This is a genomic window from Sphingomonas sp. (assembly GCF_035944535.1).
In the GTDB taxonomy this organism is placed as follows: Bacteria; Pseudomonadota; Alphaproteobacteria; order Sphingomonadales; family Sphingomonadaceae; genus Sphingomonas_B.
In genome coordinates this window covers 56,758-102,000 of the sequence record NZ_DASZBC010000001.1, presented here as the reverse complement: position 1 = coordinate 102,000, position 45,243 = coordinate 56,758, and the positions used below count along the sequence as shown (strand labels likewise).

42 protein-coding genes, 2 tRNA genes, 1 other RNA gene and 2 pseudogenes (1 of these 47 only partly in view) are annotated in these 45,243 nt (G+C 64.8%); 34 read left to right on the top strand and 13 right to left on the bottom strand.

The genetic code is table 11. From position 1 onward, the window contains the following. The coding region (locus VGT77_RS00495; protein ID WP_327458487.1) for a dienelactone hydrolase family protein at nt 1-400 on the bottom strand (400 nt) is incomplete at its 3' end. 502 nt (nt 401-902) lie between these two features. On the opposite strand from VGT77_RS00495, the gene VGT77_RS00490 reads away from it, so the two are divergent. The 6 genes from VGT77_RS00490 (at nt 903) to VGT77_RS00465 (ending at nt 6,530) form a co-directional block, all read left to right on the top strand. After that, the gene (locus VGT77_RS00490) at nt 903-1,934 is read left to right on the top strand and encodes a hypothetical protein (protein WP_327458485.1); all 1,032 of its coding nucleotides are present in this window, start codon (nt 903-905) and stop codon (nt 1,932-1,934) included. A 185-nt stretch (nt 1,935-2,119) separates the two neighbouring features. Beyond that, complete coding sequence (locus tag VGT77_RS00485) at nt 2,120-3,523, top strand: hypothetical protein (protein ID WP_327458483.1); 1,404 nt, start codon at nt 2,120-2,122, stop codon at nt 3,521-3,523. A 66-nt stretch (nt 3,524-3,589) separates the two neighbouring features. After that, nucleotides 3,590-3,913, top strand: a complete 324-nt coding sequence (locus VGT77_RS00480; protein ID WP_327458481.1) for a hypothetical protein — start codon at nt 3,590-3,592, stop codon at nt 3,911-3,913. Continuing rightward, nucleotides 3,910-4,608 carry a C39 family peptidase gene (locus VGT77_RS00475; protein WP_327458479.1) on the top strand — a complete coding sequence of 233 codons (699 nt, stop codon included), beginning with the start codon at nt 3,910-3,912 and terminating at the stop codon, nt 4,606-4,608. Before VGT77_RS00480 ends, VGT77_RS00475 begins: the two co-directional genes overlap by 4 nt. Before the next feature lie 120 nt (nt 4,609-4,728). After that, entirely contained in the window at nt 4,729-5,301 is a 573-nt protein-coding gene (locus tag VGT77_RS00470; protein WP_327458477.1) for a hypothetical protein, read from the top strand. Then, on the top strand, nt 5,301-6,530 hold the full coding sequence (locus VGT77_RS00465; RefSeq protein ID WP_327458475.1) for a transporter: 1,230 nt from the start codon (nt 5,301-5,303) through the stop codon (nt 6,528-6,530). The genes VGT77_RS00470 and VGT77_RS00465 overlap by 1 nt, the downstream gene beginning before the upstream one ends. Before the next feature lie 15 nt (nt 6,531-6,545). Here the strand turns inward: VGT77_RS00465 and VGT77_RS00460 are convergent, their stop codons facing one another. Further along, nucleotides 6,546-7,271: a Crp/Fnr family transcriptional regulator gene (locus VGT77_RS00460; protein WP_327458474.1), complete on the bottom strand. Its 726-nt coding sequence runs from the start codon at nt 7,269-7,271 to the stop codon at nt 6,546-6,548. A gap of 510 nt (nt 7,272-7,781) precedes the next feature. Beyond that, nucleotides 7,782-9,005, bottom strand: coding sequence for a sensor histidine kinase (locus VGT77_RS00455; protein WP_327458472.1), 1,224 nt, complete (start codon nt 9,003-9,005; stop codon nt 7,782-7,784). Between the two features lie 310 nt (nt 9,006-9,315). On the opposite strand from VGT77_RS00455, the gene VGT77_RS00450 reads away from it, so the two are divergent. Continuing rightward, a complete protein-coding gene (locus VGT77_RS00450; RefSeq protein ID WP_327458470.1) occupies nt 9,316-10,977 on the top strand; it encodes an amidohydrolase in 1,662 nt (553 codons plus the stop codon). A gap of 293 nt (nt 10,978-11,270) precedes the next feature. Here VGT77_RS00450 and VGT77_RS00445 read toward each other — a convergent pair. Beyond that, nucleotides 11,271-11,346: transfer RNA gene (locus tag VGT77_RS00445), tRNA-Lys, on the bottom strand. A gap of 15 nt (nt 11,347-11,361) precedes the next feature. Continuing rightward, on the bottom strand, nt 11,362-11,850 hold the full coding sequence (folK, locus tag VGT77_RS00440) for a 2-amino-4-hydroxy-6-hydroxymethyldihydropteridine diphosphokinase (RefSeq protein ID WP_327458468.1): 489 nt from the start codon (nt 11,848-11,850) through the stop codon (nt 11,362-11,364). 24 nt (nt 11,851-11,874) lie between these two features. Between folK and VGT77_RS00435 the strand changes: the two genes are divergently transcribed. The 7 genes and pseudogenes from VGT77_RS00435 to VGT77_RS00405 all read left to right on the top strand — a co-directional run bounded on the left by VGT77_RS00435 (nt 11,875) and on the right by VGT77_RS00405 (nt 19,207). Beyond that, nucleotides 11,875-12,543 carry a uracil-DNA glycosylase gene (locus VGT77_RS00435; protein WP_327458466.1) on the top strand — a complete coding sequence of 223 codons (669 nt, stop codon included), beginning with the start codon at nt 11,875-11,877 and terminating at the stop codon, nt 12,541-12,543. Between the two features lie 23 nt (nt 12,544-12,566). Continuing rightward, complete coding sequence (locus tag VGT77_RS00430) at nt 12,567-12,797, top strand: hypothetical protein (protein ID WP_327458464.1); 231 nt, start codon at nt 12,567-12,569, stop codon at nt 12,795-12,797. Nucleotides 12,798-12,880: 83 nt separating this feature from the next. Then, a complete protein-coding gene (locus tag VGT77_RS00425; RefSeq protein ID WP_327458462.1) occupies nt 12,881-13,645 on the top strand; it encodes a hypothetical protein in 765 nt (254 codons plus the stop codon). An 8-nt stretch (nt 13,646-13,653) separates the two neighbouring features. Then, complete coding sequence (locus VGT77_RS00420) at nt 13,654-16,866, top strand: VPS10 domain-containing protein (protein ID WP_327458460.1); 3,213 nt, start codon at nt 13,654-13,656, stop codon at nt 16,864-16,866. Nucleotides 16,867-17,023: 157 nt separating this feature from the next. Beyond that, an RNA gene (ffs, locus tag VGT77_RS00415) (signal recognition particle sRNA small type) lies at nt 17,024-17,121 on the top strand. 161 nt (nt 17,122-17,282) lie between these two features. Continuing rightward, nucleotides 17,283-18,887: pseudogene (locus VGT77_RS00410) on the top strand (DNA polymerase III subunit gamma/tau); the annotation flags it as partial. Beyond that, nucleotides 18,884-19,207 carry a YbaB/EbfC family nucleoid-associated protein gene (locus VGT77_RS00405; protein ID WP_327458458.1) on the top strand — a complete coding sequence of 108 codons (324 nt, stop codon included), beginning with the start codon at nt 18,884-18,886 and terminating at the stop codon, nt 19,205-19,207. The pseudogene VGT77_RS00410 and the gene VGT77_RS00405, both read left to right, overlap by 4 nt. Nucleotides 19,208-19,318: 111 nt before the next feature. Here VGT77_RS00405 and moaC read toward each other — a convergent pair whose 3' ends face one another. The 5 genes from moaC to VGT77_RS00380 all read right to left on the bottom strand — a co-directional run bounded on the left by moaC (nt 19,319) and on the right by VGT77_RS00380 (nt 22,619). Continuing rightward, nucleotides 19,319-19,786 carry a cyclic pyranopterin monophosphate synthase MoaC gene (moaC, locus tag VGT77_RS00400; RefSeq protein WP_327458456.1) on the bottom strand — a complete coding sequence of 156 codons (468 nt, stop codon included), beginning with the start codon at nt 19,784-19,786 and terminating at the stop codon, nt 19,319-19,321. An 82-nt stretch (nt 19,787-19,868) separates the two neighbouring features. Continuing rightward, on the bottom strand, nt 19,869-20,666 hold the full coding sequence (trpC, locus tag VGT77_RS00395) for an indole-3-glycerol phosphate synthase TrpC (RefSeq protein WP_327458454.1): 798 nt from the start codon (nt 20,664-20,666) through the stop codon (nt 19,869-19,871). Between the two features lie 80 nt (nt 20,667-20,746). After that, nucleotides 20,747-21,745, bottom strand: coding sequence for an anthranilate phosphoribosyltransferase (trpD, locus tag VGT77_RS00390; RefSeq protein WP_327458452.1), 999 nt, complete (start codon nt 21,743-21,745; stop codon nt 20,747-20,749). A 71-nt stretch (nt 21,746-21,816) separates the two neighbouring features. Continuing rightward, nucleotides 21,817-22,407: an aminodeoxychorismate/anthranilate synthase component II gene (locus VGT77_RS00385; protein WP_327458451.1), complete on the bottom strand. Its 591-nt coding sequence runs from the start codon at nt 22,405-22,407 to the stop codon at nt 21,817-21,819. Between the two features lie 41 nt (nt 22,408-22,448). Then, nucleotides 22,449-22,619: a Flp family type IVb pilin gene (locus tag VGT77_RS00380; RefSeq protein WP_327458449.1), complete on the bottom strand. Its 171-nt coding sequence runs from the start codon at nt 22,617-22,619 to the stop codon at nt 22,449-22,451. Nucleotides 22,620-22,683: 64 nt separating this feature from the next. Here VGT77_RS00380 and VGT77_RS00375 point away from each other — a divergent pair, with 64 nt between their 5' ends. Further along, a complete protein-coding gene (locus VGT77_RS00375; RefSeq protein ID WP_327458447.1) occupies nt 22,684-23,115 on the top strand; it encodes a (deoxy)nucleoside triphosphate pyrophosphohydrolase in 432 nt (143 codons plus the stop codon). On the opposite strand, the gene VGT77_RS00370 is transcribed toward VGT77_RS00375, so the two are convergent. Next, a complete protein-coding gene (locus tag VGT77_RS00370; protein ID WP_327458445.1) occupies nt 23,071-23,922 on the bottom strand; it encodes a class I SAM-dependent methyltransferase in 852 nt (283 codons plus the stop codon). The genes VGT77_RS00375 and VGT77_RS00370 overlap by 45 nt on opposite strands. A gap of 144 nt (nt 23,923-24,066) precedes the next feature. On the opposite strand from VGT77_RS00370, the gene VGT77_RS00365 reads away from it, so the two are divergent. The 17 genes and pseudogenes from VGT77_RS00365 (at nt 24,067) to fdhD (ending at nt 39,566) form a co-directional block, all read left to right on the top strand. After that, on the top strand, nt 24,067-24,828 hold the full coding sequence (locus tag VGT77_RS00365; protein ID WP_327458443.1) for a ComF family protein: 762 nt from the start codon (nt 24,067-24,069) through the stop codon (nt 24,826-24,828). Between the two features lie 11 nt (nt 24,829-24,839). Further along, complete coding sequence (grxC, locus tag VGT77_RS00360; RefSeq protein WP_327458441.1) at nt 24,840-25,100, top strand: glutaredoxin 3; 261 nt, start codon at nt 24,840-24,842, stop codon at nt 25,098-25,100. A gap of 8 nt (nt 25,101-25,108) precedes the next feature. Then, nucleotides 25,109-25,930 (top strand): carbon-nitrogen hydrolase family protein, encoded by an 822-nt coding sequence (locus tag VGT77_RS00355; protein ID WP_327458439.1) that lies wholly within the window; start codon nt 25,109-25,111, stop codon nt 25,928-25,930. Further along, nucleotides 25,927-26,370: a DUF1178 family protein gene (locus VGT77_RS00350; RefSeq protein WP_327458437.1), complete on the top strand. Its 444-nt coding sequence runs from the start codon at nt 25,927-25,929 to the stop codon at nt 26,368-26,370. Before VGT77_RS00355 ends, VGT77_RS00350 begins: the two co-directional genes overlap by 4 nt. Nucleotides 26,371-26,478: 108 nt before the next feature. Then, the gene (locus VGT77_RS00345) at nt 26,479-28,911 is read left to right on the top strand and encodes a TonB-dependent receptor (protein ID WP_327458490.1); all 2,433 of its coding nucleotides are present in this window, start codon (nt 26,479-26,481) and stop codon (nt 28,909-28,911) included. 7 nt (nt 28,912-28,918) lie between these two features. Further along, nucleotides 28,919-28,995 (top strand) — tRNA-Arg (locus VGT77_RS00340). 108 nt (nt 28,996-29,103) lie between these two features. Beyond that, nucleotides 29,104-30,885 (top strand): pilus assembly protein TadG-related protein, encoded by a 1,782-nt coding sequence (locus VGT77_RS00335; protein WP_327458435.1) that lies wholly within the window; start codon nt 29,104-29,106, stop codon nt 30,883-30,885. Nucleotides 30,886-30,893: 8 nt separating this feature from the next. Then, nucleotides 30,894-31,481 carry a TadE family protein gene (locus VGT77_RS00330; RefSeq protein ID WP_327458433.1) on the top strand — a complete coding sequence of 196 codons (588 nt, stop codon included), beginning with the start codon at nt 30,894-30,896 and terminating at the stop codon, nt 31,479-31,481. Nucleotides 31,482-31,483: 2 nt separating this feature from the next. Continuing rightward, nucleotides 31,484-32,113 (top strand): TadE/TadG family type IV pilus assembly protein, encoded by a 630-nt coding sequence (locus VGT77_RS00325; RefSeq protein ID WP_327458431.1) that lies wholly within the window; start codon nt 31,484-31,486, stop codon nt 32,111-32,113. A gap of 164 nt (nt 32,114-32,277) precedes the next feature. Beyond that, nucleotides 32,278-32,436, top strand: a pseudogene (locus VGT77_RS00320) (S-(hydroxymethyl)glutathione dehydrogenase); the annotation flags it as partial. Continuing rightward, complete coding sequence (gene fghA, locus VGT77_RS00315; RefSeq protein ID WP_327458429.1) at nt 32,436-33,269, top strand: S-formylglutathione hydrolase; 834 nt, start codon at nt 32,436-32,438, stop codon at nt 33,267-33,269. The pseudogene VGT77_RS00320 and the gene fghA, both read left to right, overlap by 1 nt. Beyond that, the gene (locus VGT77_RS00310; protein WP_327458427.1) at nt 33,266-33,691 is read left to right on the top strand and encodes an NAD(P)H-dependent oxidoreductase subunit E; all 426 of its coding nucleotides are present in this window, start codon (nt 33,266-33,268) and stop codon (nt 33,689-33,691) included. Before fghA ends, VGT77_RS00310 begins: the two co-directional genes overlap by 4 nt. Beyond that, nucleotides 33,688-35,151, top strand: a complete 1,464-nt coding sequence (locus VGT77_RS00305) for an NADH-ubiquinone oxidoreductase-F iron-sulfur binding region domain-containing protein (RefSeq protein WP_327458426.1) — start codon at nt 33,688-33,690, stop codon at nt 35,149-35,151. Before VGT77_RS00310 ends, VGT77_RS00305 begins: the two co-directional genes overlap by 4 nt. Beyond that, on the top strand, nt 35,148-35,687 hold the full coding sequence (mobA, locus tag VGT77_RS00300; protein ID WP_327458425.1) for a molybdenum cofactor guanylyltransferase: 540 nt from the start codon (nt 35,148-35,150) through the stop codon (nt 35,685-35,687). Before VGT77_RS00305 ends, mobA begins: the two co-directional genes overlap by 4 nt. Further along, a complete protein-coding gene (fdhF, locus tag VGT77_RS00295; RefSeq protein WP_327458423.1) occupies nt 35,684-38,527 on the top strand; it encodes a formate dehydrogenase subunit alpha in 2,844 nt (947 codons plus the stop codon). The genes mobA and fdhF overlap by 4 nt, the downstream gene beginning before the upstream one ends. Further along, nucleotides 38,524-38,793 carry a formate dehydrogenase subunit delta gene (locus tag VGT77_RS00290; protein WP_327458421.1) on the top strand — a complete coding sequence of 90 codons (270 nt, stop codon included), beginning with the start codon at nt 38,524-38,526 and terminating at the stop codon, nt 38,791-38,793. Before fdhF ends, VGT77_RS00290 begins: the two co-directional genes overlap by 4 nt. After that, nucleotides 38,790-39,566 (top strand): formate dehydrogenase accessory sulfurtransferase FdhD, encoded by a 777-nt coding sequence (gene fdhD / locus VGT77_RS00285; RefSeq protein ID WP_327458419.1) that lies wholly within the window; start codon nt 38,790-38,792, stop codon nt 39,564-39,566. Before VGT77_RS00290 ends, fdhD begins: the two co-directional genes overlap by 4 nt. Before the next feature lie 1,012 nt (nt 39,567-40,578). On the opposite strand, the gene VGT77_RS00280 is transcribed toward fdhD, so the two are convergent. Together VGT77_RS00280 and VGT77_RS00275 are read right to left on the bottom strand one after the other, a co-directional pair. Continuing rightward, nucleotides 40,579-41,976: a family 43 glycosylhydrolase gene (locus tag VGT77_RS00280; RefSeq protein ID WP_327458417.1), complete on the bottom strand. Its 1,398-nt coding sequence runs from the start codon at nt 41,974-41,976 to the stop codon at nt 40,579-40,581. Further along, nucleotides 41,966-43,384, bottom strand: a complete 1,419-nt coding sequence (locus tag VGT77_RS00275; RefSeq protein WP_327458415.1) for a glycoside hydrolase family 43 protein — start codon at nt 43,382-43,384, stop codon at nt 41,966-41,968. Before VGT77_RS00275 ends, VGT77_RS00280 begins: the two co-directional genes overlap by 11 nt. A 101-nt stretch (nt 43,385-43,485) precedes the next feature. Between VGT77_RS00275 and VGT77_RS00270 the strand changes: the two genes are divergently transcribed. Together VGT77_RS00270 and VGT77_RS00265 are read left to right on the top strand one after the other, a co-directional pair. Beyond that, nucleotides 43,486-44,592, top strand: a complete 1,107-nt coding sequence (locus tag VGT77_RS00270; RefSeq protein WP_327458413.1) for an ABC transporter ATP-binding protein — start codon at nt 43,486-43,488, stop codon at nt 44,590-44,592. A gap of 2 nt (nt 44,593-44,594) precedes the next feature. After that, nucleotides 44,595-45,243 carry the 5' portion of a sugar ABC transporter permease gene (locus tag VGT77_RS00265; RefSeq protein WP_327458489.1) on the top strand. The gene runs 233 nt beyond the window's last position, so only the first 649 of its 882 coding nucleotides appear in the window; its start codon is at nt 44,595-44,597; its stop codon lies beyond the right edge, outside the window.

Genomic DNA, 45,243 nt, shown 5'->3' with positions numbered 1-45,243 from the left:
GCGCAAGCTCCAGAACTGTCATGCCGCCGAAGCAGAACCCGATCGCGGCAACACGGTTGGCCTGCACACCATCGAGCTCGCAGAGCGCGTCTAGGGCAGCGCGCACCCGGCGACGGAGATGCGCCGGGTCAGCTCGGAATGTCGCAAGAGCTGCGTGCATCTCGTCCCCTTGGAGGACGCGGCCTTCACCATGCATGTCTGCCGCCGCGGCAATGTAGCCGAGTTTGGCTAGCCGCCTGCAGTGCTCCCGGACGTTACCGCCAATGCCGTCTGCTTCATGTACAACGAGAACGGCAGCGCCGTTCGAAACAGTCGGAGGGCGGTACAGCTCGCCTCTGAGTTGGACACCGCCGTCTTGGTAGGCCCATGGATCTGCGTTGATCTCAATGTCGTTCTTCATAGGTGCGGCTCGACGCGGGAGTGGCCCCCATGTTCCGCCACCATCCCAAGGGCCAAGTTGCGCCCTTAGCGGCCATTATGAGCTTGTGACTGAACGTCCGCGGACGGCCAAGTTCTGCCAGTCTCGCGCTCTTCAGCTGCTGCACCGAAGCTCTAAAGAGACACATGACGAAATCGGCTGGCGAGCGCCTCCAGGGCACTCGCCACCCAATGCGAAGGCACTTCTGGCTGCGACGTACCCCAAACCTACCTGTCTGCACCTCGAGGCGAGGCGGTAGAAGTCGAATAGAGCTGAGGAGCTAACCAGCGCATTGCTTATGTAACCGTAACGAAGTGAGGGCAGCACCGCAGTTTCAGTTCGTACGCGGCCGTACAAACTCGAAGAGGAACCTCGGGCTCTGGTCTTGGTTCATCGATCATCTGCGCCCTCATCCCACTGTAATTCTTGAGTGGCACGACACGACAGGGATAGAGAAGTGCATCCAGGCGGCCTTGCGACCAATTTGGCATCTGCCCCGCCGATTGCCGCTGGCGAGAGGGACACGCTGGCCCCGGCGGCCCGCCTGATCGTGGATTCTGTCGCAGAGGCGCTGGCTGCCGACGGCGCGACGATCGTGCTGCGAAGAAAAGGCGGCGGTGAGACGCTGCTCGCCCACACTGGTGCGCTCGCCGCGGACGCTCGCCCGCCCCGGGCGCCCTTCCTGCTCGCGGACGATAACAGCCGCGAGCCGAGGTGGCGGCATGGCAGTGACGGGCTGTGGCTGACGTCCAGCATCGATATCGCCGGGGGCGAGCTTTCGATCCTTTTCTTCGCCCGCTTTTCGCAGGAGCCGAGCAGCGATGTCGGACGGATCATGGCTCTCTTCGTGCCCGGTCTGCAGGCCTTGGGGTCCGCGGTCGAACAGCGCCGCGACGCCGCTCTGCGGACGGCAAGCTACGAGGCGGCGCTCGACCGATCGGAACTCGGCATCATTCTTCTGGGCAGCGACGCTTCATTGATTTTCGCCAACAGCATCGCCGAGCAGCTGCTCGATTCCGGCGATTATTTGCGGCGCAAGGGCGACGGGATCAGCGCGCGTGGCCTGGGCGACGCGGTGCGCCTGCAGATCGCGATCGAGCATGTCTGCGCAAACGAAGACCATGAAGAGACGCCAGTCGTCCTCTTGAAGCGCCGGCACCCCCTGCGGCCGCTGCTGGTCTGCGTCAGTTCAGCGCAATGCGACCGGGAGGCGGCGAGCGACGCCGGCGCCATATTGCGCATCATCGATCCCGATCGCGATGTGCTGCAGGGCTTGGAGCCGATCTGCGCGCATTACCGACTATCCCCGGTAGAGACCCGACTGGCCTGCCAGCTCGCCAAGGGCGCGACGCTGGATGACGCCGCGGCGACGCTGCGGATCAAGCCGCAGACCGCGCGCTCTTACCTCAAGCAAGTCTTCCTCAAAACGGATACCAACCGCCAACCCGAGCTGATCGGTCTGCTGATCGCCAGTGCCGTGAGGGCGCTGCCGACCGGTCGCTTCCGTATCGTTTGACGGGCGTTCAAAACCACCCCCGAACAGGGGGAGTTGAGGGCTTGGCCTGGGGGGGCAAGTAGTTCTGGACGGGGGGAAAGACTTTCTCCGAGATGAACGAAACAGCAGTGGTGCCGATTTGACTCGGCGCCGCCGCGGCTCCCCGAACAGACGTGGCGTCCAGTACTTGTGGAGGATGCGTCCCGATGAAGAAAACACTCCTGGCGTCCAGCGCCCTTGTTGCGCTCATGCTCACGGCTCCCGCCACGGCTCAAACCGATCCGGGTACCACGACGGTCAATACCGATAACAGCGACAACAGCATGGCTAATGCCGGCACCGTCGGCGCGAACAACGGCGGCACTGCGGTGGACAATACCGACAACTCGACCAGCACTCAGACCAGCACCAACTCGTCTACCAACAGCAGCAATAACACTAGCACGAATGCGTCGACGAACAGCAGCAACAACACGGCGACCTACAACACGGACAATTCGGACAATTCCGACCGGTCCGACAATTCGACCAACGGCAGCAACAACGACAACAGCACCACCACCAACACCGACGCCCCGGACAATTCCGATCGCTCGGACAACTCCGACCGTTCCGACAACTCGGTCAATGGCAGCAACAACGACAATTCGGTCACGAACAACACCGACAACTCCGATAACTCGGACCGGTCGAACAACTCAATGAACGACAGCAACAACGACAACTCGACCACAACCAACACCGACGCCTCCGACAACTCGGATCGATCGGATAATTCGGACAACTCGACCAACGGAAGCTACAACGACAGCTCCGACAATTCCGACAACTCGGATCGGTCCGACAACTCGACGCGGAACATCAACAACGACAGCTCGACCACGACGACGACCAACACCGACAACTCCGACAATTCGGATCGTTCGGACAATTCGATGAACGACAGCAACAACGACAACTCGACCACCACCACCACGACGACGAATACCGACAATTCGGACAACTCAGACCGTTCGGACAACTCGGACAATTCCGACAACTCGGATCGCTCGGACAACAGCGCCGCCAATGGCGGCCGGGTCGCGGCCAACAATGGTGGCACGGCGACGGACAACACCGACAACTCGGATCGCTCCGACAACTCGGACAACTCCGACAATTCGGATCGCTCCGACAATTCGACGCGGAACAGCAATAACGACAGCTCGGACAGCTCCGACAACTCGGTTGACGGCAGCTACAACGACAACTCCGACAACTCGGACCGTTCCGACAACTCCGATCGTTCGGACAACTCCGTCGCTTACAGCAACAACAGCTCGACGGCGCACACAGGCGGCGCCGCCACGCAGAACGCGTTCGGCGACGGCTCGATCGTATCGTCGTCGACCCTGTCCAGCTACGTCACGGGCGTCAGCGTCAGCTTCGCCGGCGGCGAGTCGGGCGGTGCCCCCGCGGCCAATAATGGCATGAGCGTCGGCGGCAGCGCCTTCCAGAACTTCGCTGGCATGCAGTCGATGAACCTGAACACCGGCGTCGGCGCATCGCAGAATGCGAGCGTCAACGTCACTGCTTCGACAGGCGATGTGAGCTTCGGCGCTCCGCAATAGCCAGGTGACTCCCGGGCCGGCGAGCATTCGCCGGCCCGGCCTCTTTCTCCCTGGAGTTTTCAGACGATGATCCGCCCCCTCTTTTTCCTCGCACTCGCCATGGCATCCCCGGCAGTGGCGCAGGAAGCATTCGAAGTGGCACCTGTGTCCGACACCGCGCTGCGGGTGATCGCCGGCCGTGCGGACACTTCGATGCTTGCCCGGTCCGAACAGACCAGCGCCGTTTCGGAAAACAGTGTCGGCGACAATGTCGCCACCGGTGATGTCCGCATCGATGCCCAGGCCTTTCAGAACCTGCAGGGTCTGTCGCTGCTGAACGTCAACACCGGCAATAACGTGTCGATGAACAGCGCCATGAATGTGAACATCGCGATCAATCCGGGCCAATGAAGGCAGCGGCCTCGATCTGCGCCTCGGCTTTGCTGGCCGGCTGCTCGGCGTCGCTTTCGAGCAGCCATCGCGTCACGACCAGCATGGGCGGAACCGGTGACCTGCTGATGCCGGTCCGCAGCATGGAGGAGCAGAAATTCGCCGGCATTGTCCGGCAGAGATATGACTTCAGCTGCGGCTCGGCCGCGCTCGCGACCTTGCTGCGCTTTCACTACGGGCGCGCTATGGGCGAGCAGGAGGCGTTTCTTGGCATGTGGCGCGACGGCGATCGGGATGCGATCCGAAAGGTCGGCTTTTCCCTCCTCGACATGAAGCGCTATCTGTCCGGCATTGGCCTTGCAGCCGATGGGTTCAAGGTCTCGCTCGATCAAATTCAGAAAACGGCCATTCCCGGCATCGCCCTCATCACCGTCAAAAATTATCGCCATTTCGTCGTGGTGAAGGGGGTCAGCGACCGCGAGGTGTTGATCGGGGACTCCTCCGTTGGGCTTCGGGCCGTGCCGCGAGACGAATTTCAGGCGCTCTGGAATGGCGTGTATTTCGTCCTGAACGCCGAAAAGGATCGTGGCCGCAAGGCCTTCAACACAGGCCTGCAATGGGCGAGCTTGCCGCGAGCGCCGCTGGGAGCGCGCTTCACCGATCCGATCAGTCAGCAGGCGTTGGCCTTGACCGCGCCCTTTTACCGGGATTTTTGAGAAATGCTCTCCATGCTCGCTCTCACCGGCGCCGCAGCTTTTGCGGCGCCTCCCGTTACGGACACGGAACTGTCGGCCATGCGGGGCGGTTTCAGACTTCCCGGAGGACTGGAAGCAACCATGACCGTGCAGACTGAAACCAGCGTCAATGGCGGCTTGCTGTTGCGAAGCGTGTACCGCGTCTATGAGGGCGTGCCGTCGCTGCAAGTGTTCGCGCCCCGCGTCGGCGAGATGGTGCCGGGGCAGGCTGCGGGCAACACGGCACGAGCCTCTCAAGGGACGGTCAGCATCAATTTCGACCGGCAAAACGGCATCAGCATTGCCAGACAGGTCGCCCTGCCGACGGGCAGCGTGAAGGTCGGCGCCAGTGGCACCCCGACCGAAAGCGGCGACACACTCCCGCCACTCGATCTCGCTTCCGGTCCGGTCGAAACGGCGGGGGGGCGCGTCTCCGTCTCCGAACTTCCGCAAGGCATACGCTCGCGGATCGAGGGCGACGGTATCGATGCAAGCCACTTGTTCGGCGCTGCCTTCGGCTCCGTCGTCGCCAACACCGCCAATGAACGGTCGATCGACAGTTCCACGACCATTGCGGTAGATCTGCGCGGTGCGACCGCGATGAACCTGGGCTCTGCCCTACTCCGCGCCGAGGCGATCGGGGCCGAGACCGTGCGCCGGCTGGTGGTCCGTTGATGCGCCGGGCCGCGATCACACTGCTGCTTGCCGCGACCTCCGCGCCCGCGCTCGCGCAGGATACGATCGAATCCCTGCGGGCCGAAGTCACCGCCCAGCGCGAGCAGTTGCAGCGGCAGGATGAGCGGCTACGCGCGCTGGAAGCGCGATTGCAGTCGGTAAGCGCGGCGAACGGTAGTGGCGTTGTTCCTTCGCCCGGGCTGCGCACCGGTCAGGCGCCGGTGGAAACGGTCGGTGCCGCGCCGTCCGACTTCGACCAGATGCCGCAAGTGGCGGTGCTCGGCGACCAGGGCAATGTGATCACGCGGGCCGGGCAATTGACCGGCGAGCTCACCGCCGAATATGCGCGCGCCGACCGCAACCGCGCGATCTTCCGCGGCATCGAGCTCGTCGAGTCAGTGCTGGTCGGCGTCTTCGACATCAACGAAAGTCGACAGGATATTCTCACCGCGGCGCTCGGCCTGCGTTACGGGATCACGGACCGATTCGAAGTCGGCGTCCGCCTGCCCTACGTCTATCGCAACGACGCCTCTATTCTGGCGCCGATCGCTGGTTCGACCGGCAATGATGCCGCCGCCACCATCGACAATTCGGCGCGTGGAGATGGCATCGGCGATGTCGAGGTTTCCGCGCGCTATCAGCTCACCCGCGCCCAGGCCGGGCGGCCTTTCCTGATCGCGAACCTGCAAGCCGTGTTCCCGACCGGCAGCAATCCCTTCAATGTGCCTCGTGACGATACCGGCCGTGCCCTGGAAGCAGCGACGGGCGCTGGCTTCTACGGAATTTCGCCCAGCCTGACGGGCATCCTGCAAACCGATCCCGCCGTGCTTTTCGGAACGGTCGGGTATAATTTCAATCTGGCCAGGAACGTCGATGCGCGCATCCCGCCGGTACAGATCGACCGGGTCGATCCCGCCGACGCGGTGTTCGCCAGCGCCGGCATCGGCGTTTCCCTGAACCAGCGCACGTCGATCAATCTGGGCTATGCTCACACCTGGGGCTTCGGCACGCGCACCTGGGTCCGCTCCGAAGACGCGCAGGGCGTGCTCGGGCCGCAGGTCACCACCACGTCCCGCGACCTCCAGATCGGCCGCTTCCTGTTCGGGGTCACCTACCGTGTCAACGACCGGGCGAGCCTGAACTGGGCAGTCGAGGTAGGCGCGACAGAGGATGCCGCCGACCTGCGGACGGTGATCCGCGTGCCGATCATCCTGTTGGGCGGGCGATAGACGGCGGCGGGGGTCTCACCCGTCCTTGCCAAAGGGCGCGATCAGGCGGACATACTCGGCTTCGGCTTTCCCGTAATTCTCGCCGGCCGCGCGCCTCAAGCCGCTCCTGTTGCAAATGGTGATCAGGCGGCGGCTCGAGCGGATCAGCCCTTCGCCCTCCAGCAGGTGCAAGGCATCGGTCACGCTGGCGCGGCGCACCCCCAGCATCACGCCGATTTCCGCATGAGTGAGCTCGATTTCGTCGCCCGCCAGCCGGTCGTGGTTCATCAACAGCCAGCGCGACAGGCGGCGTTCGACGGAGTCGTTGAGGTTCGAAACAGCCGTATGCGTGAGTTGGATGATGAAGCTCTGCACGAACAGGTTGAGCACGGATCGCAGAGTCTCGCTCTGCCCGCATGCGCTCAGCAGGTGATCGGTCGAGCAACGCAGCGCGACGCCGCCACCATAGGTGGCGGTCACCTCGTGCGGCGAGACATCGCAACCCAACAGCACGTGCGCGCCGACCAGCCCTTCGAAACCGATGATGCCGATCCCGGTCCGCTCGCCGCCTAGGCCGATCGAGGCGTAGGAGGCGATCCCGGACTCCGGAAAGCACACGCTGTCGACGCGACTACCGAGGGGCGAGATCACATCTTCCTTGTGAAGCGGGACACGCTCCAAGGCGGTTTCGAGCAGTCCGAAATCCGCATCGCTCAGCGATCGGATCAGCAGGTTGGGCGTCTGTCTCGTCGCTGCAGGCATGGATTTCCGTCAGACGATGGGATGCAAGCTGGGCTACTAGTTGAAACTCTTCACAGCGTTAACAGACGCATCGGCGGAGACGCGGCTCGGTACGCTCGTGTACCGGTCAAGTTGGCAAGCTGTACCTGCTCTCCGTTGGCCCCCTGTCCGGCCGCGAACGGCGGCCTTTGCATCGCCATGTCATAGGAGAGGCTTAAGGCCGTCTTCGGTTCCGGGTGAGGTGGACGGCCTTGAGCCAGCTCACCGAGTGAATGCACTCCGTCCGATGCGAAGCGCGTCGCCACTTCTAGAACATTGACGATCGCCGGCGAGGATCTCCCAGACGACGGAACATTCCTGCGGAGCCCTTCCTACTGACGTCTGAACGAGGTCGTGACTGAGAAGCTCGACGGAGCGGAATGAGTCTGGCCGCCAAGTCGCGGCCCTCCCTACGCCCGTGATCATTAAGGCGTGGAGCATCCTTTTGCGTTCACAGATGCGGAGATCAGGCAAAGCACCAGCTGGATGAGGTCAGCTCTGAGAAGTGACCTTCGGCCGAACCGTGCTCTTGAAGCGGACAGCCACCTGAGTTCCGCATTCGGATGCGATCTCCAGACTACCGCCAAGCTGACGAGACAGCCCCTTCATCAGCTTCATGCCCAAGCTACCGTCCCGAACCGGCCTTGTGATCCCGGCACCATCGTCGGAGATCGACAACTCGGTGTAAGGACCGTTTTCGACCAACTTGACCTCTACCAAGCCTGAACCGCCTGCCGGATACGCGTGCTTAAGCGCATTGGTGACTGCCTCGTTGATGATCAGGCCAATGGGCGTCACGCGCTCGGTACCCATCACCAGATCGTCGCACTGATGGACGATGCGGATATCGCTGCCCTTCGGAACTGTCGTTCCTAGCGATGAGCATAGCGTATCGAGAAGCGCAGCCATCCTCACCTGCTGCGGCCCGCCGCCTCCGCTGGTTTGGTGCAGCGCCTCGTGAACACGGGCGAGGACCATCAACCTGGACTGTGCTTCGAGAAGGACGGCGCGTTCACCACTCGTCTCGGCCGAGCCGGCCTGAAAGGTGAGGAGGGAGGCTGCGAGCTGGATCGTGTTCTTCACACGGTGATGCACCTCTTCTACAAGGTCGTCCTTGTCGCGAGCAACTTGCTTCAGCTCGTCCATGAGCTTGGCCTTGCGGCGTAGCTTGATCGCGAGGACGAGCTGCACCGCAAGCTGCTCCATGACGCGAGCATCAGTGGCGCAAAACTGTCGGTCAGGCTCATGCGAGACGACCCACAATGTTCCTATCGGGCGCTTGCCGGTATCGTAGAGCGGCACGACAAGTCCCTCGACAATCTCCGCTTCAGCGTCGTCGAAGTAAGTGAACACGCGAGCCGGACGATCGACAAGGATCGTGTGGTGATGATCAAGGCACAGGCCACAAGGGGAGAAGTCACGCGGTGTGGTCCCACCCACATAGGGTGCAAACTCGCCCTTCAGGCTCGTCCAGACGAACACGGGCCCGCCGTCCTCATCGACACCAAGCTCGCTTAACCCCGATGATCCGGCCGCCGGGCAAAGCTCCAGCGCCAGATCAAGGAAGCGGTCGATTGCCAGCTGGGGATCTGCGGTCATGAGCTCGGACAGCTCGCGATGAGCAGATAACTCCGCGCTAAGATCCGGCGCACGCTGGACTCTCTGGTACAGCTCTTGGGTGATCAGCAGCTGATCTACGCTGAGGTCTGTAGCCATGCCTGCCCCCTGTTGTAATGGCGCGCGGACATAATCACGGTTGGAGGGGCTTATACAAGCAACGTGGATCAGGCCGGCGATCGTCTCGAAACTGTCGGCTCATCTCGAATACGAACTCACGTGGTCAAATCCCGGCCGCCTTGTGTGTGCAGGCCCTACTGACGGAGGTCCGCTGCGGGTCGTTAGCGGACGTTTACGGCTGCACTGCGAAGGGCAGCTATGGGCGCACGCCTGCCTAATGCGGTTCCCTTTTGCGCTCGGTCGAATAGCATCGCCGTATCAGGTCTCTTGAAGGGAGGGCGCTGCGAAGATGCGCATTCTACCGTACGCGATTGCTATGACGTGGCTCGCAAGCACCACAGCATCCTTGGCAGCGCCTGATCTTGTAATCCTAAATGCAAAGATCTTCACAGCGGATCAGAAGCTACCATACGCCCAGGCGGTTGCGGTAGAGAAAGGGAGCATAGCCTTCGTCGGCAGCACTGAAGGCGCGCGGAAACTCGCAGGAAAAGGCACCCGCGTTATCGATGCCGGCGGACATCTGGTTGTTCCTGGACTGATCGAAGCACACGGACACGCTGGCCCCTATCCGGCCGGGAAAATTGTGGAGCTGCCAGGTTTGCCTTGGCCTGGCCCAACGCCTGATCAGGCGCTCGATGCCGTGCGCCGGGCAGCCGTCACCGAGCGAGGCTGGCTGCTGGGCACCATCGGCGCAGCAATAATGGCGGATCAGCGGGATTGGCGTACTGCTCTTGACGGTGTCGCGCCTGACACGCCCGTGTTGCTTCGTCCATGGTGGGGCCACGGAATGACGGTGAATAGCCGTGCACTGGAAGTACTGGGCATCAAGGACAGTGATCCCGACCCGGTGGGAGGCTGGTACGGCCGGACGGCCGAAGGCCGGCTGAACGGTCGCATTCGGGAGCGCGCCGAGATTAGGGTCATCCGACGTTTGTCAGAAGCTGTATCGCCTGCGGAGGCGGCCAAGATTTTCGCCGCTACTGGTGCGCAATATGCACGCTGGGGCGTCACCAGCTTCCATCAGATGGCCAATAACCTGTCGCTGAAGTCGACGCTGGCAGCACTCAGTTCGGCTACGCCCACCATCAAATGGAGCATCTACGCGTGGGGGCTGCCCAACTCAGCTATCGATGAAGCATGGGGTGAGTTCAGCACAGCTGGCGCGGCTTCACCTCTGGTGCGGATCGCCGGGTCCAAATGGATGCTCGATGCGACGCCGATCGAGCGCGACGCACACCTGCGCGAAGCTTATCAAGGTTCGCCCGGCAACAAGGGCCGTCCCAACTACACTCCCGAGGAGGTCCGGCAGATACTTCGCGGTGCACTGAAGGAGCGGCGACAGCTTGCCTTGCACGTGTCTGGCGATGGAGAGATGGCGAGGCTCTTTGGTCTGATGGAGGAGGTCGCACCCGCCGCCACTTGGAGGCACCAGCGCGTCCGCATCGAACATGGCGACGGGCTGACGCCTGATCTATTACCCATGGCTAAGCGGCTTGGCGTGATTCTGGTGGAGAACCCGCTTCATGTCGCGCCCTCTCGAGACGAGACCGGCGGTGAAATGATGGTCACTCGGCTGGGCGAGAAGCGCGCTCGAGATTTCCAGCTCCTCAAATCAGTCGTGACCTCGGGTGTACCGCTCGCCCTAGGTTCGGACGCAGGCGGCGAAGTGGCCAACCCATTTCTCAACATCATGCTGGCGGTCCGCTACGACCGGAACCCGGCAGAGGCGCTTACCCGTGAGCAGGCGCTTATCGCCTACACCAGTGGCGCCGCTTACGCAGAACAAGCGGAGAAGAGAAAGGGAGCCATCGCCGTAGGTAAGGCAGCTGATCTGGCCGTATTGTCGCAAGACATCCTGACCGCTCCCCTCGAGCGCCTGCCTGCAACCAGGAGCCTGCTAACGTTGGTGGATGGCCGAGCCGTGCATGAGGACTCCGCTCTTAGGAACTAGCTCAGCTTAGGTGAGGGCGCAGTGCTGACATCTGCCTTACGACTACTAACGGTGTTATCGTTGCCGTCGTCACTGAGCTACATCACTGACCGGAACGGGCGCAAGCCGGCCATGCGGACACGTGGAGCAGGGCGTAAGAGACAATCGCCCCGATGTTTGCCAACTAGAGCCCGTAATGAGAGTCTCTGTCCTGCGTGGGCAGGGGACATTCGGACCTAAGGTCCCGTGAACTCGCCGCTTTCCTGGCGCATCGGGGACCCAGCGGCGAGATGGTCTCGGCCGGCCGGACTGGATGGTGAGCCCTGCTGGATTCGAACCAGCGACCTACTGATTAAAAGTCAGTTGCTCTACCGACTGAGCTAAGGGCCCTTGCGAGGGCGTGCCCTAGGCGCGGGGGCGGCGGCGGTCAACCGCGTGGGCGAGGTGGCGGACGGTGCGGCCGGTCAGCGGGTCGCGCCAATCGGGGGCGATCTCGGACAAAGGCTGCAGCACGAAGCGGCGGGTGCGGAACGCCGGGTGGGGCACCGTCAGGATCGCGTCGGACCAGCTGCCTTCGGACCAGAGGATGATGTCGAGATCGAGCACGCGAGGCCCCCAGCGGCGGCCGGGGCGCCGGCCGAAGCTGCGTTCCAGCCCCTTCAGCCCGTGGAGCAGGGCAGGGGGGGCAAGGTCCGTGCGCAGCAGCAGCGCGGCATTGGCGAAGCTGCGGCCGGCCGGGCCCAAGGCCGGGGTTCTGATGGTCGGCGACACCGACTGCACTTCGCCGATCGCCGATAGGGCGGCCATAGCCGCTGCGACCACTTGCGCGGGGCCGCCATGCCGGTAGTGGCGGCGGTTGGAGCCGATCGCGATGGCATAGCTTGTCCCCGTCACCCGACCGCGCCTACCCTAGCAGTCGTGCCCTTTGCCAGTCCCCTGCCCGAGACCGAGCCGCCGCGCGACTGCCCCCGCTGTCCGCGCCTGGTCGCCTTTCGCGAGGAGCTTCGCGCCGAATATCCGGACTGGTGGAACGCGCCGGTGCCGGCGTTCGGCGAACGCGATGCCTGGCTGGTGATTATCGGCCTTGCACCCGGCAAGCACGGCGCCAACCGCACCGGCCGGCCCTTCACCGGCGACTATGCGGGCGAACTGCTGTTCGAGACGCTCGCCAAATTCGGCCTGGCGCGCGGCACCTACCGCGCGGACCCCAACGATGGCTTTGAACTCGACGGCGTCGCCATCTGCAACTCGGTCAAATGCCTGCCGCCGGAGAACAAGCCGGTGCCGGAGGAGATCGCCAACTGCCGGCCGTTTTTGGCCGCTCAGATCGACGCGCTTACCGACGCCCGCGTCTATGTCGCACTCGGCCAGATCGCCCACCAATCGGCGGTGCGGACACTCGGTGGCAAGCTCGCCGCGTGCAAGTTCGGCCATCTTGCCGAGCACCGCTTCGCCGGCGGCGAAGTGCTGATCGATAGTTATCACTGCTCGCGCTATAATCAGAACACGGGGCGACTGACGCGCGACATGTTCGAGGCCGTCTTCGAGCGTGCACTGGCTTTTCGCCCCTCCGGAAAGGGAGTATAAGCCGGACAGGAGGAGGTGACGCGATGTTGATCCTTGCTCTTTCGCTTGCCGCCGTGCCGGCCCCGCTCCAGCTGGCGCGGGCCCTGCCAATCTGCCGCGAGGCGCGGCCCAGCCTGGTTCAGGATCGCGCCACGGGCCGTCCTCAACGGCTGGGCGAACTGCCGCAGGCCCACGCCTATCTGACGGTGATGCGGACTGAAAATGGCTGCATCAGGCCGGTGCTGGTCCGCGAGGAGCGCGCTCGTCGTCCCTGACTGATGTTCGTCGATTGGCCGCGTTGACCTGCGGCCGGACTCGTCGCACACCTCTCCCCATAAGCTCGTGAGGGGAGGATTTCATGAAGTTGATGACGTGCGCGGCGGCTGCCGCGGCGTTCGTGCTGCCTGGCGCGGCGATCGCCCAGGCACGGCCCACGGCCGACTCGCTGGTGCAGCGCCACATCGAAGCCTTGGGCGGCGAGCAGGCCTTTGCCGGCCTGAACTCGGTTCAGTTCGAAGGCGAGCTGCGCTTCCCGGGCGACTTCAAGCTCACCTACAAGGAAGTGCGCGCCAAGGAGAAGCAGGCTTCCCGCACCGAGGCGGCGCTGCAGGGCCTGACGCTGACTCAAGGCTATGACGGCAGCAGTGGCTGGCGGATCAATCCCTTCCAGGGGCGCAAGGACGCCGAGACAATGTCGGCGGACGAGGCGCGTTCCGCCGCCGACTCGGGCTCGATCCTCGGCGCCCTGGTGAACGCCAAGGCCGAAGGCTCGGTCGTCACCTATCTCGGTCGCGAGGATTTCGACGGCACCGACACGCACAAGGTGAAGGTGGTGCAGAAGGATGGCGACGAGTTCGTCTATCTGCTCGAGCCGGAGACGATGCTCGCGATCAAGATGACCGAGACGCGGCGCATTCGCGGTGCGCAGCAGGTCACCGAATATGAGCTGGGCGATTACGAGAAAGTCGCCGGCGTCTATTTCCCGATGTCGATCGAGAGCTGGCAGGACGGCCAGTCGAGCCAGCGGCAGCGCGTGACGATCGAAAAGGCGACGGCCAATGTGCCGGTCACGCCGGCGATGTTCGCCCAGCCTGCTTCCCCCTCCACTCCGACCGCGAAGTGAGCCGCCCGATGCGCCACATTCTTCTCGCCACCACCGCGCTGCTGATCGCCGCGCCCGCCGTCGCCGCCACGACTCCTGCCGCCAACATCTCTGGCCTGGGCATCCGCAATGTCGGTTCCGCCCAGATGTCGGGCCGCATCTCCGCGCTTGCCGCGCGCCAGGAAAAGGACGGCAAGACAACCATTTACGCCGGTGCCGCCTCGGGCGGCGTCTGGAAGTCCGAAGATGGCGGCACGACCTTCAAGCCCATCTTCGACAAGCAGCCGGTCCAGTCGATCGGCGCGGTCGCCCTCGATCCGAACAATCCGAAAACCGTCTGGGTCGGCACCGGCGAGAGTTGGACGCGCAACTCGGTCTCGGTGGGCAACGGAATCTACAAGTCGACCGACGGCGGCGACACCTGGGAGCATATGGGCCTCCCGACCAGTGAGCGGATCGTCAAGATCCTGGTTCATCCCAAGGACGGCAACACCGTCTATGTCTGCGTGCCGGGCCGGCTCTGGTCCGACAGCGCCGATCGCGGGCTCTACAAGACGACAGATGGCGGCAAGAGTTGGCAGCATGTGCTCAAGCCCGCCAACCTGTCGACCGGCTGCTCGGGCGTGGACATGGATCCATCCAACCCGGAGCGGCTGCTCGCCGGAACCTGGGATTTCCGCCGCAAGGGCTGGACCTTCCGCTCCGGCGGCGACGGCCCCAATGCACCTTCCGGCAGCCGGATGCTGGAGTCGCTCGACGGCGGCCGCAGCTGGCGCGAGCTCAACGACGGCAACACGACCGGCCTGCCGAAGCAGCCCTGGGGCCGCGTCGAAGTGGTGTTTGCACCCAATGATCCGAAGCGCGTCTATGCGTTCGTCGAGAATGTCCGCTCGGCACTCTATGTGTCGGAAGACGGCGGCAAGACCTTCCAGGAGCGCGACCGCAGCCAGGGCATGGTCTGGCGGCCTTTCTATTTCGGCAAGATCGTCGTCGACCCGACCAATGCCGACCGGCTGTTCAAGATGGGCTATTTCGTCATTGCCTCCGAAGACGGCGGCAAGAGCTTCGCGGGCTCGGGCGGCGCTTCCCATGCCGACTGGCATGATGTCTGGATCAATCCGACCAATCCCAAGCATCTGATCGGCGGCGATGATGGCGGCATCTGGATCAGCAAGGATGGCGGCAACAAATGGGAGCACGCCAAGAACCTGCCGTTGAGCCAGTTCTACCATGTCAGCGTCGACGATAAGGACCCGTACCAGGTCTATGGCGGCCTGCAGGACAACTCGTCCTGGGTCGGCGACCAGGAATATCCCGGTGGCATCAGCAATCATCGCTGGGAGAATCTCTATGGCGGCGACGGCTTCTGGGTATTCGCCGATCCGACCGATCCCGATTATGTCTATGCCGAATATCAGGGCGGCGCGCTGTCGCGGATCAACCGCAAAACGCTGCAGGCCAAGTTCATCCAGCCCGCAGCCGGCTATAAGGAAAAGCTGCGCTGGAACTGGAACACGCCGCTGCACCTGAGCCCGCACGAAAAGGGCACGCTCTACATGGGCTCGCAGTACCTGTTCCGCACGCGCGACCAGGGCAAGAGCTGGGACCGCATCTCGCCCGATCTCACCACCAACGATCCGAAGAAGCAGCAGCAGGAGCAATCGGGCGGCATCACCGTCGATAACTCGGCGGCGGAGATGCACACGACCATCTACTCGATCTCGGAAAGTCCCAAAGCCGCCGGCCAGATCTGGGTGGGGACGGACGACGGCAATGTGCAGCTGACCCGCGACGGCGGCGGCAGCTGGACCAATGTCACCAAGAACCTGAAGCTGCCGAAGGACAGCTGGATCAGCTGGGTCGAAGCCAGTCGCCACGATCCGGCAGTCGCTTATGTCACGGTCGACCGGCACATGAGCGGCGACTTCGCGCCCTATCTCTACCGCACCGCCGATTACGGCCGCACCTGGAAGCCGCTGATTGGACCCAGGACAGAAGGCGTTCGCGGCTATGCGCATGTGGTGAAGGAGGATCGGCTCAACCCGAGCCTGCTGTTCGTCGGCACCGAGTTCGGCCTTTTCTCGTCGCTCGACGGCGGCGCGAGCTGGTCGCAGTTCCAGCCGAACAACTTCCCCAATGTGGCGGTGCGCGACATCGCGATCCAGGAGCGGGAAGACGATCTGGTGCTCGCCACCCATGGCCGCGGCATCTGGGTGATCGACGATGTGAGCCCGCTCAGGGCGTTGTCGGCCGATAAGCTGGCCGCCAATGCGGTGCTGCTGCCGGCCCAGGCGGTGCAGCAGCGCATCCTCGGGAATGGCGGCTGGCCTGAGGGCAATGACGTGTTCTCGGGCGAGAATCCGCCGTCCGGTGCGGTGATCACCTACTATCAGAAGCAGCGTCACGTGATCGGGCGGATGAAGCTCGAAGTGCTCGATGATAAGGGCAATGTCGTCGAGGAACTGCCGGCGTCGAAGCGCAAGGGGCTGAACCGCGTCGTCTGGGCGATGCGGACCAAGCCGCCGGTCGTCCCGCCAGCCGCCTCGCTCGCCTTCAACTCGACGCAAGGCCAGCGGATCATGCCGGGCAACTATACGGTGCGGCTGACCAAGGGCGGCGAGGTCTCGACCATGCCGCTGGTGATCGGACTCGACCGCCGCGCCAACTTCACCGTCGACGATCGCGCCCAGCAATATGCGGCCGCCGAGCGGGTGAAGAGCCTATTCGCGCGGATGACCCGGACGACAATGGAGATCAACGGAGCCCGCGGAATGGCCGACCAGATTGCCGCCAAGCCCGACGCGACGGCGGCGCAGAAGGCCGAAGCGCAAGCCTTCTCCGACAAGGCGAACGTGATCCGCAAGAAGCTAGTCGCGACCACCGAAGGCGGCGCGATCACCGGCGAGGAGCGGCTCCGCGAGCAGATGGACACGGCCTATGGCCTGGTCACTTCGACTGAGGAGCGGCCGACCGCCTATGCGCTCGCCCGCATCGACGCGCTCGAAAAGGAGCTGGTCGAGGTCGAGGCGGAATGGGCGGCGCTAAAGGGCGACGCGATGAAGAAGCTGCAGTCGGCGGCCGTGACGATCGGCCTCGAGTCGTTCGACGTGGCTTCCGTAAAGCTGCCGGAACCGGTCGGCGGCGGCTCGGTCTCCGCGCTGGCGGATGGCCTGATCGGCTGGCGCTATGTCGGCAGCTTCAAGGCGCTGAAGCGGACGAAGGCGGCGGACCGGACGGAGTAAGGCCAAAGGGACTGGCACCTCAACTCCGTTCGGCCTGAGCTTGTCGAAGGCCTCCCTTCTTCTTCCAGCGCTGGAGAAGAGAAGGGAGGGCTTCGACAGGCTCAGCCCGAACGGATTTTGTAAACTTGCCGATGACGCGACTCTCCCCCATATGGCGCGCGGGAGTCGGGCGGACGGTGCCGTCGCCAACTTGGTCAGGTCCGGAAGGAAGCAGCCACAACGATTTCGCCCCGGGTCGTTCCGGCTCCCACCGCGCAGCGCGGGCACGGATTAGCTTCAGCTAATCCGACCTCGCGCAAGCGCGACCGGCCTCGCCGAGGCGAGGACCGACGGCCTGGCTTCGCCAGGTCGCCGCCACCTTCTCACAAGGCAGAAGAAAGAGCAGGGCTTCGACAGGCTCAGCCCGAACGGTTAGAGGTTGGCCCAGCATGCCCGAATCCTCCGCCTATCGCGTCCTTGCCCGCAAATACCGGCCGCAGCGTTTCTCCGAGCTGATCGGCCAGAACGCCATGGTGCAGACCCTCGGCAACGCGATCCGGCGCGACCGGCTGGCGCATGCCTTTCTGCTCACCGGGGTGCGCGGGGTGGGCAAGACCTCGACCGCGCGGCTGATCGCCAAGGCGCTGAACTGCATCGGGCCGGACGGGCAGGGCGGTCCGACTATCGACCCTTGCGGGCAGTGCGAGCCGTGCCGGGCAATTGCGGAGGGACGGCATATCGACGTCGTCGAGATGGACGCCGCGTCCCACACCGGCGTCGACGATGTGCGCGAGATCATCGAGGCGGTGCGCTATTCGGCGGTGTCGGCCCGCTACAAGGTGTACATCATCGACGAAGTGCACATGCTGTCGAAGAACGCGTTCAACGCGCTGCTGAAGACGTTGGAAGAGCCGCCAGCGCATGTGAAATTCCTGTTCGCGACCACCGAAGTGAACAAAGTGCCGGTGACGGTCCTGTCGCGCTGCCAGCGCTTCGACCTGCGCCGTATTCCGGCCGACAAGCTCGCCGCGCATTTCGCCAAGGTCGTCAAAGCGGAAGGCGCACAGGCCGAAGAGGAAGCGCTGGCGCTGATCGCCCGTGCTGCCGAGGGCTCCGCGCGCGACGGCTTGTCGATCCTCGACCAGGCGATTGCCCATGCTGACATGGAGGGCGGGCAGGTCTCGGCTGCACAGGTGCGCGAGATGCTCGGCCTGTCCGACCGCGGCGCGATCCGGCGCCTGCTCGGGCATTTGCTAGCAGGCGAGGCGCAGCCGGCGCTCGCGGCACTTCGCGATCAATATGATCTCGGCGTCGATCCGGTCGGCGTGCTGCGCGGGCTGCTTGAGACGGTGCACGGCGTCACCATGGTGAAGATGGGTGGCGCCGCCGATCCGTCGCAAGCCGCCGAAGAGCGCGAGGCCTTGGCGAGGTGGGCCGCGCGCCTGTCCTTCGCGCAGCTGCATCGCTTCTGGCAGCTGCTGCTCAAAGGGCATGAGGAGACCGTCCGCGCGGTGATGCCGCTCGAAGCCGCCGAAATGGCGCTGCTCCGGATCGTCCATGCCGCCGAATTGCCGGACCCCGCCGAGCTGCTGAAGCGCATGGGCAATGGCGAGGCGGCACTCCCGGCTCGCCCCGCCCCGCAACAATCGGCACCACCGCCGCCTAGCTATCCCCCCGATTTCCGCGCGCTGGTCGAACTGCTCGGTCAGGGCGGGAAGCCGTTGCTCGCCCAGCAGCTGCACGACTTTGTGGGGCTGCAACGTTACACGCCACCCGCGCTGGCGGTGAAGCCGCTGAAGCCGCTGGCGGGCGATTTCTTCCGCGACGTGGCGGCGGCACTGAAGACGCTGACCGGTTCGACTTGGACGGTCGCGACCGAGGATCTGGAGGCCGAGCCGTCGCTGCTGGAGCAGGAGCGGGCGATCGAGGCGGCGGCGCGGCAGGCGATCCTCGACACGCCCTTGGTCAAAGCGGCGTTTGAAGCGTTTCCAGACGCGGAGCTGATCGACTATATCCCCGCCGACCGACGGAGTGCCCCATGAAGAATCTCGACGACATCCTCAACATGGCGAAGAACGTGCAGGACGAGCTGAGCAAGGCGCAGGCTAACCTGGATAAGATCGAGGTTGAGGGTGTCTCGGGTGGCGGCATGGTCAAGGTCCGGGCGACGGCCAAGGGCCGGATCATCGCCGTCGATATCGACCCGTCGCTGATCCAGCCGAGCGAAAAGCAGATGCTCGAAGACCTGATCGCCGCCGCGTTCAACGACGCGCGAGCGAAGGCGGATGCGGCGTCGAGTCAGGAAATGGGCAAGATGACGAGTGGGTTGCCGTTGCCTCCGGGGTTTAAGCTGCCGTTCTGACCCGTCATCCCGAACTTGTTTCGGGATAAGGTTAGGGCAGCGCAGCATATGAGGGCACGCGCAGATTCGGGGAGGCGGAACCCTTATCCCGAAACAAGTTCGGGATGACGGCTAGGGCTTCCAATCCCCCGACTTCCCACCCGTCTTGCTGACGAGCCGCACGGCCTCGATTACCATCATTTTGTCGACCGCCTTGCCCATGTCGTAGAGGGTCAGCAGCGCGACGGAGGCGGCGGTGAGCGCTTCCATCTCGACGCCGGTCTGCCCCCGAACGCTCACCGTGGCGGTGGCGGCAATCGCGTCCGCTTCGAACGCGAAGTCGACCGCGGCGCGGGTGATCGGCAGCGGATGACAGAGCGGGATCAGGTCGCTGGTGCGCTTGGCCGCCATGATGCCGGCGACACGCGCGACGGCGAGCGCATCACCTTTCTTGACCGAGCCCGAGCGGATCGCCTCCAGCGCGTCGGCGCTCATTCGGATGCGTCCCGTGGCGACCGCTTCGCGGGCGGTGACGGGCTTGCCCGACACATCGACCATATGCGCGGCGCCCGTTTCATCGAGGTGGGTCAGTTCCGACACCCAAATACTCCGTTCGGGCTGAGCCTGTCGAAGCCCTGTTCTTCTTGAGGCACGTAAAGGGCAGAGCAGGCCTTTGACAAGCTTAGGTCAAACGGGGTTGGGGAGCGCCCAGTAAACTTCTTGTCGCCGCTTCCACATCCGCCTGCCGCATCAGCGCTTCGCCGACGAGGAAGCATCGCACGCCATGCTCTGCCATCGCGACGAGATCCCCATGGCTGGTGAGTCCGCTTTCGGCGACGAAAGTGCAGCCCGGAGGCGCTCGGCCGACCAGCTCATAGGTGCGGGCAAAATCGACGGAGAAATCGCGCAGGTCGCGGTTGTTGACGCCGATCAGCCGGGAGCGGAGCCGGAGCGCGCGGTCGAGCTCCGCCGCATCATGCACTTCGACCAGCGAGTCCATGCCGTGCTCGATTGCCGCGGCCTCGATCTCCGCCATTTGCGCGTCGGACAGCGCGGCCACGATGATCAGTATGGCATCGGCCCCGAGCGCCCGAGCTTCCGCGACCTGCCAGGGATCGACCATGAAGTCCTTGCGCAGTACCGGCAGCTCGCAGGCGGCGCGGGCGGCGATGAGGTAATCGTCATGTCCTTGGAAGTAGAGCTCGTCGGTCAGCACCGACAGGCAGGCCGCGCCACCGGCTGCATAGGCCCGGGCGTGCGCGGGAGGGTCGAAGTCCGCGCGGATCAGGCCCTTGGAGGGGCTCGCCTTCTTGATCTCGGCGATCAGGCCGAAGCCGGGGGCCTCGTCCAGCGCGCGTCGAAAGCCGCGCGGCGGGGTCTGCGCGGCGGCGCGCTGCTCCAGCTCCGCTAGGCCGGTCCGCGCCTTACGGGCGGCAACCTCCTCACGCTTGTGCGTGCAGATCTCCTGGAGCTTGTTCACGCGTCACCCCTTAACCGTTCGCTTCGAGCGAAGTCGAGAAGCGCGTATCTCGACTTCGCTCGATACGAACGGGAACGGGATCAGCGGTAAGCGATCCAGCAGTCGAGAAGAGCATTGGCCAACCCATTGTCGAGCACTTCGCCCGCCTCCTCCGCACCTTCGGTCAGGGTCTCCGCCCGCCCCGCGACCATCAGCGCCGCCGCGGCATTCAGCAGCACCGCGTCCCGATAGGCGCCCGACTCTCCCTGTAACAGGCGGCGGAGGGCGGCGGCGTTATAGGCCGCATCGTCGCCCCGCACGGCGTCGAGCGGGTGCGCCGCGAGTCCGGCATCTTCGGGCGTGATCCGTTCGCTCCCGGAACCCGTGGCGCCGACCCGCACCATCGTGCTCGGCCCGGCGATCGACAGCTCGTCGAGCGGCTCGTCTCCCCCGACCAGCAAGGCGGCCTCCGTGCCGAGCAACTCCAATGCTTCGGCATAGACAGAAAGGAAATCGGGCCGGGCGACGCCGATCAGCTGACGCTTCACACCGGCCGGATTGCAGATCGGTCCAACCATGTTGAACACCGTGCGCCGCCCTATCGCCCGCCGAATCGGCGCCAGCGGCGCCAGCGCGGGATGATGCTTCTGCGCGAACAGAAAGGCGATGCCGAGATCGGCGAGGCTCCGCTCTGCCGTTGCCGAAGCGATGTCGAGATCGAGGCCCAGTGCCTCCAGAGTGTCCGCGGCACCGGCCTTGGAAGAGGCGGCGCGGTTTCCGTGCTTGGCGACCGGAACGCCAGCCGCTGCGACGACGATCGCCACCGCCGTCGAGATATTGAGGCTATGCTGCGCATCGCCGCCGGTGCCGCACACGTCGATGGCGCCTTCAGGCGCGGCGACCGGCACCATCCGTGCGCGCATCGCAGTGGCGCAGGCGGCAATCTCGGCGGCCGTCTCGCCGCGCTCCGCCATTTCGATCAGGAAGCTCGCAATCTCCTCCGCCTCGGCGTCACCGTCGAAGATTGCGGCGAACGCGGCGGCGGCCGTTTCGGCGTCCAAGGGGCGCGTTGCACTGGGGAGGAAAGAGCGAATGGTCACGAACTCCCTATCCCGTTCGTATCGAGCGAAGTCGAGATACGTTTCTCGACTGCGCTCGAAACGAACGGAGTTTAGGTGAGCTCTTTCACCCGCATGCCCGCGGCTCGCATGAAGTTTGCGAGCATCGCATGGCCATGTTCCGTGGCGATGCTTTCCGGATGAAATTGTACGCCGTGGATCGGGAGGGTGCGGTGCATGAAGCCCATGACGCTGCCGTCCGGCGATCGCGCATTGACGAGTAGGCTGTCGGGCAGCCCTTCTTCCGGCACGATCAGGGAATGGTAGCGCGTTGCAGTGAACGGGGAGGGGAGCCCCTCGAACAGCCCGGTCCCGTCATGCTCCACCGGCGAGGTCTTGCCGTGCATCAGCCCGCCGCGCATCACTTGGCCCCCGAAATGCTGACCGATCGCCTGATGGCCCAGGCAGACGCCGAGCAGCGGCCGCTTGGCCTCGGCGCAGGCGGCGACCAGTTCCAGCGAGACACCGGCTTCGTTAGGCGTGCAGGGTCCCGGCGAGATCAGGAATGCCTCGGCACCCGATGACAGCGCCTGGCCGGCGGAGATGGCATCGTTGCGCACGACCTCCACCTCGGCGCCCAATTCCATCAGATAATGGACCAGGTTCCAGGTGAAGCTGTCATAATTGTCGATGACGAGGATCATGCGGCGGCTTCATAGCCGATCCTCGTGCAAGCGGAAGCTCGTCAGTGGGCGAGCACGTTCGCCGCGACATTGTCCCACATGTCGATGGTGGTACCGGCAAGCGACATCAGCGCCGCCATCGCCGCGATCACGATCAGGGCGATGATCAGCGCATATTCGATTGCCGTCGCGCCTTTGGTGGTGGCTGCCAGCTTGCGAAGGAATTCGAACACCAATACCGCCCCCGTCGGTGCAAAGCGGATCGAGGCTTGGCACGAGGCGGGTTAAGGAAGCTTTATGCCGGACGTCATGACGGTCGTCGCCGCTGCCCTGATCCGCGCCGATGGCCGGGTGCTGCTGCAGCAGCGCGGGCCTGATCGCTCGATGGCGGGGCTGTGGGAGTTTCCCGGCGGCAAGGTCGAGCCGGGCGAGACGCCGGAGGCGGCCCTTGCGCGGGAGCTCGACGAGGAACTGGGCATCGCGGTTGACCCGGCTTTGTTCGCGCCGGCCGCGTTTGCCAGCGCACCGCTTGGCAGCCGTCACCTGCTGCTCCTGCTCTACAGCGCTTATGCCTGGGCGGGCGAGCCGCAGGCACTGGACGCGAGCGCGCTGCGCTGGGTGACGGTCGACGAGATGCGGAGCCTGCCGATGCCGCCCGCCGACGTTCCCTTAGTCGACGCGCTGTCAGTCCTGCTTGGGTCGCCGGAGCGCGTCGGCGAGCGAGGCTGAGGCGCTGCCGCGGCGCGCCGGCTGCGGCTGCGACGGCGCGGGTGCCCAGCCGAGCAGGTGCACGATCTCGATCGTCTCTGCGGTCTTGCCGTCCCGGTCTGCGGCGGCCGCGAAATGCTCGGCTGCTCTTGCAAGCGCGGTGCGGGCCAGCGGCGTGACAGACCCGGCGAGCAGGCTGGAGGCGCCGGCGCCGCGCAGATCGCCGAGCAGCCTGAACAGGGACGCATAGCGGATCGTCACCCGTTCGGCGTCCGCGACTGGTAGGGCAAAGCCGGCGCGGGCGAGCAAGTCGCCGGCCGAACGCACGTCGATCTGCGGGTGGAGGCGAGCGACGGCACGCGCTTCGCTTGCGAGCAAAGCGGCGCGGAGGCGGGGCAGGCTGCCCGCGCCGAGGAAGGCGCCAAGGAACAGGCCATCCGGCTTCAGCACGCGGCGGATAAGGGTGAGAGCGCCCGGCAGGTCGTTTGCCTGGTCCAGTCCGCCGCACGCGACCACCAGGTCGAAGCTGGCATCGGCAAAGGGCAGGCGGTCCTCGTCGCACTGCACGCCGCCCGCGGCGCCGGCGAAGCGGAAGCCCGGGTCTGCCGAGATCACGTCCATGCCGCGGTCGCGGAGCGCCGTGCCGATCTTTCCGTCCATGCAGCCTAAGTCCAGCGCCCGTTCGAAAGGCCGCTGCACGCTCGCGAGCCGGTCGAGCGTTTCCTCGACCATCCGCGCGTGGAGGAAGTCGTACGCCGTGAACTCAGCAATAATACGATCGCGGCGCATGCGCCGGCGGCGGCGATCGAAGATTTCGGGCGGTTGCATTCCGGGTCCCCATAGCGTTCGGGCTGAGCTTGTCGAAGCCCTCCCTTTCTCACCAAGAAGACGGAAAGGTCTTCGACAGGCTCAGCCCGAACGGTGAAGGGGCAGGCGCTTGTGTTGTCCGCCAAGGCGAGTGACACATGCCGCGTGAACCTGGCCACACCGCTTCGCTACGCGCTCGATTTCGCGCTGCCGCCGCGTTGTCCGTCGTGCGGCGCGATTGTGGGCGGCGAGGGAAGCTTCTGTGTCGGCTGCTGGTCGCGGCTGGACTTTCTTTCGGGGCCGGGCTGCGCCGCCTGCGGGCTGCCGCTGGAGCATCATCCCGGTGAGGAAGTCCGCTGTGCCGCGTGCCTCGCCGAGCCGCCGCACCATGACGGCGTGCGGGCGGCGGTCGCCTATGGAGAGGTTGCACGGTCCCTCGCGCTGAAGCTGAAGCACGGCCGGCGCATCGGCATGGCACGGATCATCGGCGCGCACCTGGCCCGCGCCGCGGCGATCGAACCCGGCGCACTGCTGGTGCCGGTGCCGCTTCACCGCTGGCGCATTTGGCGACGCGGCTTCAACCAGGCGGCGCTGATCGCGGCGGACGTTGGGCGGCGCACGGGGCTGGAACTGCGCACCGACCTGTTGGAGCGGCGCAAGGCGACGTCGATGTTGGGCGGGCTCGGACGTACGGCGCGGGCGCGGACCTTGCGCGGCGCCTTCGCCGTCCCATCTGACAAGAAAGCGGCGCTCATCGGCCGGAGCGTGGTGCTGGTGGATGACGTTTACACGAGCGGCGCCACCGCCAATGGCTGCGCCCGAGTGCTCAAGCGCGCGGCCGCGGCCCGGGTGGTGGTGCTGTGCTGGGCGCGCGTGCTGCAGGACCATGTTGACGAGGGACCGCCGCTGGGCGACGGGTCGGACTGAGGGAGAGACTGGTGGCGAAGGTCGAGATCTACACCAAATTCGGATGCCCCTATTGCTACCGCGCCAAGCGGCTGCTGGACGGCAAGCGCGCGTCTTACGAAGAATATGACATCACCATGGGCGGGCCGCAGCGTGCCGAAATGATCCAGCGCGCCAATGGCCGGACCACCGTGCCGCAGGTGTTCATCGACGGGCAGCATATCGGCGGCTCGGATGATCTCGCCGCGCTCGACGCACGGGGCGGGCTCGATCCGCTGCTGCAGGCCGCCTGACCCGCACCATGCGCGCCGCCATATTGCAGATGCAGTCGGGCATGGACCCGGCGGCCAACGCGCGCACGATCGTGCAAGCGATGGAAGAGGCGCGCGCGGGCGGCGCGGACATGCTGTTCACGCCGGAAATGTCCAACCTGCTCGACCGGGATAGGACGCGCTCGGAAGCGCGGCTGCGGTCGGAGGATGAAGACGAGACGCTAGCGGCAGTCCGCGAAGCGGCTGCCAGGCTGGGCCTCTGGGTGCATCTCGGTTCGCTGGCCTTGCGCGGTGAAGCCGGCATGCGGCTCAACCGTGGCTTCCTGATCGACGCGGCCGGGGGCGTCCGTGCGCGGTACGATAAGATCCACCTGTTCGACGTCGATCTGGCGACTGGCGAGAGCTGGCGCGAGTCCGCCGTCTATGCGCGCGGGCAGCGAGCGGTTGCGGCCGACACGCCCTGGGGCAAGCTCGGCTTGAGCATCTGCTATGACATCCGCTTCCCTGACCTTTACCGGACCCTCACCGATGCCGGTGCCGCCATCCTGGCCGTCCCTGCGGCCTTCACCGTGTCCACTGGCAAGGCACATTGGCACGTGCTGCTCCGCGCCCGCGCCATCGAGGCAGGCGTGTTCGTGGTCGCCGCCGCCCAGGCCGGCCGCCACGAGGATGGGCGCGAGACCTTCGGTCATTCGCTGGCCGTCGGCCCCTGGGGCGACGTGCTGCTGGACATGGGCGAAGCGCCGGGTCTCGACTTCGTCGACCTCGATCTCGCTCAAGTCGCGGAAGTCCGCTCCCGCGTGCCCGCGCTTAATCACCGGCGGCCGATCCCGAGCGTTTCCGCCGCATGATCGTCTTCGACCTGAAATGCGGCCGCGCTCATGTGTTCGAGGCCTGGTTCGGCTCCAGCGCCGACTATGAGGACCAGCGTGCGCGCAAGCTGATCCAATGCCCGATCTGCGGCGATGAGGAGATCGGCAAGGCGGTCATGGCGCCGCGGCTTGGCAGCAAGGTCGTCGACGAGGCGCCGGTTCCAGTCGCGACCGGCCCCACGCCCGAAGTCAAGGCGATGCTGGCCGCCATGGCCCAGATCCAGTCTAAGATGCTGGAAAAGTCCGAATGGGTCGGCCGCCGCTTCGCCGATGAGGCGCGCTCCATCCATCTCGGCGAGACCGAGCACCGCACCATTCATGGCGAGGCGACACCGGCCGAGGCCGCCGCCCTTGCCGAGGAAGGCATCGAGGTCGCCCCCCTGCCGTTCCCGGTGCTGCCGCCCGACCAGCGCAACTGATCCGACCAGGCCGGGTTTACAGCCCCGGTTCAGCCGCAGGCCCGCAAGGCGCCGGGCTTCAGGTCGGATAAGGCAGAAGAAATGTTTGGTCGCGTGTCGTTGCTGTTGATGTTGCTTGGCGGCGTTTCCGTCCCCGCGCTCGCCCAGGACACGCCGCAGCCTCCGCCTCCAACCGTGGCGCCGCCGCCGGCCGAAACGGCGGCCAATGCCGAGGCGGCAACCCAGAGCGCGACCGACGAGTTCGCGGATGGCGAGGAGGAGATCGTCGTCGTCGGCCAGCGCGAACGTGGCGAGGTGATCGGCGATATCCGCCCGGAAGTGCAGCTCACCCCGGCAGACATCCGGTCCTACGGCGTCAACTCGGTCGCCGAGCTGTTGACCGAACTCGCCCCGCAGATCCGCACCGAACGTGGCCGCGACCGCAATGCGCAGGTGGTGTTGCTCAATGGCCTGCGCATCTCCGGCTTCAGCGAGATCCGCGACCTGCCGACCGAAGCGATCCAGCGCGTCGACATCCTGCCCGAAGAGGTGGCGCTCAAATATGGCTTCGCCGCCAATCAAAAGGTGGTGAATATCGTGCTCCGCCGCCGCTTCCGCGCGACCACGGTCGAGCTGAGCGACCGGATCGCCACAGACGGTGGCGCGAACCGGCCCGAGGCGGAGATCGACTGGCTGCGGATCACGCCCGAGGGCCGGCTGAGCCTCAGCGCCGGGCATGAGCGCTCCGGCCGGCTTCTCGAGAGCCAGCGCGACATCATCGGAGGCACCGAATTCCGGACGCTGGTGCCGTCGTCCAGCACCGCTTCCCTCAACGGCGTCTATGCGCGATCGATCGCGGAGGGCGTCACCGCCACCCTCAATGGCCGCGTCCAGCGAGATGACAGCCGGAGCTTGCTCGGCCTTTCCAGTGACGGTTCGCTGATCGCACAGGAAAACGACTCGCTGAACACGCGGCTGGCGACGACGATCAACGGCGCCGTCTCTGGCTGGCAATGGACCTTCACCGGCGCTTACGACCGGACCGAGACGGATACGGATACCAATGTCACCGCCGATCGCGCGCGATCCGTGGCGAGCCAGTTCGGCGGGGATTTCACGGTCAATGGCCAGCCGGTGACGCTGCCTGCCGGGCCGGTCTCCACCACGCTTCGCCTCAACGCTTCGGCGGCCGATTTCGAGAGCCGCTCAACGCGCGGCGGCATCCAGCGCCAGGGCGATGTGCACCGCGACATCGGCGGCGGCCAGATCAACATCGACGTGCCGATCGCCAGCCGCGACCGAGGCGTGCTCGACTTCGTCGGCAACCTGTCGCTGAACGGCAATGTCGAGGTGCAGCGGCTGAGCGACTTCGGTACCCTGAGCAGCTGGGGCGCGGGAACGAGCTGGTCGCCGATCCGCGAGCTGAGCATCGTCGCGTCCTACACCGATGAGGAAGGCGCGCCGACGGCGCAGCAGCTCGGCAACCCCACGATCGTCACGCCGGGCGTCCGCGTGTTCGATCTGGTGCGGGGGCAGAACGCGATCGTTACCCAGATTACCGGCGGTAATCCCGGGCTGCTCGCCGATGAGCGGCGGGTGTGGAAGGTCGGCGCGACGCTGCGGCCGCTGAGCGAAACGGACCTCAGCATCGTCGCAACTTACACCAACAGCCGGACGCGCAACGCGATTGGCAGCCTGTCCTTCCCAACCGCGCAGATCCAGGCGGCGTTTCCCGACCGCTTCCTCCGGGACTCGAACGGCGAACTGATCCAGATCGATGCGCGACCGGTGAACTTCTTCCGGGAACGTCGGGAACAGCTGCGCTGGGGCGTTAATTTTTCCAAGCGTATCCAGGACAGCACGGCCGAACAGTTTCGCGCCTTGGCCGCCGCCGGACGCCTGCCCTGGGGCCGTGGACCCGGACCGGGCGGTGGCGGTCGTCGGGACGGCGCAGGCGACCGGCCGCGTGGAGAAGGCGGCGGCCGTGGCGGCGGCGGACGCTTCGGGGGCGGCGGCTTCGGCGGTGGCGGGCGGCTCCAGCTCGCGCTCTACCACACCTGGCATTTGAAGGACGAAGTCCTGCTCACCTCCACCGGTCCGCTGATCGACCGACTGGAAGGTGGCACGCTCGGGCGCGGCGGCGGCCAGCCGCGTCACGAGGTCGAGGCACAGGCGGGCATCACCCGCAACGGCCTCGGGGCGCGGCTGAGCGCGAATTGGCAGAGCGGCACGACTGTCGAGGGCGCCACCGGTCTTGCCGGCGACCGGCTGCGCTTCGGCGATCTGACGACCGTCAACTTCCGGCTCTTCGCCAATCTCGGCAACATGCCCAAGCTGGTCGTCGATCATCCCTGGCTTCGCGGCACGCGGGTGACCTTGGCGGTCGACAATATCTTCAACGCCCGCCAGCGGGTGCGCGACGCGACGGGCACCACGCCGATCAACTATCAGCCGGACTTGCTCGACCCTCTCGGCCGCAGCGTGCGGCTGTCGATCAGGAAGCTCTTCTTCGCGCTCCCGCAGCGCCGGATTGACCGACCGGCGGCAGGAAGGCAGGACTAGCCCCGGCGCGCCCGTAGCTCAGCAGGATAGAGCATCAGATTCCTAATCTGGGGGCCACTGGTTCGAATCCAGTCGGGCGCACCATTCCTCGATTGCGCAATGCGGGCGACGCCTTGTTAACCAAGGGCTTGAACGCTTCCTAAGCCATGCCGCGCCTAACCCCTGAATGGATCACCTTTGGGGAAGTTGGGAATGTCGACCGGGTTCAAGAGCGCGCGGGCTGCACGATCTCTCTTCCGCGATGAGCGGGGCAGCACCTACGCGATCGCCGCTGCCTACATCATTCCGCTGTTCGGTTTCGTCGGCCTGGGGCTCGATCTCGGCCGCGGCTATATGACTTCGTCGCGCCTTCAGAGCAGCGTCGACATCGCGACGCTAGCCGCCGTGCGGATCGAACAGCTCTATCCGGGCACCGGCTCCAGTCCGGGGCCGAAGACGATCGACACGGTCAACCAATTCCTGACCGCCAACATGCCGCTCGGCTATGTCGGCGCCACCCGCCAGACGCCGCAGGTCGCGGTGACCCGCTCCGGCGACGAAGTCACGGTGCAGGTGACCGTCGAAGGAACGGTCCCGACTACCTTGATGCAGATTTTCGGCATTCCGATGATGCCGGTGAAGGCGATGGCGAAGGGCGTTGCCGGCAAGACACTGCCGACGGCGGTCGAGACGATGCTGGTCCTCGACGTCACCGGCTCGATGGACGGCAATGGCGGCATGACCGCGCTCAAGGACTCGATGGGGAACTTTCTCGACATCGTCTATGGCAGCAACGAGACGCGGACGAACTTCGCGATCGGCGTGCTGCCCTATGCGGTGTTCGCCAATGTCGGCCGGCTGTTGCCCAACGACATGGTCGAGCAGGTGCCGGGCTATACCAACAAGGCCGCGAACGACATCTATGGCTGGAAGGGCTGCGTCTTCGCCGATCCGACGATCCGTGATCTCAGCACGAACATCAACACGATCGATGCGAACACCTACGACATGGGCAAGACGCTGCCGGGTGAAAACGGCATGCCCGATGTGCAACCGGCCATCTATCCGCCTCTGTGGGTCTATTCCTTCCACCGGCAGGACAATCGCTACAAGCTCGGCGCCAACGCGACGGACGAGTTCAACGTAGCGAACTACGGGCCGATGCGGACGGCGCTCATCCGGCGCTACGGCAACAACATCTGCCAGGTGAGCGCGTCCAACAGCAGCGACGCCGCCTGCAACAGCTCGGCCAATACGAAGATCAAGCCGTCGCGCCTGCCCAGCTATGCCAGCTGGCCGGCGCCGCGCTATTACGACTCGACCGTCAAGCCGTCGAACGCGGACGATTATGTCTCCAAATCGCCGAGCTATGTCTGTCCGACCGAGGCGCTGCCGGTCAGCTATGCGCGCACCAAGACGGAGCTGACCAACTATAAGAATAGCCTGCAGCCGCTGTTCAACATCGGCACCTGGCACGTGCCGGCGATGACCTGGGGCTATCGTCTGCTGGCGCGCAACGACGTGTTCACGCGCACCCGGCCCGGTAATATGGGGCTGCGTCGCGTGATGGTCTTCATGACCGACGGTAACTTCGACTCGCAGGACCTAGGCTCCACGGTCGCCGGGCGCGGCAACGGTTACCAGGACTATGAGCGCGATTCCGCCTACACCGCCTATCAATCCTATGCCGACCGCAAGGTCGTGGACCAATGGTGGAACAGCGGCGGCACCGCCACTGCCCGAGCGGCTCACCGTGACAAGATGGCGCTGCGTTTCGCCAAGACCTGCCAGGCGATGAAGAACGAAGGCATTGAGATCTACACGATCACATTCGCCATCGCTTCGGGCACCGAAGGCGACGCGACGCGCGAGATGTTCAAGACGTGCGCAACCAACCGCAACACGCATTTCTTCGAGACGAAGAACCCGAGCGACTTGCGCATCGCCTTCACCTCGATCGCCGCCAACCTCATCGACCTCCACCTCGCCAAGTGAGACGGGACATGAAGACGCTTCGCCAGGACCGGGCCGGCATCGCCGCCACGGAATTCGCGCTGATCGCGCCGGTGGTGACGGTGCTGCTGTTCGGCTTCATCGAGTTTGCCTGGGTGCAGTCCGCCCGGTCGGCGCTGGAGTCGGCGACGATGAAGGGAGCCCGGCTGATCGCCGCGTCCGATTGTCCGTCCAAGCGTGAGACCATTCTCGTTCAGACGATCGAGCGGGGCATGCAGCATGTGAAGAGCTCGGACGACCAGCCGCCCAAGATTCAGGCGGTATCCTACGGCTCCGCCTTCGGCGATGTCGGCGAGCCGGAGCCGTTCGTCGATGCCGGCGCCACCAAGAACGGCAAATATGACGTCGGCGAGACCTACACCGACGTGAACGGCAACGGCAAATGGGACCCGGACATGGGCAGCTCCGGGTCGGTCGGCGGCGCCGGGCAGGTGGTCAGCTACACCGCCACCTTCAAGGTCAAGTCGCTGGTGCCCTGGATCGCCTCGCGCTTCAGCCAGGACGGCACGACCGACTACCCGATCAAGGCGACGACGGTGATCCGCAACGAACCGCTCTTCCGGACCACGGGGTGCTGATCATGATCGCCGCACTGCGCAATCTTAGCCGCGACAGCAAGGGCGTCTCGATCGTCGAGACGGCCCTGTGGCTGCCGCTGATCGTCATGGCCGGCATGGGAGGCATGGAATATACCAACTTCGTGCTCGCCAATCAGAAGCTGGAGCGCATCTCGTCAGTCGCGGCGGACACCATCGCCCGCAACCAGCTGGCGCCCAGCGAGAACAGCTTCCATGACGTGTTCGAGGCTGTCGAGCGGCTCGATGCGCCCTTCGACGTCAAGGAAAGCGGGCGGACGATCCTGACCGGAGTCATCGGCGTCAATCAGGATGGCGAAGTGGTGAACAAGGTGGTCTGGCAACGCTGCGGCGGCAACAAGACGACGATCGTCAGCCAGATCGGCAGCGAATGGACCGCCACCGACGATTTCGGCGACGGCCCTGAGGTGACGCTGCCGAACGGCGTCGTGCTGCAGCAGAACCAGATGGTCGTGGTGGCCGAGGTCGGCTATGAATATAAGCCGCTGATCAACCTGGTGCATATCCGCCGGCGCGGCGACGGCATCATCCGCCAGCGCTCCATGTACGTAACGCGCGGCCAGGCCATCCCCAACATCACGCCGATCGGCGGAGTTCAACCGGCGCGCTGCTAAGCTGTCTTGAAGGTCAGGTTTTCAGCTGCTGCCCTGGCGCGTGGCTCGGCCGCCTGGGCGGCTGGTCTCCCGCCGACCTCAAGGCCGTCGTGGTGTCGCTCGTCGTCGTGCTGACCTGGCTCTTTCTGCGCGAGCCGCGGCGGCATCATGAGGTGCCTTGACCTAAGAATCAGACCGGCGGGCCGAAGATCGTTGACTGGAATATGGACGGCAAGATCGCGATCGACCCAATGATCACGCACGTGCTGAGCCTCGAAGAGATTAACAAAGGCTTCGACCTGATGCACAAGGGCGAGAGCATTCGGTCGGTGGTGGTGTATTGATGGAAATCGTCTCGACCTGGCGAAGCCATGGCGGCACTCAGGGCGTTTACCGGCACCGGAGCACGTCGACGGGCACGGACATGGTCTTTTCCGTGTTCGTGCCCGCCCACAATGACCAGGACCGGCTGCCGGTCGTCTGGTACCTGTCCGGGCTCACCTGCACCCACGCCAATGTCACGGAGAAAGGGGAGTATCGCGCCGCCTGCGCGGAGCTCGGCCTCATCTTTGTCGCGCCCGACACAAGCCCGCGCGGCGACGGCGTGGCCGACGATCCGGCCTATGACATGGGCCAGGGGGCGGGCTTCTATGTCGATGCGACCGAGGCGCCCTGGGCGCCGCATTTCCGCATGCGCAGCTATATCGAAGAGGAACTGCCGGCGCTGATCGCGGCAGAGTTTCCGGCCGACATGGATGCCCAGGCGATCACCGGCCATTCGATGGGCGGGCATGGTGCGCTGACGATCGCGCTGCGAAATCCGGACCGCTTCCGCAGCGTCTCCGCCTTCGCTCCGATTGTGGCACCGAGCCAGGTGCCGTGGGGCGAGAAGGCACTAACTGGCTATTTGGGGACGGACCGGGCGGCGTGGCGGGCCTATGACGCGGTCGCGCTGATCGAGGATGGCGCCCGGGTCGCCGAATTGCTGGTCGACCAGGGCGCCGCCGACAACTTCCTCGACGAGCAGCTTCGACCCGAACTGCTCATGCAGGCATGCGACAAGGCAGGTGTTCCGCTCACGCTGCGGATGCAGCCCGGTTACGATCATAGCTATTATTTCATCTCCAGCTTCATGGGTGACCATCTGCGCTGGCACGCGGAGCGGCTGAAGCGGTGAACGGGCCCGATCTCGAAGCGATCGTCGAGCGCCATACGACCCGTGAAGGCCCGTTGCTGCCGATCCTGCACGATGTGCAGGCGGTGCAGGGCTGGATCATGGAGGACGACATCGTCGCCATTGCGCAAGCGCTGAACCTCAGCCGCGCAGAGGTCTCGGGAGTCGTCAGCTTCTACCATGATTTTCGCCGCACGCCGACCCGGCGACCCGTCATCAAACTGTGCCGGGCGGAGGCATGCCAGGCGCGGGGCGCCGAAGCGCTGGTGAAGGGCGCCGCCGGCGTCGACCGGGTCGAGATTGAGACGGTCTATTGCTTGGGGCTGTGCTCGGTGGGGCCGGCGGCGATGATCGGCACGGATGTCCATGCCCGTCTCGACGCGAGCAGCTTCAGCGAGCTGATCGAGCAGGTCGGGGCGGCATGAGGCTGTTCCTGTCGGATGACGCTGCCGCCGTCGCCTGCGGCGCCGATCGGGTCGCCCGACGGGCAGCCGCGCTCGGGTTCGAGGTCGTACGCACCAGCAGCTGGGGCATGCATTGGCTGGAGCCACTGGTCGAGCTCGACACCGGCTCGGGGTGGATCGGCTATGGGCCGGTGCTGCCGGACGAGCTGCCGGCGCTGCTCGCCGGAGAGCTTGAGGAAAAGCGGGTCGGAGAGCTGGCTGCGCACCCATTTATCGCCCGGCAGCAGCGGCTGACCTTCGCGCGCGCCGGCATGACGCGGCCGCTCGCTCTGGACGATTACGCCGCATCAGGCGGCTGGGAGGGGCTGCGCCGCGCGCGCGAACTCGGCCCCGAGGCGATCGTCGAGGAGGTGAAGACTTCGGGCCTGCGTGGCCGCGGCGGCGCGGGCTTTCCGGCCGGCATCAAGTGGAACACGGTGCGGCTGGCCGAGGGGCCGCGCAAATACATCGTGTGCAATGCCGATGAGGGCGACAGCGGCACCTTCGCTGATCGCATGCTGATGGAAGGCGACCCATATTGCCTGATCGAGGGTATGGCGATCGCCGCCCTTGCGGTGGGGGCGCAGAAAGGCTTCATATATGTGCGGTCCGAATATCCGCATGCCATTGCCAAGCTCGACGCGGCAGTTCGTCTCTCGGTGTCGATCGTCGCGCCGTTCGAAGTCGAGGTGCGGGTGGGCGCCGGCGCTTATGTCTGCGGCGAGGAGACGTCGCTGCTCAACTCGCTGGAAGGCAAACGCGGCGAGGTTCGCGCGAAGCCGCCCCTGCCCGCGATTGAGGGGCTTTTCGGTTGCCCGACGGTCGTCAACAATGTGCTGACGCTCGCCGCAGTGCCTTGGATACTGGCGAAGGGTGGTCAGGCCTATGCCGATTACGGCACCGGCCGGTCGCGGGGGACGATGCCCGTCCAACTCGCGGGCAATGTCAGGCATGCCGGATTGTTCGAGACCGCGTTCGGCCTCACCTTGGGCGAGCTGGTGTATGAAGTTGGTGGGGGGACGGCCTCTGGGCGTCCAGTCAAAGCCGTACAGGTCGGCGGCCCCTTGGGCGCTTATTTCCCGCCGGCGCTGTTCGATACGATATTCGACTATGAAGCTTTCGCCGCTCGCGACGGGCTGATCGGTCACGCCGGGGTGACCGTATTCGACGACAGCGTGGACATGGCTGAACAGGCGCGCTTCGCCTTTGAGTTCTGCGCGGCCGAAAGCTGCGGCAAGTGCACGCCGTGTCGCCTGGGCGCAGTGCGCGGCCGCGAGACGATGGAGCGGGTGATTTCCGGCGACGATCCGGCCGTCAACCTCGCGCTCATCGAGGAGCTATGCGAGACGATGAAGTTCGGCTCCCTCTGCGCGCTCGGCGGCTTCACGCCCTATCCCGTGATGAGTGCGATCACCCATTTCCGCGAAGATTTCGTGGGGTGAGGCTGCTCGGCGCCATTCTGGCGGGGGGACAGTCGCGTCGGTTCGGCAGTGACAAGGCGGCAGCGCTGCTCGCCGGCACGCCGTTGCTTGAGCATGTTGCGGCCGCGATCGAGTCGCATGTCGATGATGTGGTTGTCGTAGGTCGCCGATCGCAGGCCTATGCGGCGATCGAAGACTTCCCGATGCCGCTTCTGGGCCCATTGGGCGGCCTTTGCGCCGCGCTGCGCCATGCCCAGTCGTGGAGCTTCGATGCGGTGCTGACAGCTGGCTGCGATGTTCTGCCGCTTCCGGCTGATCTGGCTGACCGGCTCGCAGCGGGCCCGGCCGTAGTCGAGGGGCAGCCGCTTCTCGGGCTCTGGCCGACGAGCCTATTCGAAAGATTGCTGGAGCATCTCACATTTTCAGACGACCGGTCCATGCGCGCCTGGGTCGAGCGGGCTGACGCCCGGACGGTGCCGTTCGCCGCGCCCATCTACAACCTCAACACGCCTGCCGATCTAAGCTATTATGCGGCAGCGGAAGGACTGGTTCGATGACTTATGTCGCTCAAGCCGATTTCGGGACGCCCGCCGCCCGCTCGGACCAGCAGGTCACCCTGACCATAGACGGGCGACAGGTCACGGTGCCGATGGGGACCACGGTGATGCGCGCTGCGGCCGAAATAGGCACCGCCATTCCTAAGCTGTGTGCAACCGACAGCCTGAAGGCCTTCGGCTCGTGCCGGCTCTGCCTTGTGGAGATCGAAGGGGGGAAGGGCACACCCGCCTCCTGCACAACCCCGGTCGCGGACGGCATGGTGGTGCGCACCCAGACCGAGCGGCTCGCTCGCATCCGGCGGAACGTCATGGAGCTTTACATCTCCGACCACCCGCTCGACTGCCTTACTTGTGCGGCAAACGGCGACTGCGAGCTGCAGGACCAGGCCGGCGCGGTCGGCTTGCGTGAGGTGCGGTATGGCAGGGGCGCGGATCATCTGGGACAGCCCAAGGACCGATCAAATCCCTATTTCGACTTTGACCCGTCCAAGTGCATCGTCTGTTCACGTTGCGTCAGAGCGTGCGACGAAGTTCAGGGCACCTTCGCACTCACAATCGACGCTCGAGGGTTCAACTCCAAGGTCTCGGCCGGGCTGCTGAGCGACAACTTCCTGGGCTCGGAGTGCGTGTCCTGCGGCGCCTGTGTTCAGGCCTGCCCCACCGCCACTCTGGTCGAGAAGGCGGTGGTGGAGATCGGCACGCCGGAGCGCGCGGTCGTCACGACTTGCGCCTATTGCGGCGTGGGCTGCACCTTCCGGGCCGAGATGCGCGGCGAGCAGCTCGTCCGCATGGTGCCTTGGAAGGATGGCAAGGCCAATCGCGGCCATAGCTGCGTCAAAGGCCGTTTCGCCTGGGGCTACACCAACCACCAGGAACGCATCCTCAATCCGATGATCCGCTCTTCGATCGACGAGCCATGGCAGGAAGTCAGCTGGGAACAGGCCTTTGCGCACGCTGCGTCGGAGCTGAAGCGTATACAGGCGAAGCATGGCCGGCGAGCGATCGGCGGCATCACCTCTTCGCGCTGCACCAATGAAGAGACGTTCCTGGTTCAGAAATTGGTTCGTGCAGGGTTCGGCAACAACAACGTCGATACGTGCGCGCGCGTCTGCCACTCGCCGACGGGCTATGGACTGAAGACCACATTCGGCACTTCGGCCGGCACTCAGGACTTTGACTCGGTCGAGCAGGCGGACGTGATCTTGGTGATCGGCGCCAATCCGACCGATGGCCATCCGGTCTTCGCAAGCCGCATGAAGCGTCGGCTGCGCCAGGGCGCGCAGCTGATCGTGATCGATCCGCGACGCATCGATCTCGTCCGCACGCCGCACATCGAAGCGGCACACCACCTGCCGCTCCGTCCTGGCACCAACGTCGCCGTGCTGACCGCCATGGCGCATGTGATCGTTACCGAAGGCCTTGCCGATGAAGCCTTTGTGCGGGAACGGTGCGACTGGGACGAGTATTGCGATTGGGCTGCCTTCGTATCCGACCGGCGCAACAGCCCCGAGGCCCTCGCGCCGGTCACGCAAGTCGATCCGCAAGAGCTGCGCGCGGCCGCGCGCCTCTACGCCACGGGCGGGAACGCCGCGATCTATTACGGCCTGGGCGTGACCGAGCACAGCCAGGGCAGCTCGACCGTGATGGCGATCGCCAACCTTGCCATGGCGACCGGCAATATCGGCCGGCCGGGCGTCGGGGTGAACCCGCTTCGCGGCCAGAACAATGTCCAGGGAGCCTGCGACATGGGCAGCTTCCCGCACGAGCTGTCCGGCTATCGCCATGTCTCCGACGAAGCGACGCGGCGCCTGTTCGAGGCGGATTGGGGCGTTCGGATCGATCCGGAACCCGGCTTGCGCATTCCCAACATGCTCGACGCCGCCGTCGATGGCAGCTTCAAAGCGCTATACATCCAGGGCGAGGACATCCTGCAGTCCGACCCGAACACGCGCCATGTCTCTGCCGGCCTTTCTGCCATGGAGTGCGTGATCGTCCACGACCTGTTCCTGAACGAAACCGCGAACTATGCGCATATTTTCCTGCCTGGCTCCACTTTCCTGGAAAAGAACGGCACCTTCACCAACGCGGAGCGCCGCATCCAGCCGGTGCGCAAGGTGATGGCGCCGCTGAATGGCTTGGAGGATTGGGAGGTCACCCAGGGGCTCGCGAACGCGCTGGGCTTGGGCTGGTCCTACAGCCACCCCTCGGAGATCATGGACGAGATCGCCCGGCTGACGCCGAGCTTCGCGGGCGTGTCCTTCGCCAAGCTGGACGAACTCGGTTCGATCCAGTGGCCCTGCAATGAGGCGTCGCCAAACGGATCGCCGGTCATGCACATGGACGGCTTCGTGCGTGGCAAAGGCCATTTCGTGGTGACCGACTATATCCCGACGGACGAAAAGACCGGGCCGCGCTTCCCGCTGCTGCTCACGACCGGCCGCATCCTCAGCCACTATAATGTCGGCGCGCAGACGCGGCGGACGGCGAACACCGTCTGGCATCCGGAAGACCTGCTGGAGATGCACCCGCATGACGCCGAAGAGCGGGGGCTGAAGGACGGCGACTGGGCGAAGCTCGCCAGCCGTTCAGGCGAGACCACCCTTCGCGTCAGGGTCACCGATCGGGTCGCGCCGGGCGTGGTCTACACGACCTTTCACCATCCGGCGACGCAGGCAAATGTCGTCACCACCGACTATTCGGATTGGGCCACCAACTGCCCGGAATATAAGGTCACGGCCGTGCAGGTCTCTCCTTCCAACGGTCCGACCGATTGGCAGGAGAGCTATGAGGCGCTGAGCGAGCGTTCGCGCCGGATCGCCGAAGCCGAGGCGGCCGAGTGAGCCAGACGCTCGACCGCCTGATCTACATGGCAAACCAGATCGCGCGGAACCTCGCCACCCACACCGATCCGCCCGCCGCGGTCGCCGACCATATCGCTCATTTCTGGGATCCGCGGATGAAGGAGCAGATCTATCGGCATCTATTGGCTGGCGGCGCGGGCCTCGATACCGTCGCGCTCGCTGCGCTCCGTACGCTCGCTGCGGGTGTAGAGCCACGGCCCCAGACACTTGCTACTGCCGCGGAAGGCGGTTCGGACGCGGGATGACCGGCGCAGAGGGCTGGGCCTTCGTCTCGGTCGCCGAGAACGGCAGCCACACTGCGATGTCCCGCGATGTGGCCGTCGAACATCCCTGCGCGATCGAGGTGAACGGCCTTGGCTATGCGGTGATGATGCTCAGCCCATCCGATCTGCAGGACTTTGCTTACGGCTTCTGCCTGTCTGAACGGCTGATCGACGGTGCCGCCGATATAGGAACGGTCGAGCCGCATGGGACCGCATCGGGAACGATCCTTCGGGTCAACACCCGGCCTGCGTTGCGAAATCGTGTATTCGAGCGCGTCCGACACCGGCTCTCCGAAAGCAGTTGTGGCTTGTGCGGCATCGAAAATCTCGAACAGGCACTCCGACCATTGCCGCGCCTGCAAGACACCCCGCCCATTGCTCCGGGCGCAATATTTCGAGCTCTGAGCAACATGCGCGCCAATCAGCCGCTAAACGGCCGGACCGGCGCCGTACACGCCGCCATGGCCTGCGACGGCGACGGCGCGATCCTGCTCGCCCGCGAGGACGTCGGCCGCCACAATGCCTTCGATAAGCTGATCGGCGCCATGCTTCGAGACGGACAGGACTGGAAGGGGCGGTTTGCACTGCTATCCTCCCGCTGCTCCTACGAGTTGGTCGAGAAGGCAGCGCTGGCAGGCTGTTCCACGCTGGTCACTGTCTCGGCCGCAACGGAACTTGCGCTATCGCGGGCTAAAGAAGCAAACATAGAAGTCTGTTCGCTCGCTCGCAGGGACAGTTTCTTGGCCTGTGCATGAATGCGCTCGGCCCAAAACCTTCGACGAAGCGCGCGCTCATCTGCGATGCTGTTCCTCGCACATGACGGACCATGAGTGGCAGTGAGACTGAGAACTGGCGACTTGATCGAGCTGTGAAAAATGCGGCCGCAAGTGAGAACTTCAAGCCGCAGCAAGTGGCTCCGCTTCTGCGAAGCAACGTTTGGCTGGTTCAGGGCGGGGCTCGAAACGAACGGGCGTATCGGAGGCCGTATTCCTGGCGACCAATGATCGCCGATGCCGCTCAGGGAGCGATGCTGGTGCACCCGCTAAATATTGCGCCCGACCAATCGCGCAGTGACGCTGTCGAGTGACCGCATGAAAGAACAGTAGGCGCTGACCAGACCCTTGGCCTCAGCATAGTCAATGGGGTGGGGGAGAGGGTGTCCGCTCTTGCATGATACGTAAGATACCGAAATAAAAGTCCGACTATGTGGCCGCTGCCGAGGCTTCCCCACATATTTCCCCACCTTCAACTTGCAAGATGAGTTGGCGGCCAGTTAGGTGAGAGGCAGCCTCGGCGGCAGTTAGCACGTCTTCTGGGTACGGGCCTTTCATCTCTCGTGCCCGATCTGAGCTCAGATGTTCGTATATCCAGACGGAGTAAGCTGCGTCTATATCGGTTGTCCAAGCGCGATCGGCGTAGGCATCTTTTCCGACGTCCTTGAGGAAGCCTGATAGAAAGGCCGTCGGAACATAGTGACGATAGGCGTACCAAAGTCGCCGTGCGGCTCTTAGTCTCTCGGCATCATCAGGCGCGAGCCGGGGGTTATTACGTCTATCGGACGGCGAAACGTGAGCAAAGACGGCCAAGATACATCGTTGAAAAATGTTACGCTGTTTTGTTGCGAAACGAAATTGATGCCCCGGCCGCCGGGGAAGCCCGGTTCCGGGGAAGATTCGTGCCGGGTGCCGGACTCTATTTCCGCAGCTGTTAGTCGAGGGCCGAATGCGTCGAAGATGAGCCAACTGACGCAACAGTAGAGATTAGTCGTCACAGCGCTTCCACGCGGTGCTGGGTGAACTGAAGTGGGGTAGTCAGAAGGGCACGGAACGCATTGTACCCACCTGTGCCGGGGAAGAAGGCGTGGAAGAAGATCTGCGGCTCCCCAGTGAGACTTGGAGCGACAGAGGCATGTCCCGGAGCCCACCATGTTTTCGTCGAAGAGAGCAGGGCTTCAGGCTGTTTCGAGTAAGGTCCCAAGGGGTGATCGGCCACCGCGACGCCGATTCCATATGCGGGCGTACAGTAGTCGTTTCCGGCATAGAAGAGCCAGTAGCGCCCTTTCTGCGCCGTGATCCAAGGACCTTCAATCAGGTGAGCTTCCCATTCCTGGTCATTGGTGAGGACAATTGATGCCTCGCCAACAAGCTCTCCTTCAGAAGAAAGCCTCTGCCCGTAGATCGGCGTGCTCATTGCTTCGACCACACTCTCCGCCTCAGGATGAGCGGCAAGGGTGTTCCGCACATCTTGCCAGCTTCCTAGAACGGCTTCGACGAGCGGCCGTAGCAGCGAAAATCGTTCAGCAGGGCGCCGCGTGTTGGCCCAAGGCTCAATCTTTGAGACGAAGTCAGCCGTTGCACGGTCTTGTTCCGATTTGAAAATCGCCGGGATGAGTTCGGGTTTTCCCCTGAGCAGCCGCGCCAAAGGAGCGGGCCAGACGCCGTTGGTGTCGCGCTTCCAGAAAAGATAGCGCTCGCCATCGGCGTCGATGAAGATGTGGGAGTCGATTACGCCTCCATCAAGCTGGGCCAGCCCTGCACTATCTGGCGACCCGATCGTGTCCACGGCATCAGCGTCCAGCAACGGCTGGCCCAGATCTTTCCACGGCCCGGTCGGGTGAGGAGCCTTGGCCAGTCCAATGGCCAAGGCATTTGAGCGCTGTCGCGCCGTGTAGACGAGCGAATATTCATTGCCGCACTTAGCCATCTCAGGTGCCCAGAAATCACCCAGGTTGCGGCCGTGCGCGGTCCAGCTTGGAGCCTCACCTTCAGCGAAGACAAACCCTTTGTGAGTCCAGGCTTCCAGGTCCGTCGAATGCAGGATCGGGAAGGCATCGACTGCGTCGTTGGACGTGGCGACAAGGTAATAGCCGTCGTCTGTTTTCAGCACGGCCGGGTCGCCATAACCTGCGGTTGTGCGTGGGCTCAGATTGTCCATGATGAGCGGACGCCAAGTCGGCTCTCTTTCGTCGAGGATTACTGGTCCCGGGACGATGTGCGGCGACCGAGTTCCAAAATCCCGCGCCAGTTCGCTGAAGAAGATGGTGTAATGTTGCGAGCGGCTGCTTGGCACCCGGTAGGTCTTGGCCCGATCACCACGCCTCACTGCGATACTCGTCCCGGTAGCTTCGGACCTCACTTCCACATGAAAGGTGTCGCTATTGGTCAACCGGCAGATCCTTTACTTGAACGACACCATCATTGAAGGAGAGGCCCGTTGTCAGCAGCGCGCGAAACGCATTGTAGCCGCCCGTGCCCGGAAAATACGCATGGAAGAAGAGCTGCGGCTGCTCATCCACACCTGGTGCAACCGAGGCGTGGCCTGGCCCCCACCAGGAACGGGTTGATTTCAGAAGGGGTTCCCCCTGTTTCACGTAGGGGCCGAAGGGGTGGTCCGCCACCGCGACGCCGATGCCATAGGCCGGCGTGCCGAAATCATTGCCCGCGTAGAAGAGATAGTAGCGGCCGTCCTGGCGCGTAACCCAAGGGCCCTCGATCAGATGGCCCTCCCAGTCCATATCGTTGACGAGCACGACTCGCTCCTCGCCAACCAGCTGGGCTCCATCGTCGCTGAGGCGCTGGGCGTGGATCGGCGTTGACATGGCGTCGAGGATCGACTCCGCATCGTCGCAGGTCGCGAGGACCTCGCGCACACCGTGCCAGTTGGCAAGCACTGCGCTGATCAGCGGCTGCATCAGAAAGAAGCGCTCCATCGGGCGGCGTCCATTCGCCCAAGGCTGGATTGCGGCGCAAAAGGCGGCCGTCGCCCGCTCCGGCTCGGTTGCGAACATTTGCTCGATCAGTTCGGGTCGCCGGCGCAGCAACGCGGCGAGTGGTCGTGGCCAGACGCCGTTGGTGTCGCGCTTCCAGAACAGATAGCTGGTGCCGTCCGCATCGATGAAGAAATGGCTGTCGATGACGCCGCCGGAGAGAAGCGGCATGCCGGGATCGTCGGCCAGGCCGGTGGTGTTAACCGCGTCGCGCAGGATCAGCGGCTGGCCCAGATCGCGCCAGGGGCCCGTGGGGTGCGGCGCCTTAGCCAAGCCGATGGCGAGCGCGTTGGTGCGCTGCCGGGCAGTATAGCAGAGCCAGTATTCGTCGCCGACCTTCGCCATCTCGGGCGCCCAGAAATCGCCGACCATCCGCCCATGCGCGGTCCAGTCCGGCGTCTCGCCCTCCGCGAAGACGAAGCCTTTGTGCTCCCAGGCCTTGAGGTCGTGCGAGTGGAGGATGGGAAATGCGTCAAGCGCGTCGTTGGAGGTTGCGACCAGCCAGTAGCCTTCGTCCGTCTTGAGCACCGCCGGGTCACCATAGCCGGCGGTGATCCGCGGGCTCAGATTTTCAAGGATCAGCGGCCGCCAGTCGGGCTCCGGCGCTTGCGCGTCATTGACCGGACCGGCCTGCGTTTCGGGGACGAGCGTACCGAAGTCCCGCGCCAGCTCGGCATAGAAAAGCTGGAAGGACGGATGCTCATTGTCGGGCAGGCCGTAGTCGCGGTTCTCGTCGCCACGCGTGACAGTGATGCGATAGCCTGCGCCCTCGGCGGCGGCGTCGACCTGGAACGGCTGAGTCGTCATGGCGCCGCCGCCTAGCCTGTCACCGCGCAGGGATGAAGCGTGTTTCGCGATTGACCGATGCGCGGATGATACGCGATGACAGGCACATAACGATAAGCAGGATGCCGTTGGCCGGTCTTTCGCTCCGCAATGTCCGCAAGTCCTTCGGTGATGCGCTGATCCTGGACAGCGTCTCGCTCGACGTGGAACCGCGCGAGTTCATTGCCTTTCTGGGCCCGTCCGGCAGCGGCAAGTCGACCCTGCTCCGCATCATCGCCGGGCTGGAAACGGCCGATGCCGGCGAGGTCTGGCTGGACGATCGTCGCATCGATCGACTGCCGCCGGGCGACCGCGACGTGGCGATGGTGTTCCAGGCCTATGCGCTCTACCCGCACATGACCGTGCGCGAGAATATGGCGTTCGGTCTCAAGAATGCCCGCGTGCCCAAGGCCGAAATCGAGGCACGGATCGCTCAGGCCGCGGCGTCGCTGGAGATCGAAAGCCAACTCGACAAGAAGCCCGGCCAGATGTCGGGCGGTCAGCGCCAGCGGGTGGCGATCGGCCGCGCCATCGTGAAGCATCCCGCCTTGTTCCTGCTCGACGAACCCTTGTCGAACCTCGACGCGGCGCTCCGCAACCGCACCCGGGTCGAACTCGCTCAGCTGCGCCGGCGGGTCGAGGCCGCGCTGATCATGGTCACCCACGACCAGGCGGAGGCGATGACCCTCGCCGACCGGATCGTCGTGATGAACGACAAGCGCATCCAGCAGGTCGGCGCGCCGATGGAGCTCTATACTCGCCCGGCCAACAGTTGGGTGGCGCGGTTTGTGGGTTCGCCGGCGATGACGCTTGCGCCGGGCGTGATCGCCCCCAGCGAAGGTCGATGTGCCCGGGTCAGACTCGCCGGCGGTGCGGAGGTCGAGACGCGCGTTGCTCGCAACGGCCTTGCGATAGGCGAGCCGGTCGAGCTCGGCTTGCGCTCTGAATATGTCGGCGTCACCGCCCCCGGCGCCGGGACCGTGGATGCGGAGGCCGCTCTGGTGGAGCGGCTTGGCGACCGGACGCTCGTCTATGCGCGGCTGAGCGACGGCCTCGAGGTCACGGCGCAGGACGAGGGTGCCAGCCAGGTGAGGATCGGGGATCGCGTCGGCCTCGAGATCAACGGCGCCGCTGCTCATCTGTTCGGGCCGGACGGCGCCGGGCACCATGCCGAGGCGGATGCCGCGTGAGCATGGCGGCGCGGGGCAACGACTGGACCGGGCTCCTTTTCGTTCTGCCGTTCCTGCTCACCTACCTCGTCGTCCTGATCTATCCGCTCCTGATCGGCATCGCGCTCAGCTTCCAGAGGGTCGATCTGTTCAGCGACGGGATCTTCGTCGGCTTCGAGAACTACGGGCGCCTGTTCGCCGATGCCTCATTTCGTCAGGCCGTATGGAACACCTTCACCCTGGCGCTGACCATCGTGCCGCTGCTGACCGTGATCGCGCTCGGCCTCGCATTGGCGCTGAATCGTGCAACGGGCGGGGCGGCGGTGTTCCGCGGCATGTTCTTCTCCTCCTCGGTCTTGTCCGTGACGATCGTGACCCTGATCTGGCGCTTCGTGCTGGCGCCGGATGCGGGCCTGTTGGGAGAGGCGGCAACGGCGCTGGGCGCCGAGCCCATCCCGTTCCTCAGCCACCCGACCTGGTCGCTCTGGGCGCTGGCTATCACCACCATCTGGTGGTCGGTGGGCCTGCCGATGATGCTGTTCCTCGCCGGGCTCCAGCAGATACCGGGCGACATTTACGAAGCGGCCGCGCTGGACCGGGCAAGCAAGTGGACCACGTTCTGGCGCGTTACCCTGCCGTCGCTGAGGCGGACCGTGGTGCTCGTGATCATGC

What these genes read in the sequence shown, in the direction of transcription:
- VGT77_RS00485 (WP_327458483.1), top strand. Translation starts at nt 2,120, where the DNA reads ATGAAGAAAACACTCCTGGCGTCCAGCGCCCTTGTTGCGCTCATGCTC.
- VGT77_RS00480 (WP_327458481.1), top strand. Translation starts at nt 3,590, where the DNA reads ATGATCCGCCCCCTCTTTTTCCTCGCACTCGCCATGGCATCCCCGGCA.
- VGT77_RS00475 (WP_327458479.1), top strand. Translation starts at nt 3,910, where the DNA reads ATGAAGGCAGCGGCCTCGATCTGCGCCTCGGCTTTGCTGGCCGGCTGC.
- VGT77_RS00470 (WP_327458477.1), top strand. Translation starts at nt 4,729, where the DNA reads ATGACCGTGCAGACTGAAACCAGCGTCAATGGCGGCTTGCTGTTGCGA.
- VGT77_RS00465 (WP_327458475.1), top strand. Translation starts at nt 5,301, where the DNA reads ATGCGCCGGGCCGCGATCACACTGCTGCTTGCCGCGACCTCCGCGCCC.
- VGT77_RS00460 (WP_327458474.1), bottom strand. Translation starts at nt 7,271, where the DNA reads ATGCCTGCAGCGACGAGACAGACGCCCAACCTGCTGATCCGATCGCTG.
- VGT77_RS00455 (WP_327458472.1), bottom strand. Translation starts at nt 9,005, where the DNA reads ATGGCTACAGACCTCAGCGTAGATCAGCTGCTGATCACCCAAGAGCTG.
- VGT77_RS00450 (WP_327458470.1), top strand. Translation starts at nt 9,316, where the DNA reads ATGCGCATTCTACCGTACGCGATTGCTATGACGTGGCTCGCAAGCACC.
- VGT77_RS00430 (WP_327458464.1), top strand. Translation starts at nt 12,567, where the DNA reads ATGTTGATCCTTGCTCTTTCGCTTGCCGCCGTGCCGGCCCCGCTCCAG.
- VGT77_RS00425 (WP_327458462.1), top strand. Translation starts at nt 12,881, where the DNA reads ATGAAGTTGATGACGTGCGCGGCGGCTGCCGCGGCGTTCGTGCTGCCT.
- VGT77_RS00420 (WP_327458460.1), top strand. Translation starts at nt 13,654, where the DNA reads ATGCGCCACATTCTTCTCGCCACCACCGCGCTGCTGATCGCCGCGCCC.
- VGT77_RS00405 (WP_327458458.1), top strand. Translation starts at nt 18,884, where the DNA reads ATGAAGAATCTCGACGACATCCTCAACATGGCGAAGAACGTGCAGGAC.
- VGT77_RS00385 (WP_327458451.1), bottom strand. Translation starts at nt 22,407, where the DNA reads ATGATCCTCGTCATCGACAATTATGACAGCTTCACCTGGAACCTGGTC.
- VGT77_RS00375 (WP_327458447.1), top strand. Translation starts at nt 22,684, where the DNA reads ATGCCGGACGTCATGACGGTCGTCGCCGCTGCCCTGATCCGCGCCGAT.
- VGT77_RS00370 (WP_327458445.1), bottom strand. Translation starts at nt 23,922, where the DNA reads ATGCAACCGCCCGAAATCTTCGATCGCCGCCGCCGGCGCATGCGCCGC.
- VGT77_RS00355 (WP_327458439.1), top strand. Translation starts at nt 25,109, where the DNA reads ATGCGCGCCGCCATATTGCAGATGCAGTCGGGCATGGACCCGGCGGCC.
- VGT77_RS00350 (WP_327458437.1), top strand. Translation starts at nt 25,927, where the DNA reads ATGATCGTCTTCGACCTGAAATGCGGCCGCGCTCATGTGTTCGAGGCC.
- VGT77_RS00345 (WP_327458490.1), top strand. Translation starts at nt 26,479, where the DNA reads ATGTTGCTTGGCGGCGTTTCCGTCCCCGCGCTCGCCCAGGACACGCCG.
- VGT77_RS00335 (WP_327458435.1), top strand. Translation starts at nt 29,104, where the DNA reads ATGTCGACCGGGTTCAAGAGCGCGCGGGCTGCACGATCTCTCTTCCGC.
- VGT77_RS00330 (WP_327458433.1), top strand. Translation starts at nt 30,894, where the DNA reads ATGAAGACGCTTCGCCAGGACCGGGCCGGCATCGCCGCCACGGAATTC.
- VGT77_RS00325 (WP_327458431.1), top strand. Translation starts at nt 31,484, where the DNA reads ATGATCGCCGCACTGCGCAATCTTAGCCGCGACAGCAAGGGCGTCTCG.
- fghA (WP_327458429.1), top strand. Translation starts at nt 32,436, where the DNA reads ATGGAAATCGTCTCGACCTGGCGAAGCCATGGCGGCACTCAGGGCGTT.
- VGT77_RS00305 (WP_327458426.1), top strand. Translation starts at nt 33,688, where the DNA reads ATGAGGCTGTTCCTGTCGGATGACGCTGCCGCCGTCGCCTGCGGCGCC.
- fdhF (WP_327458423.1), top strand. Translation starts at nt 35,684, where the DNA reads ATGACTTATGTCGCTCAAGCCGATTTCGGGACGCCCGCCGCCCGCTCG.
- fdhD (WP_327458419.1), top strand. Translation starts at nt 38,790, where the DNA reads ATGACCGGCGCAGAGGGCTGGGCCTTCGTCTCGGTCGCCGAGAACGGC.
- VGT77_RS00275 (WP_327458415.1), bottom strand. Translation starts at nt 43,384, where the DNA reads ATGACGACTCAGCCGTTCCAGGTCGACGCCGCCGCCGAGGGCGCAGGC.
- VGT77_RS00270 (WP_327458413.1), top strand. Translation starts at nt 43,486, where the DNA reads ATGCCGTTGGCCGGTCTTTCGCTCCGCAATGTCCGCAAGTCCTTCGGT.